Origin of the sequence: Methanothrix thermoacetophila PT (assembly GCF_000014945.1) — an archaeon.
Lineage (GTDB): Archaea > Halobacteriota > Methanosarcinia > Methanotrichales > Methanotrichaceae > Methanothrix_B > Methanothrix_B thermoacetophila.
Map to the genome: position 1 here is coordinate 55,653 of NC_008553.1, position 57,215 is coordinate 112,867.

58 protein-coding genes and 3 tRNA genes (2 of these 61 cut by a window edge) are annotated in these 57,215 nt (G+C 54.0%); 34 read left to right on the top strand and 27 right to left on the bottom strand.

Features of this window, described 5'->3' with window-relative positions; all coding sequences use genetic code 11:
• The 10 genes from MTHE_RS00340 to MTHE_RS00385 all read left to right on the top strand — a co-directional run.
• Positions 1-208 carry the 3' end of a sensor histidine kinase gene (locus tag MTHE_RS00340; protein WP_011695266.1) on the top strand. The gene continues 926 nt to the left of window position 1, outside the view, so only the last 208 of its 1,134 coding nucleotides appear in the window; its start codon lies off the left edge, out of view; the stop codon is at positions 206-208.
• Positions 209-233: 25 nt separating this feature from the next.
• The gene (locus tag MTHE_RS00345) at positions 234-833 is read left to right on the top strand and encodes a DUF835 domain-containing protein (protein ID WP_011695267.1); all 600 of its coding nucleotides are present in this window, start codon (positions 234-236) and stop codon (positions 831-833) included.
• A gap of 208 nt (positions 834-1,041) precedes the next feature.
• A complete protein-coding gene (locus MTHE_RS00350; protein ID WP_011695268.1) occupies positions 1,042-1,431 on the top strand; it encodes a PadR family transcriptional regulator in 390 nt (129 codons plus the stop codon).
• Positions 1,419-2,108 (top strand): RAD55 family ATPase, encoded by a 690-nt coding sequence (locus MTHE_RS00355; RefSeq protein WP_175265635.1) that lies wholly within the window; start codon positions 1,419-1,421, stop codon positions 2,106-2,108. The genes MTHE_RS00350 and MTHE_RS00355 overlap by 13 nt, the downstream gene beginning before the upstream one ends.
• 263 nt (positions 2,109-2,371) lie before the next feature.
• A complete protein-coding gene (locus MTHE_RS00360; RefSeq protein ID WP_011695270.1) occupies positions 2,372-2,620 on the top strand; it encodes a gas vesicle protein GvpG in 249 nt (82 codons plus the stop codon).
• A gap of 61 nt (positions 2,621-2,681) precedes the next feature.
• Positions 2,682-3,062: a gas vesicle protein gene (locus MTHE_RS09285; RefSeq protein ID WP_011695271.1), complete on the top strand. Its 381-nt coding sequence runs from the start codon at positions 2,682-2,684 to the stop codon at positions 3,060-3,062.
• Positions 3,052-3,744: a gas vesicle protein gene (locus MTHE_RS00370; RefSeq protein WP_011695272.1), complete on the top strand. Its 693-nt coding sequence runs from the start codon at positions 3,052-3,054 to the stop codon at positions 3,742-3,744. Before MTHE_RS09285 ends, MTHE_RS00370 begins: the two co-directional genes overlap by 11 nt.
• 23 nt (positions 3,745-3,767) lie before the next feature.
• Positions 3,768-4,082 (top strand): gas vesicle protein K, encoded by a 315-nt coding sequence (locus MTHE_RS00375; protein WP_011695273.1) that lies wholly within the window; start codon positions 3,768-3,770, stop codon positions 4,080-4,082.
• Positions 4,069-5,103, top strand: a complete 1,035-nt coding sequence (locus MTHE_RS00380; protein ID WP_011695274.1) for a GvpL/GvpF family gas vesicle protein — start codon at positions 4,069-4,071, stop codon at positions 5,101-5,103. The genes MTHE_RS00375 and MTHE_RS00380 overlap by 14 nt, the downstream gene beginning before the upstream one ends.
• A gap of 708 nt (positions 5,104-5,811) precedes the next feature.
• Positions 5,812-5,884: transfer RNA gene (locus MTHE_RS00385), tRNA-Ala, on the top strand.
• Between the two features lie 316 nt (positions 5,885-6,200).
• Here MTHE_RS00385 and MTHE_RS00390 read toward each other — a convergent pair.
• The 7 genes from MTHE_RS00390 to hisG all read right to left on the bottom strand — a co-directional run bounded on the left by MTHE_RS00390 (position 6,201) and on the right by hisG (position 13,975).
• Complete coding sequence (locus MTHE_RS00390; RefSeq protein ID WP_011695275.1) at positions 6,201-7,040, bottom strand: hypothetical protein; 840 nt, start codon at positions 7,038-7,040, stop codon at positions 6,201-6,203.
• 10 nt (positions 7,041-7,050) lie between these two features.
• Positions 7,051-7,470, bottom strand: a complete 420-nt coding sequence (locus MTHE_RS00395) for a hypothetical protein (protein WP_011695276.1) — start codon at positions 7,468-7,470, stop codon at positions 7,051-7,053.
• A 31-nt stretch (positions 7,471-7,501) separates the two neighbouring features.
• The gene (locus MTHE_RS00400) at positions 7,502-7,774 is read right to left on the bottom strand and encodes a PRC-barrel domain-containing protein (protein ID WP_175265636.1); all 273 of its coding nucleotides are present in this window, start codon (positions 7,772-7,774) and stop codon (positions 7,502-7,504) included.
• 53 nt (positions 7,775-7,827) lie between these two features.
• Positions 7,828-10,047, bottom strand: a complete 2,220-nt coding sequence (locus MTHE_RS00405) for a CDC48 family AAA ATPase (RefSeq protein WP_011695278.1) — start codon at positions 10,045-10,047, stop codon at positions 7,828-7,830.
• 188 nt (positions 10,048-10,235) lie between these two features.
• The gene (locus MTHE_RS00410; RefSeq protein WP_011695279.1) at positions 10,236-12,110 is read right to left on the bottom strand and encodes an agmatine deiminase family protein; all 1,875 of its coding nucleotides are present in this window, start codon (positions 12,108-12,110) and stop codon (positions 10,236-10,238) included.
• Positions 12,111-12,128: 18 nt separating this feature from the next.
• Complete coding sequence (locus tag MTHE_RS00415; RefSeq protein ID WP_011695280.1) at positions 12,129-12,764, bottom strand: 30S ribosomal protein S3ae; 636 nt, start codon at positions 12,762-12,764, stop codon at positions 12,129-12,131.
• Between the two features lie 338 nt (positions 12,765-13,102).
• Positions 13,103-13,975: an ATP phosphoribosyltransferase gene (hisG, locus tag MTHE_RS00420; protein WP_011695281.1), complete on the bottom strand. Its 873-nt coding sequence runs from the start codon at positions 13,973-13,975 to the stop codon at positions 13,103-13,105.
• Positions 13,976-14,504: 529 nt separating this feature from the next.
• On the opposite strand from hisG, the gene MTHE_RS00425 reads away from it, so the two are divergent.
• Positions 14,505-15,317 (top strand): hypothetical protein, encoded by an 813-nt coding sequence (locus tag MTHE_RS00425; RefSeq protein WP_011695282.1) that lies wholly within the window; start codon positions 14,505-14,507, stop codon positions 15,315-15,317.
• A 437-nt stretch (positions 15,318-15,754) separates the two neighbouring features.
• On the opposite strand, the gene MTHE_RS00430 is transcribed toward MTHE_RS00425, so the two are convergent.
• Both MTHE_RS00430 and psmB read right to left on the bottom strand, forming a co-directional pair.
• Positions 15,755-17,662 (bottom strand): beta-CASP ribonuclease aCPSF1, encoded by a 1,908-nt coding sequence (locus MTHE_RS00430; protein WP_011695283.1) that lies wholly within the window; start codon positions 17,660-17,662, stop codon positions 15,755-15,757.
• 20 nt (positions 17,663-17,682) lie between these two features.
• Positions 17,683-18,306, bottom strand: a complete 624-nt coding sequence (gene psmB, locus MTHE_RS00435) for an archaeal proteasome endopeptidase complex subunit beta (protein ID WP_011695284.1) — start codon at positions 18,304-18,306, stop codon at positions 17,683-17,685.
• Positions 18,307-18,609: 303 nt separating this feature from the next.
• Between psmB and MTHE_RS00440 the strand changes: the two genes are divergently transcribed.
• From MTHE_RS00440 to MTHE_RS00450, 3 genes are all read left to right on the top strand, one after another.
• Positions 18,610-19,818, top strand: coding sequence for an ammonium transporter (locus tag MTHE_RS00440; protein ID WP_011695285.1), 1,209 nt, complete (start codon positions 18,610-18,612; stop codon positions 19,816-19,818).
• 9 nt (positions 19,819-19,827) lie between these two features.
• Positions 19,828-20,166: a P-II family nitrogen regulator gene (locus tag MTHE_RS00445; protein ID WP_011695286.1), complete on the top strand. Its 339-nt coding sequence runs from the start codon at positions 19,828-19,830 to the stop codon at positions 20,164-20,166.
• Positions 20,167-20,534: 368 nt separating this feature from the next.
• Positions 20,535-22,445 (top strand): bifunctional acetyl-CoA hydrolase/transferase family protein/GNAT family N-acetyltransferase, encoded by a 1,911-nt coding sequence (locus tag MTHE_RS00450; RefSeq protein WP_011695287.1) that lies wholly within the window; start codon positions 20,535-20,537, stop codon positions 22,443-22,445.
• Positions 22,446-22,520: 75 nt separating this feature from the next.
• Here MTHE_RS00450 and MTHE_RS00455 read toward each other — a convergent pair whose 3' ends face one another.
• Positions 22,521-23,621, bottom strand: coding sequence for a tetratricopeptide repeat protein (locus tag MTHE_RS00455; RefSeq protein ID WP_011695288.1), 1,101 nt, complete (start codon positions 23,619-23,621; stop codon positions 22,521-22,523).
• Between the two features lie 677 nt (positions 23,622-24,298).
• On the opposite strand from MTHE_RS00455, the gene MTHE_RS00460 reads away from it, so the two are divergent.
• A tRNA-Arg gene (locus tag MTHE_RS00460) sits at positions 24,299-24,422 on the top strand.
• Between the two features lie 183 nt (positions 24,423-24,605).
• Positions 24,606-25,238 carry a hypothetical protein gene (locus MTHE_RS00465; RefSeq protein ID WP_011695289.1) on the top strand — a complete coding sequence of 211 codons (633 nt, stop codon included), beginning with the start codon at positions 24,606-24,608 and terminating at the stop codon, positions 25,236-25,238.
• 323 nt (positions 25,239-25,561) lie between these two features.
• Here MTHE_RS00465 and MTHE_RS00470 read toward each other — a convergent pair whose 3' ends face one another.
• Positions 25,562-26,173, bottom strand: a complete 612-nt coding sequence (locus tag MTHE_RS00470; protein ID WP_175265637.1) for an orotate phosphoribosyltransferase-like protein — start codon at positions 26,171-26,173, stop codon at positions 25,562-25,564.
• A gap of 2 nt (positions 26,174-26,175) precedes the next feature.
• Positions 26,176-26,625, bottom strand: a complete 450-nt coding sequence (locus MTHE_RS00475; RefSeq protein ID WP_011695291.1) for an NOB1 family endonuclease — start codon at positions 26,623-26,625, stop codon at positions 26,176-26,178.
• Positions 26,626-27,288: 663 nt separating this feature from the next.
• On the opposite strand from MTHE_RS00475, the gene cbiQ reads away from it, so the two are divergent.
• The 5 genes from cbiQ to MTHE_RS00495 all read left to right on the top strand — a co-directional run bounded on the left by cbiQ (position 27,289) and on the right by MTHE_RS00495 (position 31,358).
• A complete protein-coding gene (gene cbiQ / locus MTHE_RS00480; RefSeq protein ID WP_011695292.1) occupies positions 27,289-28,221 on the top strand; it encodes a cobalt ECF transporter T component CbiQ in 933 nt (310 codons plus the stop codon).
• Between the two features lie 11 nt (positions 28,222-28,232).
• Positions 28,233-29,066, top strand: a complete 834-nt coding sequence (locus tag MTHE_RS00485) for an energy-coupling factor ABC transporter ATP-binding protein (protein WP_175265638.1) — start codon at positions 28,233-28,235, stop codon at positions 29,064-29,066.
• Positions 29,067-29,501: 435 nt separating this feature from the next.
• Positions 29,502-29,624, top strand: coding sequence for a hypothetical protein (locus tag MTHE_RS09200; RefSeq protein ID WP_268741193.1), 123 nt, complete (start codon positions 29,502-29,504; stop codon positions 29,622-29,624).
• A gap of 130 nt (positions 29,625-29,754) precedes the next feature.
• Positions 29,755-30,795, top strand: coding sequence for an OBG GTPase family GTP-binding protein (locus MTHE_RS00490; RefSeq protein WP_011695294.1), 1,041 nt, complete (start codon positions 29,755-29,757; stop codon positions 30,793-30,795).
• 185 nt (positions 30,796-30,980) lie between these two features.
• Positions 30,981-31,358 (top strand): carboxymuconolactone decarboxylase family protein, encoded by a 378-nt coding sequence (locus tag MTHE_RS00495; protein WP_011695295.1) that lies wholly within the window; start codon positions 30,981-30,983, stop codon positions 31,356-31,358.
• Between the two features lie 141 nt (positions 31,359-31,499).
• Here the strand turns inward: MTHE_RS00495 and MTHE_RS00500 are convergent, their stop codons facing one another.
• From MTHE_RS00500 to MTHE_RS00530, 7 genes are all read right to left on the bottom strand, one after another.
• Positions 31,500-32,303 carry a D-aminoacyl-tRNA deacylase gene (locus MTHE_RS00500; RefSeq protein ID WP_011695296.1) on the bottom strand — a complete coding sequence of 268 codons (804 nt, stop codon included), beginning with the start codon at positions 32,301-32,303 and terminating at the stop codon, positions 31,500-31,502.
• Entirely contained in the window at positions 32,300-33,331 is a 1,032-nt protein-coding gene (locus MTHE_RS00505) for an Lrp/AsnC family transcriptional regulator (RefSeq protein WP_175265639.1), read from the bottom strand. The genes MTHE_RS00500 and MTHE_RS00505 overlap by 4 nt, the downstream gene beginning before the upstream one ends.
• 810 nt (positions 33,332-34,141) lie before the next feature.
• A complete protein-coding gene (locus tag MTHE_RS00510) occupies positions 34,142-34,618 on the bottom strand; it encodes a phosphoribosylformylglycinamidine synthase subunit PurS (protein WP_011695298.1) in 477 nt (158 codons plus the stop codon).
• Positions 34,615-35,433 (bottom strand): phosphoribosylformylglycinamidine synthase I, encoded by an 819-nt coding sequence (gene purQ / locus MTHE_RS00515; RefSeq protein WP_232840864.1) that lies wholly within the window; start codon positions 35,431-35,433, stop codon positions 34,615-34,617. Before purQ ends, MTHE_RS00510 begins: the two co-directional genes overlap by 4 nt.
• A complete protein-coding gene (gene purL / locus MTHE_RS00520) occupies positions 35,400-37,706 on the bottom strand; it encodes a phosphoribosylformylglycinamidine synthase subunit PurL (protein ID WP_011695300.1) in 2,307 nt (768 codons plus the stop codon). The genes purQ and purL overlap by 34 nt, the downstream gene beginning before the upstream one ends.
• 286 nt (positions 37,707-37,992) lie before the next feature.
• Positions 37,993-38,406 (bottom strand): hypothetical protein, encoded by a 414-nt coding sequence (locus MTHE_RS00525; protein ID WP_011695301.1) that lies wholly within the window; start codon positions 38,404-38,406, stop codon positions 37,993-37,995.
• 152 nt (positions 38,407-38,558) lie between these two features.
• Positions 38,559-39,551: a glycerophosphodiester phosphodiesterase family protein gene (locus MTHE_RS00530; RefSeq protein ID WP_175265640.1), complete on the bottom strand. Its 993-nt coding sequence runs from the start codon at positions 39,549-39,551 to the stop codon at positions 38,559-38,561.
• Positions 39,552-39,690: 139 nt separating this feature from the next.
• On the opposite strand from MTHE_RS00530, the gene pscS reads away from it, so the two are divergent.
• Positions 39,691-40,857, top strand: a complete 1,167-nt coding sequence (gene pscS / locus MTHE_RS00535) for an O-phospho-L-seryl-tRNA:Cys-tRNA synthase (protein ID WP_175265641.1) — start codon at positions 39,691-39,693, stop codon at positions 40,855-40,857.
• A gap of 14 nt (positions 40,858-40,871) precedes the next feature.
• On the opposite strand, the gene MTHE_RS00540 is transcribed toward pscS, so the two are convergent.
• Positions 40,872-41,138, bottom strand: coding sequence for a hypothetical protein (locus MTHE_RS00540; RefSeq protein WP_011695304.1), 267 nt, complete (start codon positions 41,136-41,138; stop codon positions 40,872-40,874).
• A 128-nt stretch (positions 41,139-41,266) separates the two neighbouring features.
• Here MTHE_RS00540 and cfbA point away from each other — a divergent pair, with 128 nt between their 5' ends.
• The 3 genes from cfbA to cfbD are packed head-to-tail and all read left to right on the top strand — an operon-like array spanning position 41,267 to position 43,985.
• Positions 41,267-41,656: a sirohydrochlorin nickelochelatase gene (gene cfbA / locus MTHE_RS00545; protein WP_011695305.1), complete on the top strand. Its 390-nt coding sequence runs from the start codon at positions 41,267-41,269 to the stop codon at positions 41,654-41,656.
• The gene (gene cfbE, locus MTHE_RS00550; protein WP_232840865.1) at positions 41,611-42,870 is read left to right on the top strand and encodes a coenzyme F430 synthase; all 1,260 of its coding nucleotides are present in this window, start codon (positions 41,611-41,613) and stop codon (positions 42,868-42,870) included. Before cfbA ends, cfbE begins: the two co-directional genes overlap by 46 nt.
• Positions 42,871-42,875: 5 nt before the next feature.
• A complete protein-coding gene (gene cfbD / locus MTHE_RS00555) occupies positions 42,876-43,985 on the top strand; it encodes a Ni-sirohydrochlorin a,c-diamide reductive cyclase catalytic subunit (RefSeq protein WP_011695307.1) in 1,110 nt (369 codons plus the stop codon).
• A gap of 180 nt (positions 43,986-44,165) precedes the next feature.
• On the opposite strand, the gene MTHE_RS00560 is transcribed toward cfbD, so the two are convergent.
• Both MTHE_RS00560 and MTHE_RS00565 read right to left on the bottom strand, forming a co-directional pair.
• Positions 44,166-44,465, bottom strand: a complete 300-nt coding sequence (locus tag MTHE_RS00560) for a YunC family protein (RefSeq protein WP_011695308.1) — start codon at positions 44,463-44,465, stop codon at positions 44,166-44,168.
• A gap of 152 nt (positions 44,466-44,617) precedes the next feature.
• Positions 44,618-45,505, bottom strand: coding sequence for a radical SAM protein (locus MTHE_RS00565; protein ID WP_011695309.1), 888 nt, complete (start codon positions 45,503-45,505; stop codon positions 44,618-44,620).
• A gap of 343 nt (positions 45,506-45,848) precedes the next feature.
• On the opposite strand from MTHE_RS00565, the gene MTHE_RS00570 reads away from it, so the two are divergent.
• Genes MTHE_RS00570 through ilvC form a run of 4 tightly spaced genes read left to right on the top strand, consistent with a single transcriptional unit; the run spans position 45,849 to position 50,513 of the window.
• Positions 45,849-47,339: a (R)-citramalate synthase gene (locus MTHE_RS00570; RefSeq protein WP_428405703.1), complete on the top strand. Its 1,491-nt coding sequence runs from the start codon at positions 45,849-45,851 to the stop codon at positions 47,337-47,339.
• Positions 47,336-49,009, top strand: a complete 1,674-nt coding sequence (locus MTHE_RS00575) for an acetolactate synthase large subunit (protein ID WP_011695311.1) — start codon at positions 47,336-47,338, stop codon at positions 49,007-49,009. Before MTHE_RS00570 ends, MTHE_RS00575 begins: the two co-directional genes overlap by 4 nt.
• Positions 49,006-49,503, top strand: a complete 498-nt coding sequence (ilvN, locus tag MTHE_RS00580) for an acetolactate synthase small subunit (protein ID WP_011695312.1) — start codon at positions 49,006-49,008, stop codon at positions 49,501-49,503. Before MTHE_RS00575 ends, ilvN begins: the two co-directional genes overlap by 4 nt.
• Positions 49,504-49,514: 11 nt before the next feature.
• Positions 49,515-50,513 (top strand): ketol-acid reductoisomerase, encoded by a 999-nt coding sequence (gene ilvC / locus MTHE_RS00585; protein WP_011695313.1) that lies wholly within the window; start codon positions 49,515-49,517, stop codon positions 50,511-50,513.
• Positions 50,514-50,605: 92 nt separating this feature from the next.
• Here ilvC and MTHE_RS09090 read toward each other — a convergent pair whose 3' ends face one another.
• The 4 genes from MTHE_RS09090 to MTHE_RS00605 form a co-directional block, all read right to left on the bottom strand.
• Positions 50,606-50,926 (bottom strand): PDGLE domain-containing protein, encoded by a 321-nt coding sequence (locus tag MTHE_RS09090; RefSeq protein WP_175265642.1) that lies wholly within the window; start codon positions 50,924-50,926, stop codon positions 50,606-50,608.
• Between the two features lie 12 nt (positions 50,927-50,938).
• Complete coding sequence (gene cbiM, locus MTHE_RS00595) at positions 50,939-51,628, bottom strand: cobalt transporter CbiM (RefSeq protein WP_175265643.1); 690 nt, start codon at positions 51,626-51,628, stop codon at positions 50,939-50,941.
• Between the two features lie 105 nt (positions 51,629-51,733).
• Positions 51,734-52,183: a helix-turn-helix domain-containing protein gene (locus tag MTHE_RS00600; RefSeq protein ID WP_011695314.1), complete on the bottom strand. Its 450-nt coding sequence runs from the start codon at positions 52,181-52,183 to the stop codon at positions 51,734-51,736.
• Positions 52,176-53,099 carry a hypothetical protein gene (locus MTHE_RS00605; RefSeq protein WP_011695315.1) on the bottom strand — a complete coding sequence of 308 codons (924 nt, stop codon included), beginning with the start codon at positions 53,097-53,099 and terminating at the stop codon, positions 52,176-52,178. The genes MTHE_RS00600 and MTHE_RS00605 overlap by 8 nt, the downstream gene beginning before the upstream one ends.
• A 288-nt stretch (positions 53,100-53,387) precedes the next feature.
• Here MTHE_RS00605 and rd point away from each other — a divergent pair, with 288 nt between their 5' ends.
• Both rd and MTHE_RS00615 read left to right on the top strand, forming a co-directional pair.
• A complete protein-coding gene (gene rd / locus MTHE_RS00610; protein WP_011695316.1) occupies positions 53,388-53,546 on the top strand; it encodes a rubredoxin in 159 nt (52 codons plus the stop codon).
• Positions 53,547-53,548: 2 nt separating this feature from the next.
• Entirely contained in the window at positions 53,549-54,067 is a 519-nt protein-coding gene (locus MTHE_RS00615) for a ferritin (protein WP_011695317.1), read from the top strand.
• Positions 54,068-54,179: 112 nt separating this feature from the next.
• Here MTHE_RS00615 and MTHE_RS00620 read toward each other — a convergent pair whose 3' ends face one another.
• The gene (locus tag MTHE_RS00620) at positions 54,180-54,926 is read right to left on the bottom strand and encodes a hypothetical protein (protein WP_011695318.1); all 747 of its coding nucleotides are present in this window, start codon (positions 54,924-54,926) and stop codon (positions 54,180-54,182) included.
• Positions 54,927-55,431: 505 nt separating this feature from the next.
• Here MTHE_RS00620 and MTHE_RS00625 point away from each other — a divergent pair.
• The 3 genes from MTHE_RS00625 to MTHE_RS00635 form a co-directional block, all read left to right on the top strand.
• Positions 55,432-55,516, top strand: a tRNA-Leu gene (locus MTHE_RS00625).
• A 269-nt stretch (positions 55,517-55,785) separates the two neighbouring features.
• A complete protein-coding gene (locus MTHE_RS00630; RefSeq protein WP_011695319.1) occupies positions 55,786-56,298 on the top strand; it encodes a 30S ribosomal protein S15 in 513 nt (170 codons plus the stop codon).
• Positions 56,299-56,300: 2 nt separating this feature from the next.
• Positions 56,301-57,215, top strand: partial view of a DHHA1 domain-containing protein gene (locus MTHE_RS00635; protein ID WP_011695320.1) — the 5' portion only. The gene runs 369 nt beyond the window's last position; 915 of the gene's 1,284 nt are visible here — the first part of the coding sequence; its start codon is at positions 56,301-56,303; its stop codon lies off the right edge, out of view.

Consider the following 57,215-nt stretch of genomic DNA (forward strand, 5'->3'; position numbering starts at 1 on the left):
CCGAGAGGAGGACAAGGATCGGATTTTTGAGAAGTTCTTCGTTATGAGCAATGAGAAGAGTGCGGATATTGGCATGGGTCTTGGCCTCTCCATAACAAAGGATATTGTGGAGGCGCATGGCGGACGGATATGGTTCGAGAGCAGGTTCGGAGAGGGGAGCACATTCTACTTCACTCTCCCCTGTGGTAAGGATACTGAGCGTTCTTAATATCTTCAGAAGGAAACCGAGGGTTGTGCCGCTCACCGAGCCTGTGAGCACCCGCATATCGGAAGAGCTCTCCCGCGGCTCAGCGTATCTGGTCAGGGAGAAGAAGCCAGAGCTCAGCTTTCAGATATTCTCGTCGCTGGTGAGAGGACAGTGCGCGAGCTGCGAGCATCCTGATGCATTCAACTGCGAGAGCATAGGTTGTGAGAAGTGTACTCTCAAATGCCCGTGCAAGAGCTGCAGCCAGAAGAGGGCGCAGGGGCTCTGCTTCACCACCCAGCATCCCGAGCAGATCAGAAACAGGTATGTGCTTCAGACCACGCCGATCTTCTGGATCAGCAGACGCGGCGAGAGTCAGACGACCGTAAGTAACCTGGAGATCATGGCTGATATAACTGCCAGGTTCCTGGAGAAGAGCCACAACCCTGTGGTTCTCCTGGATGGGCTGGAGCTTCTTGTAGTCACAAATGGTTTTGTCCAGGCCATCAGGTTCCTGCGCGACATCATGGAGATGGTATTCATAAGCAGAGGGATACTGATCGTGCCCGTGAACCCATCCGCCCTCTCTGAGAGGGAGATGGCATTGATCGAGAGGGACATGCAGGAGATACCCGCGAGATGGAGCTGAAGGTTCTTTCGCGCATTTGTATCATTGAGATCGACAGCATCTGAATATTTTGAGACTTGTTCAGGATGTTAATGGCTGTGAATACGAATCAAATGCGAATAAAATCTTTGTGGTATGAAGATCTGCTGAATCAAATCAAAAATGTTTCAAATCCTGAAATATCGAACAGATCATAAATACGTAATAATTATAAGTATTTGGGGTCACTATGTCTCTAGCATCTGTGGGAGGGGCTCTGATCGGAGAAATAAATCTCGAGCAGGATGATCGGGAGGAGGTCCTGAGCAGGTTCGTGAAGCCGAACAAGGACATACTCATACTCTCCATACTCGGAGAGCGTCCGATGTGCGGCTACGATCTCATCAAGGAGATATACAGGAGATACAATGTCCTCCTGAGCCAGGGCGCCGTTTACCCCATCCTATACTCGATGGTGGATGATGGCATCCTGAGGTCTGAGTACAGCAGGGGAAATATGAGAACCAAGATCTACACCCTGACGCCTAAGGGACAAGAGGTGATGAGAAGAAAGATCGGAAAGATGGTATATGCTCTGGAGTACATGCTCTCGTTTCTGAAGGGATCATGCTCAGAATGAGTATTGACGGCCTGGATCGCATCCTCGAGGCTGACCCACCTGCCGGCTCTGTTCTGCTGGTCACCGGAGGGGAGGGCACACTGAAGTCCAGCCTGGTGCTGGCGATGATGTCCCGGTACCTTGAGGGCAGCGCGGAGCATGGCCTATACGCGAGCCTGGAGCAGACTAAGGACAGCCATCTTAGAAACATGGATAGCATTGGGATAAGATGGCATGAGAACCTCCACATATTCGATTATAGAGATATGCGGATCGAATGGAAGGATCACAGACTCGACATGTTCAGCATGACAAAGGACGTCCTGGATATGTACATTGACAGGTACCGCGATCTCACGATCTTTGCCATGGACTCCCTTAACGCACTCTACGCTCTTTCTTCGAAGACAAACCTCCGCAGAAATGTTTACGACTTCCTCACCATGCTCAGGGATAGATGCCTCACATCCATTCTGATACTCGAGACAGGTGACGACTCCGGAAAGGGCGGCGAGAGGTTCCTCTCGGATGGCATCATAGAGCTGGGCGTGATCGAGAGCTACAATGGGGTTAAAAGATACCTCCAGATCAGAAAGATGCGCGGTGTGAGGCATCTGATGGAGAAGCATCATCTTGTCGTGAAGCCAGGCGGGCTTGAGGTCGTGGGGCCGATATACGGACAACCCAGCACTTCCTGAATCAGCATGCCGTATCGATGGGGAGATGCGAGCATGTTAAAGTGGAAGCATCTATCATGAGGGATAGCAGGGTGCGAACTCCAGGAGGCCACTCGATCAGCACCATTTTCATCCGCACAGGTAATCCTGCGTCACAGGCGTTTTTCTCAGAATCTGAGAATCATCTCGACAAGATTCGTGAAACATGGTATGAAAATAATTCAGACAGATGGCAAGGTATATTTTCCGTTCAATTTAAAGATACCCTCAGGAGGTCCTGATGATTGTTCGTAATAGATGATCTTCTTCTGAGAAGCATCGGCATCTCAGTTCCTGGCCTGGATCTGATCTGGACGCTGGAGCAGATCAGGGGATATGCCCAGCGTGAGCTGTACAACCCTGAGAGAATAAGGAACCAGATAAAGGAGACCAGGCTCCTGTACGAGTTCGGAGAGATGAGTCACGAGGACTACTTGGAGAGAACAGAGCAGCTGATGCAGAGGCTCAGGATAGCGGAACAGCTGCAGAGGTGATCATGAGGGATGCTGACCAACGGCTCTGAGTGCAAATCAGAGCCTTCTGGAGGAGAGCTGAATGGTACTTCCTGAGAAGGATTCGGACCGCGGGCTGGCCGGCGCGATCGATCGTATACTCGACAAGGGGCTGGTCATCAACGCGGATATCACAGTCTCGGTGGCTGGAGTCGAGCTGCTGGGAATAAAGGTGAGAGCTGCGCTTGCATCATTCGAGACCGCTGCAAAGTACGGCCTGGAGTTCCCATCGGGGATAAGCTGTGAGACCGGAGCATGGCGGGATGCGATGCTTGAAAGAGAGGAGTGCCCGCAGTGCGGGAAGAAGGTGCTGCGCGAGGAGCTCATGCACGAGTGCTGCCCGTGGTGTGGATGGACGAGCGCGCTCGCCAGGGATCGAATGCTGAAGATGCCCTTTGTTTTGAAGGACGATTATGGAACCTGAGAGGTGTACAAACGCAGGTCTGGTCGATCTCCTGGACAGGGTGCTCACAAAGGGGGTCGTTCTGAACGCGGATGTCATAATATCAGTTGCAGGTGTGCCTCTGCTCGGACTCAGCCTGAGGGCTGTGCTTGCTGGAATGGAGACCATGATCAAGTATGGCATGTGGAGGGACTGGGATACAGCCCAGAGGGCCTGGGTGGCAGAGCAGCAGAGGCTGAAATCGTTCACCACGAATTTTATGCTCAAGGGAGAGGAGGTGCGTATGAGGGCGTTCGGCACGTACTGGTACTCTCGGGGAATATACCAGGCATGGAGGCCTGGAGATGTGTGTGTTACGAACAGACGCATAGCTGTGTTCAGAAAGGATCCCCCTGAGATCATTTTCGAGGCATACTATGAAGATATAGAGGGTTTTGCCCTGGAAAAGGGGGAGATCGTGGCGAAGAGGGACACAGATATCCTTCACATCCATCTGAGGAATGGCGCGGTGGCAAAGATCCATTCAGCCGAGATCCAAGCTCTGAAAGATGTTGCAGAGCGGGAGATGAGATCTCTGAGATCACATCTGAATGGCAGGCCTGATGGGGATGCAGAGCGCCGTGCACCCACAAACATCCTCTCGAACGTGAGCACGACCAACGGATATGCGGAGAGGCAAATGGAATGCAAGATGCCGAGATGAAATCAGTATCGGGAGACTAATGAATGACCCTCAATATCGATGAGAGCAACCTGAAGCACGGCATTCTTGGGTTGGTCATAGCGCTTGTCGAGGTGATAAGGGATGCTCTCAGGATTCAGGCATTGAGGCGCATGGAGTCGGGAACTCTGACCGAGGAGGAGGTGAACCGGCTTGGAGAGGCGCTGATGGAGCTCGACATCGCCCTAGACGAGATCAAAAGAGAGCAAGGTATAACAGAATCCGTAAAGGCTGTCCGCGACGGTCTGGATGAGATCGTCGATGATGTTCTCGATCGAATGCTGAACCCTGAGAGGTGGGATGAGCATGAGGGAGAGTGATCTGAGAGATGCGATCGCAGAGATGGTCAGAGCTGAGGTCAAAGCGATCGGCGATGAGCTGGCTCCTGTGATTTCAGAAGTGGTGCGGGCGGAGCTCATGCCGGCGCTCAGGGCTGCGATAAGAGAGGCGATACTCAGAGAGCTGAGCACATACAGTGGAGATGCTGATTTCCGTGAAGTCAGCCAGGGAAGTGTCTTTTCCGAACCGGAGAAGATCAAGAATGTGACAGCAGAAGCGGTTGCACCAGAGACCGTCCCCTCAAATGAGAATGGCCTTTATCTTTACTGCATTGTGGATGCGAGTGTGTCCACGAGCCTTGGACACATGGGGATCGACGGATGTGAGGTATACACAATCCCACACGAAGGGGTATCAGCGGTGGTTCACAGCTGCCCCCTGGAGCCGTACAGGAGTGACGATGAGGAGACTGTGAAGAGATGGGTCAAATCACACCAGGAGGTGGTTGAGCTAGCAGCTGAGAGGTTCGGGACTGTGATGCCGTTCGGCTTCGATACGATCATAATGCCGAAGGAATTCTGCACGGCAGAAGAGGTTCTCAAGAAGTGGATCTCAGATGAGCTCGATGAGATACGGGCGAAGATGGAGAGGATCCAGGGCAAGAAGGAGTACGGGATCCAGATCTTCTACGATCCCCTGGTTTTCACCAAGCGGGTCGAAGATGAGAGCGATGATGTGAGGATAATCAAGGAGGAGATGGCATCAAAGCCTCCCGGCATCGCATACATGTACAGGCAGAGGCTCGAAGCTGCTGTGAGGAGAAGGATGGATGAGCTCATCGGTGCGTATTTCAAAGATTTTTATGAGAGGATTCAGAGCAATGCGGATGATATAAAGGTGGAGAAGGTCAGGAAATCCGATGGAGACATGGTTATGATGATGAACCTCTCTGTGCTCGCCAGCGACGAAAAAGCTCTCGGCCAGGCTCTGGACGGAATCGCGGCAGAGCCCGGGATCTCTGTCCAGTTCACGGGACCTTGGCAGCCTTATTCGTTTGTATGAACCTGTCTCAAAACCCCATATGCAATCGGATCAGCAGCGGAATATATTCAGGACCCATAACCATCTTAAGAGACGCGCCCGAATAGAGATCAGGCTCATGAGATCGGATCGTAGGGGTAGTGAGCGTACAACTAAGCATCAATCGCCTTTATCCCGTATGAAATATGGCTGATCCACCGAGTCAAAGTGACGAGCCAAAGATTAAATCGTCTCAGACCTCTAAAGGACCTGTCCAATAAGAGATGATTTCAGAAATCTGTAGCTTGCTCCTTTTGGATTGGGAAGATGCACAATCCCTATTCGGACGCCTCCCCTCAGCAATAAGGCCCAAATCTCTAGCCTCAGCTCTTATTCGGACAGATCTCTCTTGAGGAACGTGTCCGAATAAGGATTAGGTGTTTATGATGTGCAGAAGAGAGGGAATATCCAGATTTCTGGCCTCAGCTTTTATTCGGACAGATCTCTCTTGAGGAACGTGTCCGAATAAGGATTAGGTGTTTATGATGTGCAGAAGAGAGGGAATATCCAGATTTCTGGCCACAGCTCTTATTCAGACAGATCCCTCTTGAGGAACCTGTCCGAATAAGGAGGGAGTCTATGATGAGCAATATCTTCAAGGCTCACGATTCAAATACACTGCTTTTATTCAGACAAGTCCCTCTTGAGGACCGATACTTTTATCTGGCCCTTCTGTTCTCTACCCATTGAGGGCAGGTAGATCAGCTGGAAGATCGCTACCTTGGCATGGTAGAGGCCTCGGGTTCAAATCCCGACCTGTCCATCACATAGGGTTCTCCATAGAGTTACAATGTCAGGTTGTATGCTTGTATCACTGAATTCAAAGCATGCGGCCTCATGGGGTTTATACAGCATTATGCTGGTGCACGCTCGTCCCTGCGAGCATGTTCAGCTATTCAGGTACACTACCCAAAACCAAAGCAGCAGATCTCCATCCACAGTGCATGGGCCGCGCCTCGATCGGAAAAGTCCTCAAAACCAGTCCGCCACTGATATGCAGTCCTGCATCCATTACCATGCGACTATCGATATGGTCTGGCTGTTTGACAAAACTTTGATAGGATGCTTTCCATGCGCCCTCAGCTCCGAACCTCGTTAAGAAGCGTGAAGTACCTCCTGATTATCTCCCTGTGCTTTGGTGGCAGGCTCTCGATATAGACCTCAGATGGTACTGCGACCCCTTGGCCCGGAGGTCCTTCTCTGAAAAGCCGCTCCGACGTTTCTGTGGGCTTTGCCCTTGATCCCACACCCGATCCCGGGTAGAGCTCCAGCTCCAGCCTGGTCTCAGAGAGCACAGCAAGAGACGGCTTGCCATATATGCTCACGTTATCCCTGATCTCCGAGACCGGTTGCTTTGGGCTGAGAAGATCCTCCGCGAGGTCCTTTATCTCACCGACAACACCAAGGTTCGCGGGCGTGATCTCCTCAGATATGCTAGTTGATACCACAACTGCAAGCGCCAGCATGACAAATACCAACAGCACCCTCTTGTAAAGCCTGCTGGTGTCAATTATGTCTCTCCCTGAGATCCCAGAAAGGATGTGCCCGAGATCCTGCGCGAGGCTCCTCATGACTATGCTGTCGTGAAATCTATTATCGTAAGCCGCTTTCAGCTTCTCTGAGAGCTCTTCCTCAAAGAGGTCGAAGACGCTGGTCCTGCGCCTTCTTCTTATGATGTGCGATAAGATAACGCCAAAAATGAATGATACCACAACGGGTGCGTGCTCGAGCAGCGTTCCGCTCCAGTAGAACCGGAAGTACGCGACGAGACCGAGCGGTATGAATATGATGTAAATAGCGATGGCGATTGCCAGCGCCTCCAGGGCTGATACCCTGGTCTCAAATCCCCTGTAGGCATCGGTGAGCCTCTTCAGATCAAGCAGAAAATCGTAGGTGACGCCCTCGGATCTCTTTGTCATTGCCCAATCCTCAGATGCATGGCATCCAGTCGACGCTGATCTCTCCCGCCGTGCTGTTGTTCCAGAGCTGGATGAACTTCTCTATGGAGAACACCCCTGTAAGATCCTCGATGCTACGGCCGTAAACCCCTCGGGAATCGGCCGAGAGCCATCCGATGTGCGCGCTACCGATCACATTCGATCTGATGTTCGCCTCGAGCATGCTCTGTTGTGGCGATGGGGTGCCGCTGTAGGAGGTCCTCACCTCCGTGAACCTCTCCAGCCTCTCCACGCTCGTGTAGCTCTCAGAGAGCGCAGAGCCACCGCTCACTATGAACAGGCTCTCCGAGAACCTCGGATCCTGGCCTGCGGCATAATTCACCGGAACCGGGAAGGAGGACGAGAGACCGACGAACAAGATGCACAGAGCAATCAGAGCCGATGCTTTCATGCTTAGAGTGTAGACATTAGTCGATTATATACTAATCGCGCCCCTGCCCACGGGAGAGAATCGACTTTCCCTCGTCGACCACTATGTAATCCTTTATCGCACACACCGCGCTGAAAGGGATTCGAACGAATTTGCCATCCGCTCTGTACCTCACGCGGCTCAGGTTGCGATCCGGTTTGACGACAAGATCAACTAGCTCGCCTGTATCCGCATTGAAGGTTATGTTCTCCAGCTCTCCCAGGACGATGCCGTCAACTGTGACTATCTCCTTGCCGGCGAGATCCGAGGCGAAGACCTTCTTCATAAAACCTCCTGAGTGCAGGGATGGCAGTGGCTCTCCAAAAGCATATGAATCCATCACCTGTAGCCTATGAGAGAGCTCGACTCGACCCTGCCGCCACCCCTGAAACGCTCGCTTATCCTCTCGTAGTAGCTTATCATGCTCTCCTCCACGCTCGGCCTGACCCTCTTCAGAGCCTCAAGGTAGTGCTTCATCTCGACTATCTCTGCATTCTCGTTCTCCCTGAGCGCGAGGAGCACAGCCTCTCTGCATAAAGCGCCTAGATCTGCACCGACATATCCGTCTGTTAGCTCTGCAAGCTCCTCAAGGTTGACGTCCTCAGAGTTTGGAATCCTGGATGCATGAATCCTGAGGATCTCCAACCTTCCATCGCGATCAGGCGGACCTATCATTATCAGCCTGTCGAACCTTCCAGAGCGGAGGAGCGCAGGGTCAATCATATCAGGCCGGTTGGTCGCTCCGATCACTATTACGTTCTTCAGATCCTCTAGGCCATCCATCTCTGCAAGCAGCTGATTGACGACACGTTCAGTGACACGTGCGCCCTCGTCCATGCCTCTCATTGGCGCTATCGCATCGAGCTCGTCAAAGAATATTATCGTAGGCGAGACCTGCTTCGCCTTTCTGAATATCTCCCTTATCGCCCTCTCAGACTCCCCGACCCATTTCGAGAGCAACTGCGGACCTCTGACGGAGATGAAGTTCGCGTTCGTCTCGTTTGCAACAGCCTGCGCTATCAGAGTCTTGCCCGTTCCCGGCGGTCCGTAGAGCAGTATGCCCTTCGGCGGCTTTATCCCCATATGCTCGAACCTCTCCGGTCGCTTAAGAGGCCACTCTATCGCCTCTATCAGCTCCTGCTTGATCTGGCCTAGGCCGCCGACGCTGTCCCAGCTGACCTTCGGGAGTTCCACCAGAACCTCCCTCATCGCGCTCGGCTCGATCTCCTTGAGTGCCATCTCAAAGTCATCTCTGGTCACCTTCATGCTCTCCACGATCTCAGGGGGTATGTCGTCCTCGGTTCCGAGATCCGGAAGATACCTGCGGAGAGCCTTCATCGCAGCCTCCTTGCAGAGAGCAGCGATGTCTGCTCCAACGAATCCATGTGTCCTGTTCGCCAGCTCCTCCAGATTCACATCATCTGCGAGTGGCATGTTCCTGACGTGGATCTGGAGTATCTCCACGCGATCATCCCTGTCCGGAACACCTATCTCTATCTCCCTGTCGAATCTGCCGGGCCTGCGCAGTGCCGGATCTATCGCGTCTATTCTGTTTGTGGCACCTATGACAACAAGCTGGCCTCGTTCCTTGAGGCCATCCATCATCGCGAGAAGCTGCGCCACAACCCTTCTCTCGACCTCGCCAGTCACCTCGCTGCGCTTTGGAGCTATCGAATCCAGCTCGTCTATGAATACTATCGATGGTGTGTTGCTGTTCGCCTCCTCGAAGATCTCGCGGAGCCTCTGCTCGCTCTCTCCGTAGTACTTGGACATTATCTCAGGTCCGGCTATGCTGAAGAAGCTGGCTCCGCTCTCATTGGCAACCGCCTTCGCGATGAGGGTCTTGCCGGTGCCTGGGGGACCGTAAAGAAGAACACCCTTCGGCGGATCGATCCCCAGCTTTCTGAAGACCTCTGGGTGCTTCATGGGGAGCTCGATCATCTCCCTGACCCGCTGGACCTCTGCCCGCAGCCCTCCGACGCTCTCGTATGTGACCCCGGTCGCCTTTATCGAGCCGACGCCGCGCGCAGGCTTGTCCATGAGGAGGATCTCAGTTCTGTCTGTTATCACCACGATCCCGCCGGGATCGGTGGCTGTTACGACGAGAGGAATCGCCTCCATTCTGCCCAGGAACGCCTGGCCGGATGTGCTCATCACCGGAAGAATATCACCAGCGACTACAGGACGCTTCAGTGTCTGTCTCTTTATCATATCCACCGCGTCTGGGCCGAACTGCATGTGTGAGCCAGCGGGCGGCGCCAGCACAATCCTGGCAGCGTCGCTGTACCTGGCCTTCCTCACCTTCACGCGATCGCTTATGCCAACGCCAGCGTTCTGCCTGATGAAGCCATCTATTCTTATGTAATCCTGAATCCAGTCCTGTCTATCCGCACGCCAGACCTTCGCGGCTGTGATCTTCTTCCCCTCTATCTCGATGATATCTCCGGGGGAAAGGCGCAGGGTGAGGAGCGCGCTCGGATCAAGCCTGGCTATGCCTCTGGCCGAGTCATTCGGATAGGCCTTCGCCACCTTGAGCTGAAGTTCTTTGACTTCCCACACGCCACGTGATTATATGATTTACATTATTTAGATTTATCTAGCGGAAGTGAAGCGCAGGAAGCCTGCTGAAGCTCGGGTTGCGCACACGACACGCAGCTTGTAGCGATTGACACTCCGGCAAAAAGATCTGCTGCTGTTGTGTAGATCGCTGAATCTGGCTGGTCGGGCGCGCCAGCCAGAGGGTTGAGCTACACCGCAGGCTGCTGCTGCGTAACGCAGTGAATCGTGCCAAGACCATAGACCATCGCCAGCGCATCGATCCCCACGACCTCTCTATCCGGGAACAGTGCGCCGATGATGCTCAGAGCCCTCGCATCGTTCCTGTGGCCGAAGACCGGCACGAGCACCGCTCTGTTCCCGATGTAGAAGTTCGCGTAACTTGCTGGCAGCCGCTCCTCATCTCCAACATAACCCGGCATCGGCAGGCGGATAACCTCTAGCGGATTCCCATCCTGGTCTGTCTCATGTTTGAGAATCTCGTAGTTCTCCCGCAGAGGCTCATGGTTCTCGTCATCTTTGTCTTCCTCGAATGCAAGAACCACCCTTCTTGGGGATACGAATCTGGCAACATCATCGACATGGCCGTCGGTGTCATCGCCCGCTATTCCCCTCCTGAGCCAGATTATCTTTCTGACGCCCAGATACTCCCTGAGGTAGAACTCCATATCCCACCTGCTCATGAGAGGATTCCTGTTCGGATTCAGCAGGCACTGCTCCGTGGTCATGAGAGTTCCGGAGCCATTGACATCTATCGATCCGCCCTCAAGCACGATCCCGGGACGGAAGCACCTGACGCCGAGATCGCGCGCGATGTAGCAGGGTATCTTCACATCCCCCATGAGCTCGCAGTACTTTCCACCCCATGCGTTGAAGTTCCAGGCGACCATTCCGAGACGTTTTTCTTTTTTGTTCACAACGAATGTGGGGCCGTAGTCCCTGAACCAGACGTCCGCGTAATCTATGGTGTGGATTCTCAGGCTGCTCATCCTGACATCCCTCTGAAGGAGATGCTCCACCCGCTCGCGCATCTCCTCATCTCTCACCAGCAGGTTCACGGTCTCTCCCACATGGAGCGCTTTTATCATCGAGACGTATGCGCGCTCCACAGAATCGATATCATTAAAAGTATCAGTGTCGTGCGGCCAGGCGAGCCATACACCATCATGCCGCTCCCACTCCGCCGGCATGTGGTAGCCCTCGCTGCTCGGTGTCAGGAGGCGTCTCTCAATATCCCTCACAAGGACTCGGTACGCATCGGGCCGCCTGTTCTTGATGAAACCCCACCCCTCTCTAACCATCAAGTTCTTAGAGAGATCGAGATCCGCGAGAAGAACCTCCTCATCAGAGCCGGCATGTGCGAGAAGATTACCAAACGAGTCGCATACAAACGATCCTCCCCAGAAGGCAATCTCGCCCTCCACGCCCACTCGGTTCACCGCGGCCACATGCACGCCGTTCGCAATCGCATGCCCACGCTGTACGGTCTCCCAGGCGGTCTGCCAGTCGCCCTCTGCCTGCTCCACACCTCTTACCCTGCCGATGGCGGTCGGATAGAAAATTATGTCTGCGCCATCAAGAACAACAGAGCGCGCTGCCTCCGGGAACCACTGGTCGTAGCATATCAGGACCGCAAGACAGGCATGGCGCGTTCGGAAGACCCTAAAGCCGTCCCCCTGGAAAAAGTACATCTTCTCATAGAACATGGGGTCGCACGGAATGTGGGACTTCCTGTACACACCTGCGATCGAGCCATCAGCATCGATGACTGCTGCGGAATTGTAATAAACGCTACCATACCGCTCGAAGAGCGGGACTATTACAACAACATTCATCCGGGCTGCGAGCCTCGAGAATGCCGCGGTCGATTCACCGGGGATCGTTTCAGCATATTGCTGGACCTTTGCGTTCTTTTCTCTGGGAAAGTATGAAGTCCTGTAGAGCTCCGGCAGGCAGACGATCTCCGCGCCCCTGTTCGCAGCATCCTCCACCAGATCTAGAGCCCTAGCTAGATTGAAGTTCAGGTCCTCGGTGACCCTAGTCTGGACAAGCCCTACCCTCACCATGGCTCAGCTCGCCGAAGCTCAGGACCCTGCAGTGACTGTTGGTTCCGGGACAGCGGCTGGATGCGGGACCTCTCCGGGCCCTGCAAGTATTTCCGTTTTTCTTATCTCGACTCTCCTGAGAGGATACACAGCCTTCGCGTCCTTGTATATGTCAAGAGAGAGCTTGCCTAGGACGACCTCTTGAATGAGCCCGTTGAGGTCTATGTTCCCCGCCCTGGAGATTATAACCTGTCGCGAGATCTCCCTTATAGCCTTGACCTGGTTCGCCCTGGCCCTCTTGACGGTGAAGCAGCTCGGCTTTACCCTGACCAGATACCCATCGCTTGTGGTCACATCCACCACCGCATCGATACGCGATGTCCTGCGCTTGACAAGGGATCTGATGTAATCTGTGGTCATCTCGTGGCCTATGAACTTCGTGTAGGCTGTATCACCAGCCACTGCATCTATCTTGAACCTGAGCTTCGTGTTCTGCTTCGAGAAGTTGTTTGTAAGGTCACCAAGCGTGGTCTCGATCACCCTCCCGAGGAGCTTGTTCGGGTCGTTTGCGAGCGTCTCGCCAACAGGCGTGCGCCCGAACATCTCAGGTGCGAGGACCTTGTACCACTGCTTGACCTTTGCCCTTTCTGCTTTCCTCTGTGCCCTTCTAGCCAATAAACATCCTCCAGATAATGAATAGCAATCCGAGATCCAATCAGGCTAACTATATATAAGCTTATCCGGAGGCAGGCTGCTTCTGGAAAGCTGACAAATTGTAAAAGGGGAATCGATCGCCCGAGCGGATTTGTTCAGCAGAGGGTCTTTGGTTTGGATAACTGAACGATACAGTGAACCCATCCTTTTCGGAAGTCGTATTTCGGCGCGGCAAGATGGATCTTTGGTTTGGATAACTGAACGATACAGTGAACGCCCCCGACCAGATTCACTCATAAAGCGGCCTTCCTGAGGCCTGGGACAACGGAGGCTCCGGCCGTAAGGCTGGAACAAATTCGTCATGGCACGATCTTCGAGATGTCAATCTCCAGAATGTCGGAGGCCCCTGCCTTCTTGAGCTTTGGTATCAGCAGATTGATATCCTTTTTATCAACCACACTCTCGATCGCATAGTAACCTGAGTTATAGAGCTTTGAGATCGTGGGGTGCTTCATGCTTGGGAGTATTGATATGACCTGCTCTATGTTACTCTCAGACACATTCATCTTGAGCAGTGCTTTGCCTCTGGCCCTGATCACCGCTGACAGCAGAGTCTCCACCGCCTCGATCTCCTCTCTCTTGGAGGGGTCCGACCAGCTCTGCTGGTTTGCTATCAGCTCTGATGTCGACTCCAGTATCACATCGATGATCTTCAGCCCGTTCTTGATCAGGGTTGAGCCTGTCTCCGTGAGATCGACGACGACATCGGTGAGCTCCGGAACCTTCGCCTCGGTGGCCCCATAGGAGAACTGCACCTCAACTGGTATTCCCAACCGCTCGAAATAGCTTCTGGTGATGTTCGGGTACTCTGTCGCAACCCTGCTCCCCGGAGGTATCTCCCTGGAGGAGGTGATCTGCATCGACTCAGGCACCGCGACGACGATCTTGACCACCCCTGGCCCCTGTTTCCCGTAGTTCAGGTTGGCCACGGTCACAACATCTGCTCCTGACTCGACGATCCAGTCTGTGCCTGAGATGCCCAGATCGAAGTATCCCCTGCTGACATAGGTCGGGATCTCCTGTGGCCTCAGGATCTTCACCTTGCCTATCCTGGGGTCGTTTATCCTGGCATTGTACTCTCTCTCCGTCCTGCGCACCTCCAGACCAGCTCTCTCGAAGAGCTCAAGGGTCTGATTGAGCAGACTCCCCTTTGGAATTGCAATGTCTATCATGGCACCTTCACATACCCATGGAAGAAGGAAGATATAGCTTTCGCATCGAAATTATGGACTTTTCGGCATCGCACTCACATCACTGAGATCAACAGTGGCATGATGGATTCATGAAATCTTTGAGGTATGGCTCTCGTTGTGGCTCCCCGTATTTGCTCAATATCGTGAGCGTACTTGAGTTGCCGATCAAGTGAAGCCACTATCAGGGGGCTAGTCTCTCAACCAGAACTCTGCCGGGAGAGCAATTTACTCAACGTATTGAGCATCTTCGGCTCCCCCTCTGGACACGAGCCCGAATCCAGGTAGACGTGATCTGGTGGCTGTGGCGAGACTGTATTCTTCCTGAGACCAAGCATGTGTGGATAGCAGCTTTTAGGTTATCAGGAGATGTTAGATGGACATCTTGACCTCGGACACTCAGTAAAACAGGACCGCCACGACGACAGATAGTATTAAATATAAATTATTACGTAACAACCAAAGTGCCTGTGTATACAAAACGTATTATCATGGAGGGAGTTCATTGATCATGCGTCTGATGATCGCAATTACGCTTTTATTAGCTCTTGCTGCAGATGGCCTGGCGGATTACACGCTTAATGATACGCTTATGTTCAGCATGGAGCAGAGCATAAACGGTCATGGCTATTTCTCAGGATACAAATACGCAAAGCTCGATGGCGAGCTTGGTGACGATGCGCTGGAGATACGCGGCAGGTACCATGGCAGCGGCAGCATCGACCTGGAGGGCACGTTCGAGGCCATGAACTGCACCGACCAGTCAGGTGTTGATGTCTCCTTCGATCCTGAGAGCACGGAGATTCATAGATCTATCTCCATGAGGGATTCTGGAGACCTCTCCTACAGCCCGGAGGTACTGACGGTGGGCAGGGGCTTTTATCTCTCAAAACCGATCCGTTACAGCTCCATGATCGCTGAGGCGGATCTTCTTAAAAACAGGGCATCGGGCACATCAATGAGCCACGTTACAGACTATGCCCATGCGCTCAGCAAGGATATTGAGCTCTTTGTCATGGCAGAAGCGCTCGAGGAGGATCCAAGCACGTGCACAATGAATGTCTCCGAGAAGATCTCCAGCGGGCGCGTGCACATCGGAGCCCTGCAGCTTCCCACCAACCGCTCCGGGCCAGGACTGGCAGCGCCGCTCATGGAGATCGACGAGTACTACATAGGCGACTTTCAGATTCAGAAAGGACTCAGTGTGAGCGTTGAGGAGGAGGAAGAAGAGGAAGAGGAGGACTGGCTTCAGTGCTGCACGTGGAACCAGCATAGGCTGATCGATGAGATATTCAGCTGTACGTCATGCACGCAGAACCTCTGATGACTCCGGAATCGCGCCTGCATGAAAACCTCCAGGTTAATGACTTGATACTGCATGGAGACCCGCCAGGGAGCATAACGAAGAGTGCTTACAGTCACCAATTGCAATGAAGTCTGCCCGGATAACACACTGATGCATAATGTGGTGCCTGTCAGCAGGCTCCCTCATGTGAAATTGCAATGAAGCCTGTCCGGATAACACACTGATGCAGGGTGTTTGAGGATCCTCTTCGCCGGACACATCAGGAGAAGTTCAAACGGGAGCATGCCTCGAATGGCCGGGATCCACAGGGCACTGGTCTCAGGCTCCTCATCCGGAGACGTCCCTCCTGTGTTCAGCGATCCAGCACATGGCCTGCTTTATCCCGGCTTAATGAGAAGAGGATCAGTTACCAGCAGCGTTTGGGTAGACTGGTGCCGTTTTACACCTGCCAGTTATCATATCAGCCTTATCGTCTCCAGGTTCATCGGAGCCGATGTCGGTATCCTGTACTTCTTGTATATCGAGCTCGCGAGATCCAGGCAGTTGCTCTCGTCGCCGTGATTTGTGATGATCCTGCTGGGTTTCGGATACACCCTTCTCACATACTCCATGAGCTGGTTTCTGTCAGAGTGTCCTGAGAAACCATCCACGGTGACAACTTCCATGTTCATCTTGACCGTCTGCGTCTTCCCCTCAACGGTGAGCGGTATCTCCTTCCACCCCTTCTGGATTCTTCTTCCCAGTGTGCCCTCAGCCTGATAGCCGACTATCACGAGCGTGTTCTTCTCGTCCGGACCGAGGCCCTTGAGGTACTCCATTATCGGCCCGCCGTTCAGCATGCCGCTTGTGGCCAGGATGACCGCAGGCTCTCCGTTTATGATCTCGTCCCTCTGCTTGGAGTTCTCGACCTGAACGAAACACTCGGCGAGGAACGGATTTATTCCTTTGTGGAAGATCATATCGCGGAGCTCGTTGTTCAGGTACTCCGGATAGCTCGTGTGTATCGCTGTGGCCTCGTAGATCATGCCGTCCAGGTAAACGGGGAACTCCCCGATCAGGCCCTTCCGTATGGCCTCCTCGAGCACCACCATAACCTCCTGGCTCCTGCCGACAGCGAACGCTGGTATCACCACTTTCCCGCCCCTCTTTATCGTCTCCCGGACGACTCTGAGGAGGTGGTTCTCAGCCTCCTTTCTAGATGGCTGAATGCTGTTGGCCCCTCCGTAAGTCGCCTCGATCACGAGAGTCTCAAGTCTCGGGAAGCTGTTGACAGCTGGGTCGAAAAGCCGCGTCTTCTCATACTTGAAGTCGCCTGTGAATGCGACATTGTACAGACCGTCCCCGATATGAAAGTGCGCTATCGCGGATCCAAGAATATGCCCTGCGTTGTGCATCGTTAGCTTTGTGTCAGGAGCAATATCGGTGACGTCTCCGTAGTTCAGTGTAATTGTATGTTTCAGCGCTTCCCGTATCATCGATGAATCATACGGAAGCCTCTTGCCCTCACGCCCAGCCACCTCGATGTAGTCCAGCTGGAGGAGCACATACAGATCTCTCGTGGGCGGCGTGCAGTAAATGGGCCCCTCGTAGCCGTACTTGTAAAGCATCGGGACGAGCCCGGAGTGATCGAGGTGCGCATGAGTTAGCACAACCGCATCTATCTGGCTCAGCGGATATACCTCAGGAACATACAGGTATGGGGTTGCGCTGTCATCAGAGCCCACATTTATTCCGCAGTCAACGATGATCTTCGACTCGGGGGTTGAGAGCAGCATACAGCTCCTCCCCACCTCTCTGCATCCGCCGAGCGTTGATATCCTGACCCACTGATCCTTCGACGCTATATCCCTATGTATCTTTCTGCCGATAGATCTGAGTATGCTCTTCCGCTCGGTCTGAACGGATCTCAGGTAGTCCTTGATGTTCGCAATGGTCGACGACCGGACGGGCGGTGTCCTCACCACCTTGGGCGTCCAGCCAATTAGCTTTGTTATCTCCCTCAGTGTTGCCCCATGCCTCCCTATGACCAGTCCGGGTTTTTCCGCCTCTATGATCACCTCACCGGTCTCTCCATCGAAGTGGTAGTTTGTGAGAACAGCTTCCTTTGGTACGACCTCCTGTATTTTCTTTATGGCCTCCTCAGGGTCCATCAGCACCTTCAGATCCGGCCTGACCACCACCCTCTTTCGGAGATCCTTGGCCAGGGATCGTATGATCTCACCGTCGTCAGCAAGCCGCCTCGGATCGTCTGTGTATATTACCAGCTCAGGCCCCTCAAACTCCAGACCGGTGACGTTGATATCTGGAGGCAACCTGCTTTGAATTCTGCGCCTGAGCTCTGATAAAACTTCCTCAACCGACAAAGAACACACCCAAAAATAGCTCAGAGAGATCTCACGATCTCCTCCACCTCGGAGGTTGGAACTTCCTCGTACCGATCCTTTGTGATCCTCACGAGGGCTATACCATTGCCCGAGGCCGAGTCGCGCTTCATGGCTGTGTGGACCGCCCTCACACAGAGCACCGAACCATCCTGGATGCTGAGACCGGGTTTGTAAAGCGATTCCAGAACGCCGTATGCTATGGGCGAGCCAGAGCCTGTGGAAACGATATCGTGCTCCTCGATCTGCCCCCCAAGCGCATCGAGGGAGAATATCTTCGGACCCATCTTGTCAACGCCACCGACCACGAGCTGCACCAGAAACGGGAAGTATCGACGCGCGCTGAGGATGTTCGAGAGGAGAGATGTTATTGCTTTAATTGTCAGGGGCTCACCCCTCTGCATCCTGTAAAGCCTCGCCTCCGCCTGTATCATCCTCACAAGGGCCTGGGCATCGCCAACAACCCCTGCCGTGGTAAGCCCTACGAGGTCGTCGATCTGGTAGATCTTCTTTGCTGTCCTGCTAGCTATAAAACTGCCCATGGTGGCACGGCTCTCTGATGCGAGAACCACTCCCCCATCACAGACTATGCCAACCGTTGTTGTACCTTTGAACGCCTCGACCATCTGGATACCTCGTATTAAAACTAGAAAACGACAGGCTCTCTTCTATGCCAGTCCATATATAAACTTTCTCATCCCAATGATGGACCTGTCCGAATAAGATTTGAGCATCTCCTACATCAAAAAGCAGCAATCCACAGGTTTCTGAATTCAGCTCCTATTCGGACACATCTCCAATGATTCAAGGTCACAACCAAAGTGCCCTTTCGGAATCTGGGGCTGAGAGCTTAATGTTTCATAATTTTTAAGAATAATTATCAAATAGTTTTTTATAACAAACTTCTTATCTGGATTTCGGTGATTCGGTTGGCAATAGACACAGGGGATACTGCCTGGATCATGATCTCAGCCGCACTGGTGATGCTCATGACTCCAGGTGTCGGCCTGTTCTACGGCGGTCTTGTCCGCTCAAAGTCTGTGATCTCGATGATATCTCTATCAATTCTGGCGATATCGCTGGCGAGCATACAGTGGGTGCTGATAGGCTACAGCATCTCATTCGGCCATGACATGATGGGGCTTATAGGTGGCCTGGACTTCATATTCATGCGCAACGTTGGAATGAACGAGGCTCCTCTTGCTGAGAGTGTCCCGCATCTGGCGTACATGATGTTCCAGCTGGTCTTCGCAGCCGTGACCCTGGCCATACTCACATCCGCGGTGGCCGAGCGGATCAAGCTCAGCTCCTTCATAGTGCTGAGCATACTCTGGACGACACTGGTGTACGATCCGCTGGCACACTGGGTGTGGGCGGGCGGCTGGCTCGCGAGCCTTGGGGCTCTTGACTTTGCTGGTGGAACCGTGGTTCACATAAGCTCGGGCTTCTCTGCGCTTGCGATCGCACTGGTCATAGGGAAGAGAGTGGGGTTTGACTCATATGTTCTGGAGCCGCACAACATACCCATGGCGATGATAGGCGCTGCCCTCCTCTGGTTCGGTTGGTTCGGGTTCAACGCCGGTTCAGCTCTCACCGCTGGAGGTCTCGCTGCCAGCGCGTTTGTGGTGACAAACACCTCTGCAGCGGCAGGAGCGCTGGCATGGCTCCTGGGCAGCTGGCTCAGAGGAAAGCCTAGCGCTCTGGGCATGGTCAGCGGGGCAATAGCAGGTCTGGTGGCTATAACGCCTGCTGCAGGTTATGTGGACGCCATGTCAGCGCTGCTGATAGGGGCGTTCGCGGGGCTCATCTGCTACTCGGCTCTGCTCTTTCGCGTCAGCATCGGGCTGGACGAGAGCCTGGACGCCTGGGCGGTTCATGGCGTCGGCGGGCTCTGGGGGGCGCTGGCGACGGGGATATTCGCAAACCCTGCTGTGAACACCTATACTGGCCTGATATACGGGAACACGGGGCAGTTCACGGCTCAGGTCGTAGCAGTGCTGGCGTCTGTGGCGTATGCCTTCGTGATCTCCTACGTCCTGGCCCGGCTTGTGGATGCCACCATCGGTCTCAGAGTTACGGAGGATGAGGAGTATGTCGGTCTGGATATCGCAGTGCATGGCGAGAAGGCCTATGCGTGAGGGTTCAGGATGATGAAGATAGAGGCCATAATCAGAGAGGAGAGGCTGGGGCATGTGAAGAGAGCCCTTGAAGAGAAGGGCTTTGTGGCCATGACGGTGACGAGAGTGTTGGGAAGGGGCGAGCAGAAGGGCATCAGGCTTCAGTACAGAGGCGGGAGCATCGAGGTCGATATGCTGCCGAAGCTGAAGATCGAGATGTTCGTCCGTGATGAGGATGTGGAGACGGTGATGAGAACCGTATGCGACTCTGCGAGGACTGGCAGGTTCGGAGACGGCAGGATATTCGTAATGCCTGTTACGATTTCGGGAAAGGTGAGGACCGGAGAGGTGGAAGGGAAGCTGCCATAGATGATCTCCTGAAGATGTCCTCCAAGGAGGACATCAACTATCTTATAGCTTATAGCGCTGTTCGTATCGAAAAAGTACGCTGTAAAAGCCCTTCTGCATAGCAAGCCTCATGATTTTTGGTGAAGTTATCTCAAATCTCTGATTCCCTCGATGCATCAGCTTGAGTGCTGCTCTCCGGCACCACCGATCAGCACAATCGATCTCCGGAAGATTCCGAAGCAATTTTGAGAGAACCACACAACTGCATCGGCAAAGTACCGCTGGATCGTAGCGCAAGCATAATATCATTATATTTCATTATAATTTCTCTTTTTGTAGCCTATCCTCCGCACAGGACGACAAAATTATATACTTTAAAAGGACATCATATGCCATCGAGTTTTGCAGAGTGGGGCATCCCGATGATGGGGCTGGAGGAGATGCGGAGCAGATGGCCGGAAAAGTTTGCCCCGGAGAGGACCATATTCAGGAACATCCATCCCGGCGACAGGATATTCATCGGAACAGGCTGCGCAGAGCCGCAGCATCTTGTGCGCTCTTTGGTCGATTACGTCAGCAGATACCCCACAGCCTTCTTCGACGCAGAGGTCATCCACGTCTCAACTCTCGGCGTTGCGCCATACACAGATGAGAAGTTCAAGCTGAACTTCCGTCTCGATTCGTTCTTCATAGGGGAGAGCACGCGTGATCCGATCAACCGTGCTGACGCGGACTACACCCCTATATTCTTATCAGCGCTTCCGGAGCTCTTCAGGAATGGATCGATAAACATCGACCTGGCGCTCATACAGGCCACACCTCCAAACGAGAGCGGCGATATGAGCCTTGGAATAAGTGTGGATATAATAAAGGCTGTGATCGAGAATGCATCCAGGGTTGTCGTCCAGGTAAACCCTCAGATGCCATATGTCTATGGCGATACCCTCATCAATATAGATAGTGTCGATTATGTTGTTTACCATGAGGAGCCGCTTCTGGAATACGTGGAAAGCGCGCCTACCGAGCTAGCGCAGCAGATAGGGAAATATGTTGCGAGAATCGTGGAGGATGGGGCCACGATACAGGTCGGCTATGGGAGCATACCGAATGCTGTTCTATCAAATCTTCATGATAAAAAGCATCTGGGGGTTCACACAGAGCTTCTCACAGATGGCATCGTTGAGCTCATGAAGAGCGGCGCTGTCGACAACAGCATGAAAACCCTCGATGCGGGGAAGACCGTAGCCACGTTCTGCATGGCCAGCAGGGAGACGTACAGATATCTCGACGGGAATCCGGATGTAGAGTTCAAGCAGATCGATTACACCAACAACCCCCTCATCATCGCGAAACAGAGAAACATGGTCGCGATAAACAGCGCGCTGGAGATCGATCTCACAGGTCAGGCGACCGCTGAGTCCCTGGGAGGTACGCTGTACAGCGGAATAGGCGGCCAGGCGGACTTCATGAGGGGCGCGGCCATGGCACCCGGTGGCAAAACTGTTCTCGCTCTTCCATCCACAGCGAGGGACGGGAGTGTATCGAGAATTGTGCCATGCCTCAGGAGCTGCGCTGGCGTGACGCTGACCAGAGGTGACGTCAGATACGTGGTGACCGAGTATGGAATAGCTTATCTGCACGGCAGGAACCTACGGGAGAGGGCGATGGCACTGATCGCCGTGGCACACCCAAAGTTCAGGGCTTGGCTGATAGAAGAGGCAAAACGGATGAATATACTCTACAGAGATCAGGTCGTTCTCCCGGGCTGGCAGGGTATCTACCCCGAGCACCTCGAGGTTCAGAGAACTACAAAGACAGGTCTGGAGATCCTGATGCGCCCTGTGAGGATCAATGACGAGCCCCTGCTGAAGGACTTCTTTTATTCGCTATCTGATGAGAGCAGGTACCAGAGGTTCATCTCTATGAGGAGGGAGATCCCGCGCGATCTGCTCCAGAAGCTCACCATGATCGACTACACAAACAGAATGGTGATACTCGCCACCCTGCCCGGCAAGGAGAGAGACGTGGTGATCGGCATAGGCCAGTATGAGGTCAACAAAGACAAATACACTGCAGACATCGCGCTTGCTGTGAGGGATGACTACCAGAATCAGGGTGTGGGGAGTGAGCTTTTGTCCTACCTGACACAGCTTGCCAGAAAGAACGGCCTTCTTGGATTCACGGCAGAAGTTCTGGCAGAGAACAATCGCGTTTTCAGGCTCTTCGAGAAGATGGGGTTCGAGGCGGAGAAGGTCAACGACGCAGGGATATACTACATGAAGCTCAGGTTCAGGACCTGAAGGTGGTCTCCTCTACCGAGGATTGAGTTTGCGCCCTGCTGCTCCATCAAAGGCAGTTTGCTGTTCTTGGTGATGTCATCCACGCATGCGATTCTTTGAGAGCTTCACGACTCTGATCTCCCGGGCTTTTATGAACGCCATGTCGCTCTCCGTGTACCTTCCCAGCGCCTTGAGCACGATCCCCATGTTATACCATGCATCCTCATCCAAGGGGTTGACAGATATCGCCCCCTCACATGCGCTGAGCGCCTCCGCGTATCGGCCGAGGTTGTAGAGCGACCAGGCCCGGCTCTTGAGCGCAGATGCATTGCCGGGATCGATTCTGAGAACACGATCGAAGCACTCCAGTGCGTCCTCATATAGACCCATGGCCCTGAATGTGATGCCCTTCGCGTACCATGATTGAGCGTGCTCTGGATCGAGTGTGAGAGCTGAGTCGATTGCATCTATCGCCTTTGAGGGGATTCCCATAGCTCTGTAAGTGATGCCCTTTCCATGCCATGCCTGGACAGATCCCGGGTCAAGCCTTAGCGCCTCCTCGTAGCACTCCAGAGCCTCATCGTACCTCCCGGTGCTGTGCATCGACTCGCCCATCCTGATCCAGCACGCAGAATCTGATGGGCTGAGCTCAAGAGCTCTCTCAAAGCACTCGAGTGCCTCGCTGTGCCTTCCGATTGTCTGTAGAGATTCTCCGAGGATGCACCAGTCCCTGGCCTGTGAGGGGTCGATATCCAGAGCCATGCGGTAGGCCTCGATCGCCTCCTCGTACCTTCCCATGGAGAGAAGCGCCAGGCCCTTCTGCCTCCAGCTCTCCGCATCATCCGGCCTGGAATCGATACACCGCTCGATCCAGGCGAGAGCATATGCAGGATCCCTGTCTATGGCCTCCTGATAGGAGCTGATCGCCTCATCGCATCTCCCCAGAATGAAGAGGACCTCTGCGCGACACTCCCAGGCCGGCACGCACTCCGGATCCGCCTCAATCGCTCTGCTATAGCACTCCAGAGCATCCTCATAGCGGGAGAAGCAGAAGCAGGCCATCCCCCTTCCACACCATGCCGCAGTATTCATAGGATCGATATCCAGCACCCTGTCGTAGTACTCTATTGCTTCATCGTAAGACCCATCGAGGTACTTCTCTTCAGCCTTCTGCAGAAGAGCTGCGATGGAAACCATGCGAGATACCTACATGGATATGCGTTATAAAACTTGCTCAGGGCATAAGTGGGACGGGAGATCTCGGGTCGCGTGTGTGCTCTATTGTGTAATCAATAGCAAGTGACATCGCAGGGTTCATGGGTATGGCAGAGAACATCGAGTCCCGACTGACCGCTCAGCAATTTGAGTCCAGCATTCCCGTAAACCGGTCGTATAATCGTTCGTATAATCGTATCGCTCTTATCCATATAATGACTTTCCTGGAATGACGATGGCCCCGGCATGCGTTCTTGGAGAATGAATGAGTGCTTCCAGCAACTGGACTACATGTCCTCTAAGTTGCTGAACACACAAGAGCGAATCGTATTACTGAAATTACTGAAAGATTCTGTGGAATCGACAGACTGGACGAGATATTCTGGGTCGTGGACCCGTATCACTGAATAATTAGCTATGATCGAGAGCCATGGGTGGGATATCCCATGAATCTAGATGTCTCAAGCGCTCCAGATTTCAATGAATCAAGTACACGACCATATTCTGCGTATCTGATGGATTGAGTTTGCAACCTACAATGAGACAAACACACAACCCGTTAACCGCCAGGCACATAAGGTCAAAGGTTTCAAGACCGAATACATCTGCTGCTATGGGAAAATTTGATATACATGATTGGCAGTAGGAGTAACCGGGATGGGCGTGTGGCCTAGCCAGGAGCACTGGCCGGTGGCCTTGTTCCCTAGAAGCTGTATTAGCTAGCAAGGATATGGCGGCAGCCTCCTAAGCTGTAAGCCGGGGGTTCGAATCCCTCCACGCCCGCTTTTCTCTACACACGGGAGCTGTATTCCGTTGAGCTGTGCCCGAGCATTTACATCGTCGATATCGTGAATCTCCTCCGGCTGTTGCTCGGGGAACGATCAACAGCCTGCATAGGACCCCGCGGCTTTGATCTGGTTCGACAGCTTTTTATGCTGTTGAATAAAGCCCCGAGCAGGGAGAGAATTGGATCACAGATGGAAAGCGTGGTCCGCTGCTCTGTGCGTGATGCTGGTCGGGGCTGCATGGGCCGCAGACTACGTCTTCAACGGCGCCCTCAACCTGGGCACAGGCTACCGCGACACCGAGCTGCTGGGGCAGACCGCGGCCGGTGCCGAAGGCCAAAAGTTCGCAGAGAAGATCATGGGCAGCGGGAGGTTCCGCGAGAGAAGCGCGTTCGAGCTCGATGTCATAAGAAACACCATAAACTTCACGCAGGATGCAGAGTTCGAGTACTTCCCTGTATCATATGGCGGTGGCGCCTATAACAGAAAGTGGTCAAATAAGATCTGCGTCATAAACTACGATGCTGGATCAGCTCTTACGGAGGTCTACACTGCATCCGAGCTGATACACAGGAGCACCGAGATCAGGACCACAGGAGCTGCAGGCAACGAGAGCCTCCAGGCAGGGATGGAGGCCACATTCATAGGCAACGGGCGCATAGCCTGGACGACACGCCAGAGAAACGACAAGCGCACACTGGAGCTGAGCAGATCTGTCGAGGAACTCACGGGCGTATTCTCCGTGAAGAAATACGTGGACCTGAGCAACAGATCTGGAAGGGTCAGCAGGGTCGACTGGATCCCTTGCGCCTAGTGCAGATCTTTTCCAAGCGATATCTTGCTGATCATCCACCCGAGAGTTGTTGTTCATGCACTCATATCACCGATACCATCATGTGGTCCCTCAGAATTCGTGTTCTGATGTGCATGTGGTTGCCGATCCCTGAAATTCCACAGGCCCTTACCTGTGATTCGGCAGATCAATCTCGCGGAAAAGGATAGATACCAGGAAAAATGTGTTTTGTCTTCGTGAACCTGTCCGAATAAGGTATCTTTGCCACCCAAACGCAGCAAGTCGTGTATTTCTGAATTCAGCTCTTATCAGCTCTTATTCGGACAGGCCCGTCTTCTTTATCGCTAGTTCACCCTGATGACCTTCAGCAGGGAGCAGACCGGCACGCCTGCAATGCTGTCAATACCCTTCTTGTCGATCAGCACCGCTATGACATTTGTCTTAGCGCCGCGGTCATCCAGGTACGCGACCGCCTCCTCTAGAGTCCTGCCAGATGTTATCACATCATCCACGATGACGCACTCCCTCCCGCTGACATCTGAAAAGTTCGTGCTCAGGTTTCCATGGGGTTTGACGTCCTGTGATGCCATCTGCTTTGTGGGCATGTATACCGCAAGTCCAACACCCATGTGGTCCGCGACCATGCTCGCGAGTGGCACGCCGCTCAGCGCCACACCCACGACAATATCGATGTCAAGCTCCTTTTCGTCCAGGATATCGAATATCATCTCTGTGAGCGCCTGCGCTATGTGGCTCAGCCTGTAGGCGCTCCTTCCTATCATCGACCAGTCCACTGAGATGTCCTTCGGTCCGGGGACTGTGGCGCGCTCGGCATGCGTGAGAAGCCAGGTGATGGTCTCCCTCGAGACGTTCAGCTCCTCAGATATCTGCCCCTCTGAAAGACCTTCGGACTTGAGTTCAGTTGCTTTCTTTATGAGGTCCTCTATACTCTTCATGATCATACCTTCTTTCTCCTTTTAGGTGGTGTTCCGCATACAGGGCAGAGATCTCCCTCAAAAGCTCTGCCGCATCCGGGACATCTCTGTGTGCGCTTTATGAAGCGCCTTATCCCGCGCTGGACGACCGGCTCGACCCTGAGACCCAGATGAACTGCGACATTCTGGAGGGCATAATCGTCTGTAGCAATAGCTGCGTCATACTCAATGGCCTTTGCAAGGACCTCCAGATCTGTCTGTGAGAGCCTGCAAAGATCTCCCGTATCTCTTGCTGCCTCTGTCGCCCTTTTCAGGGTCTCTTTTGTAGGAGGTTCTATCCTCACATCTGAGATCTGCAGCTTGATTCTCGAGCGGATATCCTTGAGCTCCTGCTCCACAGCAGGAACCGTGATCACCTCCCCCTTCAGCGGCTTTCCAAGTATGAACACAGAGGCATCTGCAACTATATACACATTGGTATCATCAAGCTAATAGTACTTGGACTTTTTCAGTAGCCATGCTGGCTCATCCCTATGATTCGGTGGATCAGTAATCTTGCATCTGAGGAGGGTGATTGATTCCGGTTGTACAGAAGCCCGCCTCTCCGACGATTCGACCAAATCAGCCTTGCATCGAAAATCTTGCCCGGAACCCGGTTGTGCTGATCAGCGGTGCCAAAAAGCAGTAATCTAGGATGTATCGATGGCAGTAGTCCTTTCGAGACGAGTTCGTTATAACAGGAATCCTCGCACATATCTTGAGCAGGTTTACGGAGAACTCGTCTCGAAACTATTTCGCTCATATGTGCGTGGCAACTTGTAGGACATGCGATGTGTTTGGTGATAGCAATCATTCATTCGACACGAACGCATAGCATGACCACTGCTACTTCGGGCAAGTCATCAAATGGATAAGAGCGAACTATTTAAGCAATGATGCTGATCTGCATCGATCCTGGCGGAAATAATCCACATGAAATACAATCCACATATCAATACGCCTGGAAATTTTGAGACGACTTCATACACAAGAGCGATTGTGTGCTGCACAGCAGGTCATGGCTCCAGAGCGCAACTGATAGTGTGATCAGGAAAATATTAGTACGTCTCCACAGAAGAGTCATACCGGGTTACATTATGATACCTGATTGGATGAAGAGCGTCAGCCTCGCGCATGAGAAGTTTGCTCCTCCACCACCTGCTAGGAAGGACTTTGTCAAAAAGACGATAGATGGCATTATCGCCTTCTTCCAGGAGGCGATGACAACTGAGGAGATCTCCTCCAGAAGAGGCCTTCTGCAGAGCCTAGACCCCAGGATCAAGCTGATCTCGATGCTCTCCCTGATATTCGCAATAAGTATGACTAAAAACCTTGAGATTATAGCTTTATTTTATCTTATGACATTAATTTTCGCATATTTGAGCTCAATAAGTATAGTGTTTTTTGTAAAAAGAGTGTGGTTATTCATACCGATATTCACAGGTGTGATAGCTATCCCCATGACGCTCAACATCTTTCTACCAGGGGATGTGCTTATACCTCTGGTGGATCTCGGCCAGCGCGCCCACATCGGGCCCTTCGCGATGCCAGAGAGCATATACATAACATCTCAGGGCACCAGAGCGGCGGTTCTCTTCACCATTCGGGTTGCAGCATGTGTGTCTGCAGTCGTCCTGCTGTTTCTCACAACCCCGCAGAGGGCTCTCTTCAAATCCCTCAGGTCCATTGGCGTGCCGAAGGTCTATGTTCTCACGCTCGAGATGGCCAACAGATACATTTTTCTCTTCATGGAGATGGTCAGGGATCTCTACATCGCGAAGAGGAGCAGGACCATCAAAAGCAGAGGCACACTGGCGGAGCAGAGATGGGTTGGGGGGAGGATTGGCTATATGCTTATAAAGGCGCTCGACATGAGCGAGAAGGTACACATGGCGATGATATCCAGAGGCTTCAGCGGCGATGTCAAACTAAGCTACGAATTCGCAATGCGTGGACGCGACTACATCGCTCTCGGGGTCTCGATGGTGATCTGCATCCTGCTCCTGACGCAAGGAATTGTGAATGCATGAGATGGTCTGAAATGAACGTGATATTCGATCTGCGAAATGTATCATACATCTACAACGGCAGGTTGAAGGCGCTGGAGGACATAAATCTGAGAATCAGCCAGGGGGAGCAGGTCGCACTACTGGGTGCTAACGGCTCGGGGAAGTCGACGCTTCTGGCCATAATTGACGCTCTCATATATCCAACATCAGGCCAGTATTATGCATTCGGAACTCATGTGAATGAGGAGATATTTGGCACGCTTAAGGATAACGAGTTCAAGCGTTTCTTCCGGAGCAAGGTGGGATTCGTCTTCCAGAACCCCGATGTTCAGCTCTTCTCATCCACAGTCTTCGATGAGATAGCATTCGGCCCCCACCAGCTGGATATGCCGATGGAGGAAGTCGGGAGGAGGGTGGAGGAGCTGATGGAGATGCTCGGCATATCAAAACTCAGAAACAGGGCGCCTCACACGCTCAGCGGCGGCGAGAAGAAAAAGGTCTGCATAGCATCTGTGCTCGCGACAAATCCGGACGTGCTTCTGCTCGATGAGCCGACAGCCGGGCTTGATCCGCGCAGCCAGCTTTGGCTGATCGAGCTTTTGAACGAACTCGCAAGCTGCGGAAAGACGATCATCACTGCCACACACGACCTGGACATCATAGATAAAATAAGCAGGAGGGCAATCGTCATAGGTGAGAACCACAGGGTTGTCGTGGATAGAGGTGTTGATGATGTCCTGAATGATATCGATCTGCTCCTGGAGACTAATCTCATCCATGAGCACATGCACCGCCATGGCAGGCTGATCCACAGGCATCCACACGCACACAGAGACGAGCACGCTCATAGCCACATTCACGAATGAGGCTGTGTGGATGATCGGGTGAAAGAGGGGCGTCAGGCGTGTGTCGTGTGTATCGTGCACAAATCCTGCACTAGATGGGCTGTCGAGCCTTCATTGGAATTATCAAGAGGGGTTCTGTCGTCGGAACGTGCACAAATCCTGCACTAGATGGGCTGTCGAGCCAGCCGAAGACTGGCTGAAGCCAGAAATCTGTGCCTTACTGTTTTTGGCTCTCAGAGGCACCTGATAATTACGTCTCTCATCCATCTGATACTTTGCCCGGAGCGGCACCGGTCCTGGTATGCATTCGCGGCGTATGAACGAGTGCTTTCAGCAACCACATCGCATGCCCTGCAAGTCGATACGCACATAAGAGCGAATCATTATTCGGACATGCCCGGACCGCCAACCGTTACGATTATATGACGATGCCCATCACTACCATCTGTGATAGGTATGTCATGGACGAAGAGCAAGAAGTACTCTGAGAAGGAGAGGATGAAGATCGAGAAGGGCTCTGGATTTGAGAAGTTCTGGACTCTGATATGCAACTGGCTCTGGAGGGCGATCTCCTGGTAGCTCCGGGAGATCGTGTGTTTTTCAGAACCTCATCGATATCATCGAAACTCTTTTAGTAGATACCATCATTCTCTGATCCTCAGGACATTGTTATGGTTATCCACAGAAGATCAGCTGTGGGGCTGGACCGATGAGCATCGAGGAGGAGATCAGGGCTCTGGAGGAGGAGATCCTCAGAACGCAGAAGAACAAGGCGACTGAGCACCACATAGGTCGTCTCAAGGCGAAGATAGCCAGGCTGCGCGAGGAGCAGGAGAAACGCACAGCGTCCAGGGCGAAGAAAGGGAAAGGTGTCAGGAAGTCTGGCGACGCAACGGTCACACTTGTGGGTCCAGTGGGCGCTGGGAAGTCCACACTGGTGAGCAGGCTCACAGGAGCCAGGACCAGTGAGGACCCGTACTCCATGGAAATCACCCCCGGAATCCTGCAGCACAGAGGTGCCAAGATACAGATTCTGGACGTGCCTGACATAACGGTCTCTGGCGATGCATTATCCGCTGTAAGGGACTCTGATCTTGTGCTGCTCGTCACGGAACCGTATGGTGGACAGCTCGATCCCTACCTGAACAGGCTCTACCAGAGCGGTGTCCGCCTGAACCAAAATCCTCCTTCGGTTCTCATAAGAAAAACATCGAGAGGCGGCATAAGTGTGACGAGTACCGTCGACCCAGGAATAGATAAGGGATCGATTGAGGCCATACTCAGGGAGTACAAGATACACAGCGCAGATGTTCTGATAAGAGAGCGGCTCACACAGGAGAGGTTTATCGATGCTCTTGAGGCCAACAGGCGGTACATAAAGGCCATCCATGTGATGAACAAGGTGGACATCCTGGATCCAGATGAGCTGGAGTTCGATGGTGATGTGATACCGACCTCGGCCGTCGATGGCACAGGTCTCGAGAGATTGAAGGACGAGATATTCGAGCGGCTGGATCTAATAAGGATATTTATGAAACCCCAGGGAAAGCCGCCGGATCTAGACGAGCCCATGATAATGAGAAGGGGAGCTAACATAGGCGACCTCTGTGACAGGATCCACAAGGACTTCAGGCAGCGGTTCAGGTACGCGACCGTGTGGGGATCATCTGCAAAACACAACGGCCAGCGTGCAGGTCTCGACCACATTCTGAGCGATGGGGATATAGTGACAATTGTCCTGGAGAAGTGAGGGGATTTCTCGGGCAAGCAGGTTTTGGGTCAGAGCAATCCCGCAAACCATATATTCGCATAAGACATATATAATAAAAGCTCCTAAAATTCATAGGCATCTCCTCAGCGGGATGGCCTGTGGATAGAACAGCAGAATCTGTGTTGGTGAGAAGCTGTTCAGATCGGTAGGGGAGGTAGAAAAACATGTGTGGATGTGGAGACAGGCATGGCGAGATAATGCGCTCGCTTGGGGATAAGATGGGTGGATATGTTCCAGAGACGCTCAAGGCGATATACGACCACAGGCCTGAGCTCATGGAGCTCATTGAGAGGCTTGACAGGGTGCTCCTGGAGGACGGCGCCCTCGACAAAAAGACGAAGAGGCTCATCGCGCTGGCCTGTGTTATAACGAGAATGTGCGAGGACTGTGTATACCCGCAGGCGAAGGTCGCCGTTAACTACGGCGCGACAAAGGATGAGATCCTCGAGACCCTGGAGATCTGCATGATCACAGGAGGCGTCCCGACCTTCTCGATCGCCAAGAACGGCATAAGCAGGCTGTTCAAGGAGATGGAGGAGTAAGCGCGGGTTGTGCTGTGAGGAGCCCGTCATGAACCTGCGTGCATATGCATGATGCCACACGAGCCTCACAGGCTCGCACGCACTGGAACTCTGTGATGCGCATTACCCGGGCGCAGCCGTTGCCGTTTATTTTTTGAGACTTTACAGAGACCTCACTTCCTTTATGCCCATCACATTCAGATCGAGGCTTGCCGCGATCTCCTCGAGCCTCCTGCGCTCATCCGAGCGGAAGGATTTGCCGTCGAGGTAGACGCCGGATGCCCCTGAGAGATCAGCCGCTTTCTTTATCGCCTCGACGTTGAGCATTGATGCCTGATACTTCGAGAACATGTGTCCGAACGCGACAGGTCTGGAGAGTATCAGCTCCGTCTGCCTCTGTACATAATGCCCTCCTCCAATTCCGAGAAGCACCGTTTCGTCGGCATGCGCCTCGTAGCTCTCCAGCTCGAGAATCGCCCTTGCGACGGCAGCTCCTGCTGCCGGATCGATCCAGTGCTGCTCGCATGAGCCAATCTCTGCGAAGAGGGATGGTGTGCGCAGATCCACAGGACCGTGGTGCGTGGCCTCAGCGGAGAGGCGAAATGTGGAGGGGGCGTGGCGCTGCAGGGCCATGAGCAGTTTTTTCAGGGCATACGGAGCTGGCCTGGAGAGCTCGAACGATCCCTCCCGAACAACACCGGTGAAGTGGCCTCCGAGCCACGGCACCGCCTCTTTCGATATGTGTCTGGATGCGAAGATGATCAGCCGGGGCGAGAGTCCGATGCGATCCAGCATATCTTCCAGGTTTCTGAGTCCCACAAGCTCGCCCTCGATGCACAGCATGCAGTAGCTCCTGTGAAACCTGAGAGTTCCCTCCTCATCCCACTCCGCGAGCTCGAGGAGCCTCGAAGCTATGTTCGAGCTGGCCGGATCAGAGGATGAGCAGATTATCACTACCTCGCTCATATCTCCTTTTCAATCCCGAGCATCTCAGCAACAGCAGGTGCGTAGTCGAGCTTCAACACTTTCAGCGATCTCAGTGGCATTATTACCATATATGGTCTGCCGTCTATGAGATCCCTCTCAAATGCGCTGTTAACGAACGCATCCATTCCGTCCTTGAGATCTGAGAAGCTAGAGGAGAGAATCGCGCCGCAGACGTCTCCGGGCTGCATGTAGCAGAAGAGCTGCGACCCCATCATGCTCAGCAGAGATCCAGCATCATGGTAGCTCACATTCTGCCTCATGCGGATATGATATAAGCACATGAGCTCACAGCATATCCTCTCCCATTCGACATGCGCCTCTCTGAGAAGGATGTTGGCATCGAAGAACCTGCTTCTCTTCCCGGATATTGTCGGCCTCGAGATCCCCGTTCTCTTTGAAAGCTCCAGGTCTGACAGGTTCGGGTATTTGACGAAGGCGTAAAGTGTGAGCCTGTCCTTCTCAGACAATTTTAGGGCATCCATAGGCATCAGTGAGAGAGGGGCAGGTGCAACATCTCTTCTATCAAGCCCGAATATCTTGCTTACTGCTGCAGGAACATTGTACTGATAGCTCGCAAGCTCCACACAGAGATGCACGCATATGAAATCCTCAAGCACGCCGTTCTGTCGGTATCCGCTCAGAATACTTTCAGCTCTTTTTTTAAACTCTGTCAGGTTTCTCGAGTAAACCAGGGAGAACGCATCTGTAGCTGTTGCGATACAATAGACACAGCTGGGGCTCAGGATCCATTCAGAAATGGATTCCCTGCCACCGACCCCTGGAGAGAAGCGCATGAAGACCACGCTGAGGATCTCGGCGCCCAGCGCCCCACCTGCTGGAACATTCAGAAGCCTTATGAGCTGCCAGTCTCGAAACTTGCGTTTGCTCTTGAATATCGTGGATCTGTCTACATCAATAAGGGAAGCGAGATCGATGTCACTGAGCCCGGGATATCTGGCCAGGCCGTAGAGCACCAGCTTCTCTTTTGATGTTAATTTAATCTCCATTTGATGGAAATACATTTTTTTAACTATTTATAGGTTACCTAATCGCTTGCATCCCCACAATGTTGCCCTTATATTTGATAGCTTTTCCACGTGGAAGTAACTTTCATACTGTATCCAGCGTTTACATGAAAACACGACATGAAGGTTCATAGCCGAGTGTTGCCGTATCGGCCCAGAGGAGGTATCCAGCGTTTGCCATGAAACCACGACATGAAGGAGTTAGCTGCATGTATCGGACACGTTTTTGAAAGAAACCGGTCTGCATCACAAACGCTTTCATCCTTTTGGCATGCCACTATTGGTGCATGCAGGGTTCCAGTGGATTTGTGCAGTCTATTTTCAGACGTAAACACAGCAACTGCCTCAAAATTGCATCGAAAATCTAGCCAGAGCTCGGTTATGTCGATCAGTAGTGCCCAAGAATTCACAGTAATCAATGTGATGGGATGTGTCCGGGTAAGGATTAAGCGTCTCTGACATCCGAAAGCAGCAAGGCACAAGTTTCTGTATTCAGCTCTTATCTGGACACGTCCAAGTGATGCATCGATAGGATGCAGATTCATGACCGCCTCCGAATCGAGATGCATGCCAATCTCGAGATCGCTTCAACCTGAACCCACGCGATCCGGTTGCTGAGCAACCATCAGCCAGAAGCGCATGACAGGGCAGGTGCCGCTACAGAAGATCCTGGAAAGAGCGTGAAACCGAGCTTTCTGTATACTGGAGCATCCAGCCTTTCTGAGGTGCTGCTACAGAAGATCCTAAAAAGAGCGTGAAACAAAACGATTTTCAGGCCGGCCAGGCCTGAAATCAATTTAATTTGATAATCTCATATCTGTCCTTGTTTGGGTTGACCAGGAGCTCCTCTGCGATTCTCCTGGCCACAGACTCCGGATCATCCCCATCTATGTAGAGCTTCCAGATGTTGGCCCGCTGCACGGAGCGAACCATCTTCAGACCCAGTCTCTTCACCAGGCGATCTCTTATCGAGATGGCCTCTCCATCCTCGATCCAGAGGCTCACCTTCACGGGGACGCAGCCATTGCTCAGCTCCAGAGAGTTCACAGAGACCGCGAAGCTCTCCTTGTTCTCATTGACGAGCTCTCTGGTGAGCTGTTTTATGAGGGTCTCCGGATCGCTCACCTCATCCACCTCTATGCTCAGGAGCCTCTCCCGCATGACATCCCTGACGATGCCCTGGTAACCCATGCGCCTCAGAAGCGTGTTCTTCACGGTGGCAGCCTCTGCATCAGGTATCTTGAGCCATACCCTCAAATTGATCATCATGATCTCCTCTCCTCTATGTACCTCTTCATCGAATCGAAGATCTTCCTCCCCGGACCGTAGCCTGGAATCCGGGGATGTTTTCGCGGGAGCTGCCATGCGAAGAACGCCCTCTCAGGATGCGGCATCATACCCAGGACGTTGCCCTCAGGGTTGGAGATACCGGCGATGTTTTCCGTGGACCCGTTCACATTCACGGGGAACTCGTTGATTATCTCCCCCTGCGGGCTGCAGTACCTGAAAACGATCTGATCATCCTCGATGAGCCTCTCGATGACCTTTCTATCAGACGCAACAAGATTCCCCTCAGCGTGTGCAATTGGTATGCTCAGGATCTCACCTCTCCTCAGAATGTAGGAGCCGCTGCATCTCTTCTCCTCAGCGTCATGCCTGAGCATCGTCCAGGCGCAGTAGTACCCGCGGCGCACGATCTCTCCCCCCCGGATCATGACGTTTTGCGCAAGCGCCAGCCTAACTCCATCCCCGAAGGGCAGGATGCCCGACTCCACAAGTATCTGGAAGCCATTGCATATCCCTATGATCGGCTTTCCATTCGCAGCTTCCTCCCTCAGCGTGGCCATGACGGGCTCCTTGGAAGCGATCACTCCAGCGCGCACCCTATCCTGGTACGAGAAGCCTCCCGGAATCACATACCCATCGAACTCGCAGAGCTCCTGCTCAGGCCTGTTCCATCTGAAGATCTCTCCGTCCATACCACACTCTCTTACAGCCACAAGCGTCTCGTGCTCGCAGTTCGTGCCGGGGAACTGGATGACCGCTATCCTCATCTCATCGCCTCCCTCAGTCCGGAGCTCCATGCCTCTCTTGCCTCCTCCGGATCGAGCCTTACGAGCATCTTCCCGTCTCTCGCCATCTCGATGTCGCCGGTCGAGACGCTGCCGAGCCTCACCGGGTTCAGATCGTAGCTTCTGGCGATGCTGACGAACTCCTGCTCCGCACCATCCGCGACTTCCACTACGAATCCGGAGGACTCGGAGAAGAGGAGCTTGTCGGATCGCATATCTCCCAGATCCGATATGTCGATGGAGATTCCGTGATCGGAGAGCATGCACATCTCAGCCGCGGTTATCGCCATCCCGCCGTTCGATATGTCGTGAGCTGCCCGCAATATCTCCCGATCAACAGCATCTATGACCGTGTATATCATGGACCTCTCGAGCGGGAATCTGACAACCGGCACATTCGCCCCCGTGACCCCCCAGATGAGACGGTAGTACTCGGAGCCACCGAGCTCATCAAACCTGGGCCCAAGGAGGTATAGTCCATCACCAGCTTCCTTCAATGACATCGTGATCGCCCTGCTGATATCTCTCATTATACCAACACATGCTATGACTGGCGATGGGTCCACAGCCCCCTCAGGGGACTCGTTGTAGAAGCTCACGTTTCCGGAGACTATGGGAACAGGCTGGTTTGGATGGCCCTTGAGCCAGAGGTTCCTGGCAGCATCAGCGAGGCCGCGAACGGATTCCCTGAACTCCCAGAAGGCCTCAGGCTTCTCCGGGTTGCCGAAGTTCAGGCAGTCCGTGAGCGTCGATGGGGTTGCGCCTATGGCGGCGACATTGCGCATCGCCTCAGCTACTGCCGTGGCCCCGCCCCAGTACGGGCTGATCCTTCCATAAAACGGGTTTGAATCCACGGACAGCGCGATCCCGAAGTCCCTTTCCCTGATCGGTGCCAGGAGGCCTGCATCTGCCTCTCCAGGCCGAATCACGGTATTACCCTGAACCTCTGTATCGTAGTACCTGTAGATGTGCTCCCTGGAGGCGATGTTCGGGGATGCGAGCATATCGAGCATCACCCGGTTGAGATCCTCGGGCATTCTCACATCAGGCTCAACGAGGTTTCTGATCCTGGGCCGCCAGACCCGCTCATATCTTATCCCGCCGGTGAGATGCTTTATGGGTACATTCACAACCTCCTCGCCCCTGTGACGAACTATGTATCTGTCGTGTGTTGTCACCCTGCCTATCACGCTCGCCCTCGCACCCTCGTAGACGTTCGGCAGGTCCCAGTCCTCGTTGTATATCTTCAGAATCCTCTCGCGGAGCTCCCTTGGAGCTATTATCAGGAACCTCTCCTGGGTCTCGGCTATGCACAGAACCTCGGGTGGGAACTCTCCCGCAACGTGAAGCCTGTCGAGATCGATCTCCATGCCGTAGCCCCCGGCTGCCCCCATCTCCGAGGATGCACACGTGAGCCCACCACCACCCAGATCCTTGAAGCCTATCTCGACGCCCTTCTCGCGCACAAGCCTGAAGAGATCCTCGTTTGCCTTGAACAGAACGTTCTTCAGGAACGGATCCGGGATCTGGACCGCGCCGCGGTTCGCCTCCTCCTCTTCCTCCCTGAGCGTGTCTGATGCGAAGATCACACCACCGAGACCTGATGAATCGGTTGGCTTTCCGATAAGGATGACATCATAGCCCTTCTCGCCGGAGCCCGGCGGCGCGCGTGACCGTATGATCTCATCTCTTCTCACCACACCAATTGCAACCACGTTTACGAGACAGTTGTAGTCGAAGCATCTGCTGAAGACGACATCTCCAGCGATGACCGGCACGCCCAAAGCATTGCCGTACTGCCAGATTCCATCGACCACGCCCTCCGCAACCCAGCGGACCCTGCTCGACTCCCGACCGTACGGATCCCCAAAGCGGAGGGGATCTGCAGTCGCGACGACCCTCGCGCCCATGCAGTTCACATCGCGCACGATTCCCCCAATGCCTGTCGCTGCACCCTCATTCGGAAGTATCTGGCTGGGGTGGTTGTGGCTCTCGTGGGATATCACCACACACCATTCATCATCTATGCTAACAATCCCTGCGTCTTCGACAGGGCCGAGAACAACGTTTGGCCCCTCAGTCGGCAGGAACTCTCTCAGCACAGCCCTGCTGCTCTTGTACGAGCAGTGCTCAGACCACATGGCATCGTAACAGAAGAGCTCAGCTAGTGTCGGATCCCTTCCCAGGATGGACGCTATGGAACGCGCCTCTGATGCAGACATGCCGATTCCTGCCTTCCGTAAACTCGATTCGAGCTCGCTATCGGCAAGACCGATTACCTTCAATGAACTACACCTCGAATGTGAGTTCTCGCGTCTGGGCTGCTTATGAAGATATCGATGCGGCAGGAAGGATGCCAGAGACAATCAGAGGACCGCCAGCTGAAGTCAAGACGGGTCTGCAATCCACTCTCATCCACGAACTCCGGATCTCAGAGGGGGAACGTCCCAGAGCATTCGCCCATGTACCTGGGATATGAGATCAGACAAGAAGACACATTAAAATATAATATAACAGCCCAGCTATGGATGGCCACCTGATATTAAAATATGCCGCATATGAATGCGGCTTTCAGTTCATCTGATGAAGCTTGTAGAGCCCGGTCTGGACGATCGGGACCGGATCCTGTGGTGTCCAGTCGTTTCTGAGGAAGTCGTATATGGCATATCCAGAGGCCTGAAGCTGCCCATCCTTGTCCGGCCATGTTGCATAGTCCACGGGGGGCACGAACGAGCTTGGCACCCAGTCGCCCTTCAGCACGCTGTATATGTTGGCGGTGCTGTTTGCGAGCGTCTGGTTCTTATCAGGCCATACCGCTGTATCGTTTATGGGCGTGAATGTGCTTGGAGCCCAGCTGTCGTTGAGGAATGCAGCTATTGATTCTGTGGTCACGATCTCAGACTCGGGGGACAGATAGCTCACATCAACCCCCATAACCGGGATCAGCATCAACAAAGCAACTGTGAGTGCTATGATCGCTCTCATGATTCTCGCGGTACTACGGGAATGCGGATAAAGCTTTCTGTCGTCGACCGCCGAATGCTCCGGGGATATGCAGGCTCAGGAGCATATGAGCGCGATGTGCATTATGAAACTGTTAAACATCTCGGTGATCATATAGGTAGAGGTCGCAGAATTCATGAGCCGGTCCCCTTCCCAGCGCGGTCTGCTCTGCGGAAGCACCCCCTTCCAGTGGTGCCGAGAAAGTTCTTCAGCTCCTCTGTTCCAGCATCCGGGTTCGCCTCGAGATACCTGGCGACCTCGGGTATGTGGACCAGAACGCAGTCTATGCATGACCAGAACCTCTTCCCCCTCTTCGTTCTCACAAACCTGCCCAGCTCTGGGTCCTTGCATGGGTAGAGCGGGCAGAAGCAGTGTGTGCAGTCCTGCCCCTCGAAGTGATGACACGGGTAATACTCGCAGTTCTCCTGCCCTGTGTTTCTTGGAGGTGCTTTCAGCACATCCCTTATCGCGCATGGATCATCGGTGACAATGCCATCAGCCCCGAGCCTGAGGAGCCATGCCGCCCTCTCAGGGGTGTTGACCGTCCAGGGGTAAACCTTCAAACCGCTTTTATGTGCGATCTTGAAGATGTTCGGGCTCACCCTCTTTGGAAATATCGCATCCGCATGCGCATCCAGGGCCAGATCCACAGGGTTCACGGGCAGGGATGATATGATGATGCCGGTTTTTATCCCCTCCGCGCCCTTTTTCTCTCTGAGAAGCTCACTGAGTTCCAGCACGCTTCTGTGGTAAAATGATGTCACAACTGCGTTCAACCCAACAAGCTCTTCCAGTAGAAGCTCCTCCAAGCCCTCCTCCTTCATCTCGACGATCGGCTGGATTCCGAGAACCTCAGCGAGCCTAAGAGCCTCTTTCAGCGTCGGCACTGGCTCTCCACCCGCATCCAGACCTCTGAGCTCCCCGATGCTCAGATCCTCCACTCTGCCTGAGCCGTTCGTTGTCCTGTCAACAGTCTCATCGTGCATTAGGACCAGAACGCCATCCGAGGATAGACGCACGTCCATCTCGACCATATCGGCTCCGCATGAATGCGCCTTCCTTATTCCCTGCAGCGTGTTCTCGGGAGCCAGAGCTGGAGCACCACGATGTCCAATCAGTGAGACCATCGATCGAGTATGGTGGAGCCATGTATATTCCATTTTTGGAGATGAACACGCTCAGCACGCCATAACATGAAACGCCCCATCTGGCTCTCTGCTGTGGAGATGGAAAAAGTTATCACGAATGCAGATGAGCACCATTCTGATGCCATCCAGTATCACATCAAAGCTCGATAAGTTCAGGTGCATGAAGAGGAGCATCTCGGAGATAAACCTCGACCCCCTCCAGAGGGGAGGCATTCTCACTCCTGAGGCAAGGGCGGCTCTCGTCGAGTGGGGTGATGGTTATTCCGTCTGCGACTTCTGCGAGGGGATGCTCGACAGGGTGAGGAATCCCCCTGTGGAGGAGTTCGTTCACGAGATTCTTCCCCGGTTTCTGGATGTGGATGATGTGCGCATAACCCACGGGGCCAGGGAGGGTATGTACGCTGCGATGCATTCTCTATGTGATGCGGGCGATTACATCGTTGCAGATGGGAATGCGCACTACACAACCGTTCTCGCCGCAGAGCGCGCAGGCCTCGAGATCTCGTATGTGGAAAACAGCGGGGAGCCTGAGTACACCATAAACCCGGAGGGATACAGGGAGGCGATAAGGGATGCTGCAGACCAGGGATACAGGGTGAGCATGGCAGTGCTCACGTATCCCGATGGCAACTACGGGAATCTTGTGGATGCGAGAAGGGTTGCGGAGATCTGCCACGAGGAGGGTGTGCCGCTGCTCCTCAACGGGGCGTACTCCATAGGGAGAATGCCCGTGAGCGCCCGCGAGCTCGACGCTGACATAGTTGTTGGCAGCGGCCACAAGTCCATGGCATCATCAGGTCCGATAGGAGTCCTGGGCGCGAAGCAGGAGTATGCGGATATCATATTCAGACGCTCGAAGAGCAAGAAGAACAAGGAGGTCGAGCTCCTGGGGTGCACTGTTCGTGGTGCGGGGCTTCTTACCATGATGGCAAGCTTCCCGCATGTCCTGGAGCGCGTCGGAAGGTGGCAGGAGGAGGTTGATAAGGCGCGATGGTTCTCGTCAGAGTTGGAGGAGCTTGGAATCGAACAGCAGGGCGAGAAGCCTCACAACCATGATCTGATGTTCTTCAAATCTGAGAGGCTCTACGAGATCTCGAAGAGCGCCAGGAAGGGCCGCTACTTCCTTTACCACGAGCTCAAGGACCGCGGGATATGCGGTATCAAGCCCGGGCTCACAAGGCAGTTCAAGCTTAGCACGTATCTCATCCCCAGGGAGGATCTGGAGCGGGTGGTCTCAGCGTTTCATGAGATCATCGAGATGGGCTCCAGGGTGGAGGCTGAATAGAGCGAAGACGGCGCTCATGCACACCTCTCCCTGATCTCGGCGAGCTCGATGAGCGGCTCAAGCACCTCTCTCGGTATGAATATGCTCCCGCCGGTTCTGTTCATGGCGACCCATGTGTTGAGCGATGTGCATATTGTAAGGACAGATCTCTCATCTGAGACCCTGGATGCTATCTCTGAGACGATCTCGCTCTTGTTTGTGATCGTCAAACCATGAGCGCACTCGATCGCCTTCAGGTGCATCAGCGCCCTTCCGGCGACCCTGGATCCGGATTCCCCCATAACACATTCTCAATTAACCTCACAGACCATAATTTTTCCGGTAGATCTCCATGGGGTAGATTTATTACACATGAGATCGAGCTGCATTAACACTGAAATATGAAAAAGTAGCAAATGGAGCTTTGAAGATGGAGGACATAGGACTTCTTGTGCTCGGGCATGGCAGCACGTTGCCTTACAACAAGGCGCTGGTGGAGGAGCTGGCAGGGATGATAAAAAGAAAGCACCCAGGGCCGGTCAGGACCGCTTATCTCAATGCCAATGATCCGAAGATACCAGAGGGTCTCATGAGCTTTGCCGGCACCAATGTGAGGAAGATCGTGGCCATTCCGCTCTTCCTAGCAGCCGGGGTGCACACACTGGAGGACATCCCAAGGGAGCTGGGAATACCGAAGGGCAAGCACGTTGGTGTTATTAAAATAGATGGCAGGGATGTGGAGGTGACATGCGCCGAGCCGCTCGGCGTCGATGAATGCATTGCGGATCTCGCCTATCGGAGGGCCAGAGAGAGCTTCTAGGGCCGGTGGCCGTCCTCGACTCGATACATGGCGCAGGGATCATAGCATCGAGGCTCAGAGAGCTCGGCATCGATGCAGAGGCGCTAGAGGTATACCACAGCAATCACAGCGTGGAGAGGTTCTCGCTCGTTGTTGCTCCCGTGCACCTCTCCCCTCAGAACAGCTCACTGTCAGAGGCCAGACGGCTTCGAAAGAGGATCATATCGCATCACAGAGCAGTGGGGATGATCCTGGGCGAGCGGGACTTCAGGGCTGTTGAGATAACGGGGACGAGGGGGAAGACAACCACCGCCCTCCTGCTGGCGCTTATGCTCTCGCACGATATGCGCGTCGTCTCGCACACCACCAGCGGAATCGAGCTCTGGAACCGCGGGAGAAGATCGCTCATCAGATCCGGCCTGAGCATAACCCCCGGGAATCTCATAGCAGCTCATCAGATCGCATCAGAGGAGAGAGCTGATTTTCTGATCTCAGAGGTATCACTCGGTGGCACCGGAGCATTTGATGTGGGGATTATAACAAGCCTCGCAGGAGACTACCTCATAGCAGGCGGGTCGATGTGGGCGAGCACCGCCAAGCTCCAGATGCTCTCTCTCTCAGATCCGGATGCGAGGATCGTGGCGAACACGGATGCGAAGCTCTCTGCTGATATCACATTTGGCCATGGCGGTGATGTGAGGATCTGCAGGAGATCTGCTGAGATCAGGGGGAGATCGCTTCCCCTGTCGCTGGACGAAGCGCTGGATCTTCCCGCATATTCCGATGGGATCGCAGGTGCGCTGGCAGCCGCCATCTCGATTGGAGTGAATGTAAAGGATGCGGCGGATGCCCTTGAGGGCTTCCAGGGCTTCGAGGGCCGGATGGCGCGGTATCAGCTCGATGGTGTCAGCGTCACCGATAACTCGAACTCCGGGCTGAAGGTCTCAGGCATCGAAAGGGCGCTCGATCTCGCCTCTGGTGGTCGCACATGTCTCGTTGCGGGAGAGGATGCAGAGAGCGTCTGCGAGGGTCTGGATATTGATGCCCTTTTGAAGATGATCAAGTCGAGAAGGAATGAGATAGACGAGCTCGTGCTGGTCGGAAGGAGGCTTGAGCCGTACGCCCAACAGCTCGGAGGATGCACGGCACGCAACTTCCAGGAGGGGCTCGAGGTCGCTCGCAGACTCGTCTCCGCGGGGGACCATCTGGTTTTATGTGTTAAATGCTTCAGGTGATATCGATGAGTACAGAAGTTCAGGTTATTCACCCACGCCCCAGCTCGATAGTGGCGGCCCTTTACACCCTGCGTGATCTCGGCGTGGATGTGATCATACTCCACGGCCCCAGCGGATGCTGCTTCAAGCACGCGAGGTTGCTGGAGGAGGATGGTGTCAGGGTTCTGACCACAGGCCTCGATGAGAAGGGCTTCGTCTTCGGAGGGCAGGAGCAGCTTGTGAGGCTCCTGAGAAGAGCTGTGGAGCTGTTCCATCCGAAGATCATAGCTGTCGCTGGAACATGCAGCAGCATGATCATAGGCGAGGATCTGCACAAGGCTGTGGTGGAGGCGAATATCGGCGTCCCAGTGATAGAGGCTGAGGTTCACGCCGGATACAGAGACAACACAAAGGGCGTGATCATAACACTTGAGGCGGCAAGGGATGCTGGAATAATAGATGATCAAGAGCTCAATCGACAGAAAAAGCTCCTGGAGAAGGCGACGGAGATAGAGAGGCTTTATGGGGCAGCGAGCAGCGAGTACCTGCCTCCCGAGAGGGGCGATGTCAAGTTCGTCGTTGCCTCGAGGCTCCTGGATCTTCTCATGGAGGGCAAGCGCGGGCTCAACATACTCAACGCGAAGAAGGAGACCGCGTACATGTTCGCGGACATCAACCTCTCTCTCATAGAGGTCGCCAGGGCGCTGGGGTGTGAGGAGAAAATAAGAACTCTGGCGAACCTAGACTCTGTTGTTGGCCTGCCAAAGGTGAGGAGGGATGCAGGGAACATAGCAGGCGCTCTCATGGAGAGAGGGATGAACTTCGAGATCACAGGAGGTCTTGATGAATATCCAGTCTCGGGAGAGCGCATCGCAGATATGATTGAGGGGGAGGCGTACGACTTCGCCGTGATCTCCGGCGTTCCGCATGCGATACCGATCGATGCGCTTGGCGGAATGGAGCTCTTCTCGATAACAAACGGCCCACGCCAGGTCAGGCCTCTGAGGGATATGGGCCATCACCATGTTGTGGTGGAGATAGATCTTCACCCCAAGACGATGGGCGTCAGCACCATCGTCGAGTCCGAGTTCGGCGCCACGCTGAGGGAGATCGCGAGGAGAAGAGGGGTTCTGTGATCTGAGCTGATCCGGATAAATCGCGAGGCGTGCAGGCGGCTCGATGACTGGAGACCCCCGCTCCATGGCGAGGGGGGGGCTTCTAGTTGTGCGCTGACTGGTATTCCTCCATGAGGGTTCATCCATGGTTCCATCCATGTGGTTGCTGGCATCTCCCCACGACCGCTGCACGTGGAGGAGCTACAGATGCTCGAGCGCCTCGCGTCCTGACATACCCTCTTTTATGCCGAGCTTTCTGGCCGCGCTGTTCGCCTCGAATACCTCTCCCCTCAGGAGATCATCCACGGTTGCTATCAGACCTCCGGTGCTCGACCTCACCCTCGCTGCTGGATAGCCGTGCCGATCGAGGGCGCTGACATCATATGCGCCGCAACCCACCATCCCACGATCAGTGACCGCGCACACCAGCTTGAGAGATCCAAGACTTATCACGTAGCCGTCCGCGACCTTCCTGCTTAGCTGGACTATCTCGTGAATCAATCGATTCTGCCTCCCTTATCTTTCCATTTTGATGTTGAGTAGTGCACTCGCATCGTTTAGATCGATAGCACATGACCTCACAGAACCCATGAGTTTTGCCAGTGAATGTCGATCCCCTACAATCCGGTGATTCTAGCCCACAACCTAAATCTCTAACGTGTCTGGAAGTATATCTTCCCATCGCGGATGCTGCGTGAGATCCTCCCGGCGTCCTCGAGTATCTTTAGGTACTTCACGGTATCCTCATAGATCAGGCCGGACTTGCTCCGAAGCTCCTCCAGTGTCATGGGTTCGCGAAGGAGATCTGCGATCCTCTCCTCCTCCACCTCCGGCACACTCCAGTCCCAGTCCGGTATCAGCTCAGCGCCTTTGAATAGCCGGAGCATCCTTAGCATCTCATCTCTCCTCAGCGGCAGCACGGGCTCCGCTGGCGGCCTGACCACTGTGTTGAGCTGTATTCTGTCAGGCTCTATCTCCGCAGCGGCTCTGGCGATCAGCGGAGTATCAGACTCGTTTATCTCCCGAACGAGCATCACCTCTAACCACATCTCTCCTCCGAACTCAGATCTGAATGCCCGCAGCCCCTCGATGATATCCTCTATCTTTAATCCCGCAGCAGGCCTGTTTATCCTCTCGAATGTCTCCTGCGTGGCTGCATCGAGAGAGGGAAGAACAAGATCTGCCTGAGCCACCTCCTTCCTGACATGTTTGTAGATGAGAAGACTGCTGTTTGTTATGACCGCAATTGGCCTGTCGATCTGCTTCCTCGCGGCCCGTATGATCTCCCCAAGGCCTGAGTGAAGCGTCGGCTCGCCGGATCCTGCGAACGTCAGGTAGTCAAAATCGACACTGGAGACACGTGATATTTCTCTGATGACAGCCTCCTCAGGAACGTAGCGGTCCCTCCGCATTGTCAGACATGTCGTGGCACCTATCTCGCAGTAGCAGCAGTCCATGCTGCAAGTCTTGAGTGGCAGAAGATCCACGCCCATCGAGAGGCCGAGCCTCCTTGAGAGAACAGGCCCGAAGATGTACCGCATCCCGTAACGCAGATGCGGATCTCATTATATCTAAGTTTTGAGGGGATGCGGTACACATGCTTCACACAGAGATCCACACAAAGATTCTCGGTCGTGTACTTGATTCATTGAAATCTGGAGCGCTTGAGACATCTAGATTCATGGGATATCCCACCCATGGCTCTCGATCATAGCTAATTATTCAGTGATACGGGTCCACGACCATTATTCTCAGCATACTCCATGTGATGCTCCTGAAACAGGTGGAGATTCTGAGATCTTACACCCAAACCGTCAGATTTATCAATGTGCATCATAAACGTAGCTGAACCGCATTTGAGGGTGAAAGAGATGAACGCGTGGGATCGCTTTATCGGGTGAGATAAGATTTCTCGATACCACACTGCGTGATGGCGAACAGACACCAGGGGTCTCCCTGAGCGCGGATGACAAGCTTCACATCGCGCGGCTTTTGGATGAACTGGGCGTTGATGTGATCGAGGCCGGCTCTGCAATAACATCCGATGGGGAGCGAGAGTCGATCCGTGCCATCGCGTCTGCAGGGCTGAACGCCGAGATATGCTCTTTTGCGCGTGCACATCGGAAGGACATCGACGCGGCGCTTGATTGCGATGTCGATTCTCTGCACCTCGTCGTTCCGGTCTCAGATCTCCACATCGAGAGGAAGCTGAGATCCGACAGGGAATCGGTGCTCAGAAAGGCTGTTGAGGCCACAGAGTATGCAAAGGCGCATGGCCTGATCGTCGAGCTCAGCGGCGAGGACGCGAGCAGAGCCGATCTCGATTATCTAGAATCAATTTACAGAGCCACAATCGAGGCCGGAGCAGACAGGCTCTGCTTCTGCGATACCGTGGGCGTGCTTCTTCCTGAGAGGACTGCAGAGATATTCCAGCGTCTGAGGTCTCTGGGAAAACCAGTGAGCATCCACTGCCACGACGACTTCGGGATGGCCACCGCGAACACTGTAGCAGCACTCAGAAACGGCGCTATGCAGGCGCATGTCACCATCAACGGCCTCGGCGAGCGCGCTGGCAACACCAGCCTGGAAGAGGTCGTGATGTGCCTGGAGAATCTTTATGGTATCAGGACAGGCATAAAGTGCAATCTTTTATATCAGATCTCCAGAGTTGTCTCGAAGAAGACCGGCATACCTGTGGCGCCGAACAAGGCGATCGTCGGGGAGAATGCATTTACGCACGAGGCCGGCATACACGTCCATGGTCTGATCGCAGACACGTCCACATACGAGCCGATGCGCCCGGAGCAGGTCGGCAGGAAGAGGCGGATCGTGCTCGGGAAGATGTCAGGGAGAGCAGCTGTTGAGCTTGCCCTCAGGGAGTTCGGGATCACAGTAAATGAGGAACAGCTGAACGAGATAGTGAGCAGGGTCAAGGAGCTTGGCGATAAGGGCAAACGGGTCTCGGATGCGGATCTTCAGTCGATAGCCGATACGGTGCTCTCAAGGGAGCTGAAGCCCAGGGTGCTTCTGGAGGAGCTGACCGTGGTCAGCGGGAACAGGGTGACGCCGACAGCGAGCGTGAAGCTGATCCTCGATGGGAGAGAGACACTAGAGGCCGGTGCAGGAGTCGGGCCTGTGGACGCTGCTGTGAATGCTGTCAGAAGGGCCATATCGGGCGTAACAGATATTCGCCTTGAGGAGTACCATGTGGATGCCATTACGGGTGGAACAAATGCCCTGGTCGAGGTATGGGTGACGATGGCTATAGGAGATAGAAGCATAACAGCCAGGGGCGCAGGGGCTGATATCATAATGGCCTCCGTCGAGGCTGTTCTGGAAGGTATAAACAGGCTGATGCTTTTGGAGGATAGATGATGGTCAGGATGACAGGAGCAGAGGCAATAATAGAGTGTCTCAGGCGGGAGGGAGTAGAGGTGATATTCGGCCTTCCCGGCGGAGTTCTGCTTCCGCTGTACGATGCGCTGTACAGCTCTGATATGAGGCACATACTGGTCAGGCATGAGCAGGCGGCTGCGCATGCAGCTGATGGATACGCTAGGGCTACTGGCAGGGTAGGTGTATGCCTGGCCACCTCTGGTCCTGGCGCGACCAACCTGGTCACAGGCATAGCCACAGCCTACATGGATTCAGTGCCAATCGTCGCAATGACCGGCCAGGTGAACACAGGCCTTATCGGAAAGGATGCGTTCCAGGAGGCGGATATCACCGGCATAACCATGCCGATAACAAAGCACAACTACCTGATCAAGAGTTCCAGGGATATACCCAGGGTCTTCAGGGAGGCATTCTACATAGCGAGAACCGGCAGGCCAGGACCGGTGCTGATAGATCTGCCAAGAGACATAACAGTGGACGAGCTCGAGTTCGATTATCCGGAGATAAACCTCCCAGGCTACAATCCATCAACTAAAGTCCACCAGCTCCAGATAAGAAGAGCCGCAGAGGCGCTGATGGCTGCGGAGCGGCCTGTGATATACGCCGGAGGAGGCGTGAGGTATGCAAACGCCCACGAGGAGCTCTTCCAGCTAGCAACGCGACTGAACGCTCCTGTGACGACAACGCTGATGGGGATGGGGTGCTTCCCGACAGACCACCCACTCTCCCTTGGAATGCTCGGGATGCACGGGACCAAGTACGCGAACCTCGCAGTCCAAGAGGCGGACGTGCTTCTGGCAGTTGGTGCCAGGTTCGATGATCGCGTCACAGGGAAGATCGCGAGCTTCGCACCAAAGGCCAGGATAATACACATCGATGTGGATGCGGCTGAGATCGGCAAGAACGTGAGGGTGGACATCCCCGTTGTCGGCGATGCCAAGATCGCGCTCACGGAGCTGCTGAAACATGTTCAGCAGAGGCCCTGGACAGAATGGAACGAAAAGATACTCTCCTGGAAGAGGGAGTACCCGCTGCGGTACACCAGGGATGAGAACGTGATAAAGCCGCAGTTCGTCGTCGAGAAGATATGCGAGCTCTGCCCAGATGCGATAATAGTAACTGAGGTCGGACAGAACCAGATGTGGGCGGCGCAGTTCTTCAAACACAAGGATCCCAGAAAGTTCATAACCTCCGGCGGCCTGGGCACGATGGGTTATGGATTCCCGGCCGCGATCGGCGCGAAGGTCGGGAGGCCGGAGTGCGAGGTGATCGACATTGCCGGAGACGGGAGCTTCCAGATGAACATCCAAGAGCTCGCGACCGCTGTGGTCAATGACATACCTGTCAAGATCGCGATACTGAACAACGGGGTGCTGGGCATGGTCAGGCAGTGGCAGACTCTCTTCTTCGGAAAGAGATACTCGCACACAACGCTCGGTGATGTTCCGGATTTCGTCAAGGTCGCCGAGGCGTATGGCGCCGTCGGTCTGAGAGCCACAAAGCCATCAGAGGTCGAGGATGTACTCAGAGAGGGTCTTGCGTCGGACAGGCCAACAGTCATGGACTTCATAGTCCACAGGGACGAGAAGGTGTCGCCGATGGTGCCGGCGGGAGCATCACTCAGTGAGATACTGGAGCTGGAGTCATGAAGCACACCATCGCAGTCATCGTCGAGAACAAGCCCGGGGTCCTCACCAGGATCTCCGGGCTGTTCAGCAGGAGGGGCTTCAATATAGAGAGCCTCTCAGTTGGTGCCACTGACAATCCCGCCTACTCCAGGATGACGATCTCCGTCGAGGGCGATGATGTCGTTCTGGAGCAGGTTGTGAAGCAGCTCAGCAAGCTGATCAATGTCATAAGGGTGAGCAGGCTCGATCCTCAGGAATCGGTGGAGCGCGAGCTTGCGATCATAAAGGTCAGCGCGAACAAGGATACGCGATCGGAGATAATGCAGATAGTCTCCGTCTTCAGGGCCAGGATAATCGATGTCTCCCCGAGATCTCTCATTATAGAGGTCACGGGTGACGAGAAGAAGGTCGATGCGCTCCAGCAGATGCTCCGCCAGTTCGGAATCAAGGAGATGGCCAGGACAGGCAAGGTCTCCATGGTCAGAGGAAGCAAGGTGGTCCAGGCTGGACCTTAGGAGGAGTTGTTTTGGCAACAATATATCGTGATAAGGATGCAGATCTGAGGGTGTTGAAGGACAAGACGATAGCCATAATAGGATATGGCAATCAGGGGCATGCGCAGGGAGCCAATCTAAAGGATTCCGGGCTCGATGTCATAGCCGCGGACCTGAAGGACTCGCCTGCGTGGAAGAGGGCTGAAAAAGATGGCCTCAGGGTCATGACCGTGCCCGAAGCCTCGAAGGAGGCGGATTTCATACAGATATTGCTCCCTGATGAGCTGCAGCCGAGGATCTACAGGGAGCAGATAGCTCCATACCTCGAGGAGGGGAACATACTGGGATTCTCGCATGGCTTCAACATACACTTCAACCAGATCATACCCCCTGAGTACGTGGATGTCGTGATGGTCGCGCCCAAGGGCCCGGGAGATCTCGTGCGCCGCCAGTTCCTGGAGGGCAAGGGAGTTCCGTGTCTCGTCGCTGTGAAGCAGGACTACTCCAAGAGCGCGAAGAGGATCGCGCTGGCGTATGCGAAGGGCATCGGCGGAACACGCGCCGGAGTTCTCGAGACCACATTTGCAGAGGAAACTGAGACAGACCTATTCGGAGAGCAGGTCGATCTCTGCGGCGGAGTTACAGCTATGATAAAGGCTGCATTCGAGACCATGGTGCAGGCAGGGTATCAACCTGAGATCGCATACTTCGAGGCATGCCATGAGCTCAAGCTGATCACGGATCTCATTCATGAAGGCGGCCTGATGAAGATGTGGAACTCGGTATCGAACACAGCAGAGTACGGAGGCCTCACCAGGGGTGACAGGATAATCAACGAGCAGTCCAGGGAGGCGATGTGGGAGATACTCGAGGAGATACAGTCCGGGAAGTTCGCCAGGGAGTGGATACTCGAGTCCCAGGCAGGACTGCCGGTCAAGAAAGCTCTGGAGCAGCAGGAGTCAGAGCATCTGATCGAGAAGGTCGGAGCAGAGCTCAGAGCGATGATGCCCTGGCTGGGCGAGAAGAAGTGATTCCATCGGTCCTGCCAGCGGCTTTATTTTTATAAAAATAAGGGGCCCGTGGATTGGGCTCGAGTAACATCGGTTCATGCGATTCTCAAACATCAATCAGATCTCCCGGCAGTGAGCTTTTTGCCGATTATGTAGAGCAGCCCTGCACACACCACAACGCCGATTATCGCGGATGCTATGTACGCCAGAGCGGACTCTGTGAAAGTCTCAGCGCCTGGGAAGGAGTAGTCAGGTATCGGCGCAGACCACAGAGAACCCAGTGATTCTATACCACGCGGGACGTAGCCGAGCTTCTCCTTGACCTCCTCCGCGCCCCACTCGCCGAAGGTCTCGCCAGTCGCGAGGAGCCCCAGTGGCACCAGTACTATGAGAACCGCAAGTGCTCCTATCATCATTTTTATGGTTCTGTCCATGATCATCTTCTCCTACGCTCTTGATGGCCTGCCATACGATAGCAGGGATGGGTCTGCCTTCTGCACGTAAGCAAAGATCAGCGCGGTGACGATAGCCTCGAGGAAGCTGAAACCGAGAGCATGCTCTATCAGCATTGCAGGGAGCGCCACATCAAGACCGTACGGCATGTAGAGCGGATAGCCCGCAGCGTCCTTGTGGAGGAGCGGCTGTATACCGAACATGAATCCAGTCATCGCAGCCGCCAGCGTCAACGATACGTACCCCGCGATTGCTGCTGCGATCGTCCTTCTTCCTGATGTTATCTCAGAGGTGCCGCTGATCAATCTGTAAACATAATACGCCGAGAAGGGCATCAGCACAGCCATATTGAAGCAGTTCGCAGCTATCGCTGTAATCCCACCATCTCCAAACATCAGCGCCTGGAGCACTAGTGCGACAGATATTGATATCACCGCTGCCCACGGCCCGAGGACTATGCCTATTATCGCACCACCAACAGCATGTCCTGTGCTGCCTCCAGGTATCGGGACGTTGAACATCATTATCACAAATGAGAACGCTGCTGAGAGCGCCAGCAACGGAACCTGTCTGGATCTCAGCTCCCTGCCAAGCCGCCTTGCAGAGTAGACCCAGATGGGGATCATTATGAGCCACGTGGCCACGATCGTGTATGGCCCGAGATATCCGTCTGGTATATGCATATAATCACCGGTCGCTCATATCACCTCTAGTTATAAATTAATTTCGCACAGATATACTAACTAAGATGAAAATATTTTATATTATTACTAGATCTCGCGCTTGCCTTATCTGGAGATCATTCCGCGTATCCTCGATTCGAGGTGCTCGATCTCCCTGGAGTCTGTGATGGATCTGAGCAGCGCGAGATCGCGGCGCAGCGGGCCGGCGAGGAGCTCTCTGTCCCCCTGAGCCCTCTCCGCTGCATCTACGAGCTCATGTATCCTTTTGATGCGTTTCTTCACCTCTGCAGCATCCTCTATCGCATCTCTGAGCATCCTGAGAGCCTCCGCGGCCCTTCTTCCAGGGCCAGTCAGCTCAACGTACTTCACCCTTCCCTCAGTTCGCGTGTAGACAAGCCCCGCCTGCTCTAGCTGCGAGAGTATCCGCAGCGTGTGGGCGAACGTCGAGTCGATTTTTTTGGAGATGAGAGATGCATACGCATGATCAAGCTCGAGGATCGCGAGGAGAGCCTGGCAGGGCTTCTCCTTGAGGAGGATCCTCTCAGTCTCATCCATTCGAGACACCGGATGTGTTGATCACAGGTATCAGCATCACCGCGCTTCTCGCCTCATCTGGCAGCTCTATCTCTATGGGTCTGTCGTAATCGAAGAACCTCATGCTTTCATTCACATTGACATTTATCAGGAACCTGACGCCAGGGGACGATATCCCCAGCACCTCAGGGGTGATGCTGGCCGTCACAGTGCCCTCTCTTTTAACAAGACGTTTGTCCTCCTTTGAGATCCACGCGGTCCAGTCTATGCTGCTGTTTCTCTCCAGCTCGGTGGTGTTGAACATCGCCAGGAGGATCTGTGCAGGCAGCCCCAGAACATCGCTGACCTCAAGAGCGATCACAGCAGCATGGATAGTGGTGTTCTCAGGTGAGACCTTCAGCTTCCAGCAGTCTGTGCCATCCACAGTCTCAGAGCCGATCACATCCAGTGTTGATCTGTTGAGGATATCCAGCTGGAGGTACAGCCTGTTCTCCCGCAGCAGCTCGTACTCGGGGTATGGCATGAACAGACGCGTCCAGTTGCCGTCGATATTCTCGTATCTCGTGCTGTTTATTATATAATACTCCCTGGATGAGGACATGCTAAGGTTCCTGTACTTCTCAGAGCTCATCGAGCTCTCCTGCGATACCCTGAGCATGCTCTGTGAGACGTTCCTCGCGATCGATATCTCGCCGTTCTCGCTCAGATTATAAGATAGCCTGTCCTCCAGAGAATACCCCTCTGTCAGGTTCAGAAACTCCGCCGTGGTCATCTTCGACGACTCAAACCTGTACGAGGTGACGTTTCCCGATGTTTTAAGGAGATCTTCCATCAGTGCAGTCGAGTTCGGAGCTGCCCCAGGCCCGCCAGATGGGCCGATGCAGCCTGAAAGAGCCACAAGCATGAAAGCCAGAAGTATCTTTGTGGTGATATTCATGTACACACCTTTTATTTTTAACAGCGCAGGGCGTGTGCTGCAAATGAGATGGCACCGCTCTGCATGCCCTGCAGATACCATCGATCTTCAGAGCTTTATATCACACGACCTGCGCCGCTGGAATCCATCTGAAACGTCTGAAGATAAACAGGTTGTGATCGACCATCTGCGACCTGGATATGAACGGGAGGAGCTGGACCTGCTGCCCCTGATGGGATCATCCATGAGATCATGCCTGCCGGAAACCACAAATAGTTTGCATGCATTGAAATTCGTGGAGGTATTGTTTTGGACAGATACAAATGCACGATCTGCGGGTACATCTACGATCCGGAGAAGGGGGATCCGGATAATGGTGTGGAGCCTGGAACGCCTTTCGAGAAGCTGCCTGATGACTGGGTCTGCCCAGAGTGCGGTGCCGCAAAGGATGCATTTGAGAAGGTGTGATCATGATAAACGAGAGGCTGCTTGATGCGCTTAATAAACAGGTAAACTGGGAGCTGTACTCATCGTACTTCTACCTCTCGATGTCGGGCTACTTCGAGTCAACAGGGCTGAAGGGGTTTGCGAGCTGGATGAGAGCACAGGCCCAGGAGGAGCTCTTCCATGCGATGAAGTTCTACGACTACATAATCAGCAGGGGCGGCAGGGTTAAGCTGATGAGGATAGAGGAGCCGCCAGGCGAATGGGAGTCGCCGCTGAATGTCTTTGAGGATGTACATGTGCATGAGCAGAAGGTCACAGGTCTCATCCACGCGCTCCTGGACCTCGCGATCGAGGTGAAGGATTATCCGACACAGAGCATGCTCCAGTGGTTCGTGAACGAGCAGGTGGAGGAGGAGGCAAACGCGGAGGAGATCGTTCAGAAGCTGAGGCTCATCCAGGGCGAGAGGGGGGTGGGGCTGCTTTACATGCTCGATAAGGAGCTGGGACAGAGAGTCTTCACACCACCTGCAGAGAAGGAGTGATTCTGGGCTCACTCAGAAGCAGCAGATCAGGAATGTTCCGCAGTTCTCCGCAGAAAAGAAAGATGGAAAAAGCCACGACCCCGCGATGGTGCGGGATCTTTTTTTTGTCATCTTATATGCAAGGCAGCCAGTCAACGCTTATCGCGCCGCATGTCGAGTTGCCCCAGAGCTGGATGAACTTCTCTATTGAGAAAACACCTGTTAGATCCTCAATGCTCCGGCCGTACTCGACGTGCCTGCCCTTGACTATATCCTGTGCCTCTGGCTCTCTTGACATCCATCCGATGTGAGCGACACCGATCACGTTGCTGTTGATGTTGGCCTCAAGCACTCCTGTGCAGCAGCTGTTCACATTATCGGCGTATCCATTACCGAATCCGTATGCTCTCGTCTTGATCTCCGTGCTCTTCTGAAGATGCTCAGCGTGTGTGTACATCTCTGTCACAACTGCACCGATCCTGTAGTTCTGGACGCACAGCTTGTCTATCCACTTCTGATCGTATGTGCCCGTCTGGTAGCTCACGGGCATGTACTCGAGATCCTGCTCCGATGTGAAGTTGATGTAGTCCATTGGGTAATCGCTGCCGGTCGGGTAGTCACAGGACGTGTAGAGCGGATCGTAGCCACTGCTCAGCTGCCTCTCTGCCTCGAGCTCTATCCTCGAGTTCACGTTGCCGCTTCCCGACTGCTTCTCGACGAGCTTTGCTCCGCTGTACCCGTACTGCGTGGATATCACGATCTCCAGGTTCCTGTACCCCACGCCCTTCACTACCGACTTCTCGTACATGTAGTTTGCAGCGCTGCAGAGTCCAGTGAATATCACAAGAAGCAGCAACATGGATACCAGCTTTTTTCTCATCTCTATACCGATCCTTTCGCTTTTAGGCCTGATCGCACGACCTCCTACATCCTGAATCTCCCAACAGGCCAGGCCAAGCCATCCTTTCCCCCCATCCGCGATGCCTGGTATAACCGATTCTTATTTTAAGCTTGTGCCCGGCTGGATCTCGTGTTCATTCCCGAAATCGCTCTCTCCGGTCTGCGGTTCACACCATCCGCAGGCCTCTTATCCAGAGGGCGGTGTGCATAACAAGGGTCCATCGTCCGAACCCGATGATTCCCCTGGTTATGCGTAATCCTTTTATTCTTTGATCGTGAGTCAACTTCGCTGTCAGGGCAGGGAAGAGCTCCAAGGAGATGCTCCTCTGGCCAGATGCTCCCGGCAGGGAGGAGCGGGGTCGGAGCGGTCTGAACTGCATGTCCTTTGAGATGTGTGGGACATCCCACAGCGGATGACAGCGCCTGACAGAAATGAATTTGAGACCCGCGCTTCGTGTGCGGGATGTGATCGCATACATCGTGATGCGGGGGTTGCCAAGTCAGGTCAAAGGCGCTGGATTCAGGGTCCAGTCTCGCAGGAGTTCGTGGGTTCGAATCCCATCCCCCGCACTCTTTTGAGAGATGCGGTTTGGTGAGATGCTGTTCTATTCGCGGGATACAATCGGCGATCTCGATTCCAGGAACCGGATGCCTCGGCGTGATGCTCTATGAAGCCTTCTGGATCTGATGCTCCAGCCCGAGGTAAGCACACAAAAGAAGATGGGCTGCTGCCATCTCTTGCATCTCTCTTCCATGAAACCCGCGAACAACGCAAGCTTTTTATTCTGAGTTGCAATGATCCTTCTGCCTTCGCACTTATTGTATGATGAGGATTTGAAATGGCCAGAATGCACAGTCGTAAGAAGGGTTCATCTGGATCGAGACCACCAGTGGTGGACAAGCTGCCTGAGTGGTGTGATGTGAGCAAGGAGGAGCTCGAGAAGACCATAATGACCCTCCATGAGAGGGGGATGTCGAATGCGATGATCGGGCTCACGCTCAGGGATCAGTATGGCGTGCCGAATTTGAAGCTTATCCTCGGAAAGAGCCTGAGCAGCTTCCTGAGAGATAGGAATGCACTCCCGGAGATACCTGAGGATCTGAGCAACCTTATGAGAAAAGCGCTTAGGCTCAGGAGGCATCTTCTCAGAGCTCAACCGAGAGGCACAGTGAGTGATACGAGCATAAGCAGGCTTCCGAGGACCAAGGATATACACAACAAGAGAGCCCTCCAGCTCGTTGAGAGCAAGATCCGCAGGCTTGTGAGGTACTACAAGCAGGTTGGCAGGCTTCCGGCAACATGGGAATACAGGCCTGAGACCGCTGAAATTCAGATATCCTCAAAGCAGTGATCATGAATGCGTTCGAGAAAGCCGCGGAGACCATAGCAAGGGCCATTCTCCAGTGTGATCGGGTTGTTGTGGTCTCACACGATGATGCAGACGGCATATCGTCAGCAGGCTTGATCTGCAACGCTCTTGCTCGTGCTGGAATCCCTTTCCAGGCCAGGCTCACGCAGCGTCTGACTGCAGATACCATTGAGGGCCTGAAGCCTCCCATTGTCTTCTGCGACATGGGCAGCGGCCAGCCTGATGTGATATCCGGAATAAAGGGCGAGGTCTTTGTGCTCGACCACCACAAACCTGTCGGCTCTCTGAACTGTATCTCTCTTAATCCCCACAACTTCGGCATCGATGGTGCCTTTGAGATAAGCGCATCAGGGGTCGTCTACTCTGTCGTGAGAAAGATGGGGGATAACAGAGACCTCGCAGGGCTTGCGCTTGTGGGCGCAATCGGCGACAGGCAGGCGATGATCGGCGCGAACAGGCACATACTTGAAGAGGGGATTGCAGCGGGCGCGGTCGAGGTGCGACCTGGCCTCAAGATGGCAGAGGATGGTGACATCTCGAAGGTCTTCGAGCGATCCATCGAGCCGCTGCTCGACTTCACTGGAGATCCGGAGCGGGTGAGGGCGTTCCTGGGAGAGATCGGTGTTGATGGTAGGGTAGAGGATCTCAGGGGCGAGCCTCTTACGAGGATATCAACTGCACTGGTTCTCAAGCTTCTCATGCAGGGGAGCTTCGCGGCGGATTCTGTGATAGGAGAGGCGATACGGCTGAAGAGAGAGGTCGTTGAGAACGCCTTTGAGCTTGTCCTCCTCCTGAACGCGTGCGGTCGCCTCGAGAGGCCTGGGATCGGGCTGACGCTGTGTCTGCGTGACAGGTCTGCGCTACCTGAGGCAAGAAGGATCGCAGATGATTACAGAAAG

Coding starts and splice junctions, on each gene's coding strand:
- MTHE_RS00350 (WP_011695268.1), top strand. CDS start 1,042: ATGTCTCTAGCATCTGTGGGAGGGGCTCTGATCGGAGAAATAAATCTC.
- MTHE_RS00355 (WP_175265635.1), top strand. CDS start 1,419: ATGCTCAGAATGAGTATTGACGGCCTGGATCGCATCCTCGAGGCTGAC.
- MTHE_RS09285 (WP_011695271.1), top strand. CDS start 2,682: ATGGTACTTCCTGAGAAGGATTCGGACCGCGGGCTGGCCGGCGCGATC.
- MTHE_RS00370 (WP_011695272.1), top strand. CDS start 3,052: ATGGAACCTGAGAGGTGTACAAACGCAGGTCTGGTCGATCTCCTGGAC.
- MTHE_RS00375 (WP_011695273.1), top strand. CDS start 3,768: ATGACCCTCAATATCGATGAGAGCAACCTGAAGCACGGCATTCTTGGG.
- MTHE_RS00380 (WP_011695274.1), top strand. CDS start 4,069: ATGAGGGAGAGTGATCTGAGAGATGCGATCGCAGAGATGGTCAGAGCT.
- MTHE_RS00390 (WP_011695275.1), bottom strand. CDS start 7,040: ATGACAAAGAGATCCGAGGGCGTCACCTACGATTTTCTGCTTGATCTG.
- MTHE_RS00395 (WP_011695276.1), bottom strand. CDS start 7,470: ATGAAAGCATCGGCTCTGATTGCTCTGTGCATCTTGTTCGTCGGTCTC.
- MTHE_RS00400 (WP_175265636.1), bottom strand. CDS start 7,774: ATGAAGAAGGTCTTCGCCTCGGATCTCGCCGGCAAGGAGATAGTCACA.
- MTHE_RS00410 (WP_011695279.1), bottom strand. CDS start 12,110: ATGGTGAGGGTAGGGCTTGTCCAGACTAGGGTCACCGAGGACCTGAAC.
- hisG (WP_011695281.1), bottom strand. CDS start 13,975: ATGATAGACATTGCAATTCCAAAGGGGAGTCTGCTCAATCAGACCCTT.
- MTHE_RS00425 (WP_011695282.1), top strand. CDS start 14,505: ATGCGTCTGATGATCGCAATTACGCTTTTATTAGCTCTTGCTGCAGAT.
- psmB (WP_011695284.1), bottom strand. CDS start 18,306: ATGGTCGAGGCGTTCAAAGGTACAACAACGGTTGGCATAGTCTGTGAT.
- MTHE_RS00445 (WP_011695286.1), top strand. CDS start 19,828: ATGATGAAGATAGAGGCCATAATCAGAGAGGAGAGGCTGGGGCATGTG.
- MTHE_RS00450 (WP_011695287.1), top strand. CDS start 20,535: ATGCCATCGAGTTTTGCAGAGTGGGGCATCCCGATGATGGGGCTGGAG.
- MTHE_RS00455 (WP_011695288.1), bottom strand. CDS start 23,621: ATGGTTTCCATCGCAGCTCTTCTGCAGAAGGCTGAAGAGAAGTACCTC.
- MTHE_RS00470 (WP_175265637.1), bottom strand. CDS start 26,173: ATGAAGAGTATAGAGGACCTCATAAAGAAAGCAACTGAACTCAAGTCC.
- cbiQ (WP_011695292.1), top strand. CDS start 27,289: ATGATACCTGATTGGATGAAGAGCGTCAGCCTCGCGCATGAGAAGTTT.
- MTHE_RS00485 (WP_175265638.1), top strand. CDS start 28,233: ATGAACGTGATATTCGATCTGCGAAATGTATCATACATCTACAACGGC.
- MTHE_RS09200 (WP_268741193.1), top strand. CDS start 29,502: ATGTCATGGACGAAGAGCAAGAAGTACTCTGAGAAGGAGAGGATGAAG.
- MTHE_RS00490 (WP_011695294.1), top strand. CDS start 29,755: ATGAGCATCGAGGAGGAGATCAGGGCTCTGGAGGAGGAGATCCTCAGA.
- MTHE_RS00495 (WP_011695295.1), top strand. CDS start 30,981: ATGTGTGGATGTGGAGACAGGCATGGCGAGATAATGCGCTCGCTTGGG.
- MTHE_RS00500 (WP_011695296.1), bottom strand. CDS start 32,303: ATGAGCGAGGTAGTGATAATCTGCTCATCCTCTGATCCGGCCAGCTCG.
- MTHE_RS00505 (WP_175265639.1), bottom strand. CDS start 33,331: ATGGAGATTAAATTAACATCAAAAGAGAAGCTGGTGCTCTACGGCCTG.
- MTHE_RS00510 (WP_011695298.1), bottom strand. CDS start 34,618: ATGATGATCAATTTGAGGGTATGGCTCAAGATACCTGATGCAGAGGCT.
- purQ (WP_232840864.1), bottom strand. CDS start 35,433: ATGGAGCTCCGGACTGAGGGAGGCGATGAGATGAGGATAGCGGTCATC.
- MTHE_RS00525 (WP_011695301.1), bottom strand. CDS start 38,406: ATGAGAGCGATCATAGCACTCACAGTTGCTTTGTTGATGCTGATCCCG.
- MTHE_RS00530 (WP_175265640.1), bottom strand. CDS start 39,551: ATGGTCTCACTGATTGGACATCGTGGTGCTCCAGCTCTGGCTCCCGAG.
- pscS (WP_175265641.1), top strand. CDS start 39,691: ATGCCATCCAGTATCACATCAAAGCTCGATAAGTTCAGGTGCATGAAG.
- MTHE_RS00540 (WP_011695304.1), bottom strand. CDS start 41,138: ATGGGGGAATCCGGATCCAGGGTCGCCGGAAGGGCGCTGATGCACCTG.
- cfbA (WP_011695305.1), top strand. CDS start 41,267: ATGGAGGACATAGGACTTCTTGTGCTCGGGCATGGCAGCACGTTGCCT.
- cfbE (WP_232840865.1), top strand. CDS start 41,611: ATGCATTGCGGATCTCGCCTATCGGAGGGCCAGAGAGAGCTTCTAGGG.
- cfbD (WP_011695307.1), top strand. CDS start 42,876: ATGAGTACAGAAGTTCAGGTTATTCACCCACGCCCCAGCTCGATAGTG.
- MTHE_RS00565 (WP_011695309.1), bottom strand. CDS start 45,505: ATGCGGTACATCTTCGGGCCTGTTCTCTCAAGGAGGCTCGGCCTCTCG.
- MTHE_RS00575 (WP_011695311.1), top strand. CDS start 47,336: ATGATGGTCAGGATGACAGGAGCAGAGGCAATAATAGAGTGTCTCAGG.
- ilvN (WP_011695312.1), top strand. CDS start 49,006: ATGAAGCACACCATCGCAGTCATCGTCGAGAACAAGCCCGGGGTCCTC.
- MTHE_RS09090 (WP_175265642.1), bottom strand. CDS start 50,926: ATGGACAGAACCATAAAAATGATGATAGGAGCACTTGCGGTTCTCATA.
- cbiM (WP_175265643.1), bottom strand. CDS start 51,628: ATGCATATACCAGACGGATATCTCGGGCCATACACGATCGTGGCCACG.
- MTHE_RS00600 (WP_011695314.1), bottom strand. CDS start 52,183: ATGGATGAGACTGAGAGGATCCTCCTCAAGGAGAAGCCCTGCCAGGCT.
- MTHE_RS00605 (WP_011695315.1), bottom strand. CDS start 53,099: ATGAATATCACCACAAAGATACTTCTGGCTTTCATGCTTGTGGCTCTT.
- MTHE_RS00615 (WP_011695317.1), top strand. CDS start 53,549: ATGATAAACGAGAGGCTGCTTGATGCGCTTAATAAACAGGTAAACTGG.
- MTHE_RS00620 (WP_011695318.1), bottom strand. CDS start 54,926: ATGAGAAAAAAGCTGGTATCCATGTTGCTGCTTCTTGTGATATTCACT.
- MTHE_RS00630 (WP_011695319.1), top strand. CDS start 55,786: ATGGCCAGAATGCACAGTCGTAAGAAGGGTTCATCTGGATCGAGACCA.